Here is a 57,671-nt window from a genome sequence, read left to right on the forward strand (position 1 = left end):
AGCAAACTAGTCGTCCACAAGTGAGCATCGATCTTGATAGCAAAGGTGGTAGCATTTTCTCTAATGCAACTAAAGATAATATTGGTAAGCCAATGGCAACCGTATTTATTGAAAGTAAAGCAACAGGTGAGAAAAATCCAGATGGCAGCTTGAAGTTTACTCAACAACAAGAAGTTATCAGTGTTGCGACTATTCAAGCTCGTCTAGGTAGTAAGTTTGTTATTACTGGTCAAGAGTCTCCTGCTGAATCACAAAATTTAGCATTATTACTTCGCGCCGGTGCTCTTATCGCACCTATTGCGATAGTAGAAGAGCGAACGGTTGGTCCATCACTTGGTGCTGAAAACGTTCAATTAGGTATGCAAGCTATTCTTTGGGGATTTGCTTTAGTACTAATATTTATGATGGTTTATTATCGTAAATTTGGTGTTGTTGCCAACCTTGCCTTAGCTGCTAACTTAGTACTTATTGTTGGTATTATGTCACTTATTCCTGGCGCGACTTTAACGCTTCCTGGTATGGCTGGTATTGTACTTACTGTTGGTATGGCAGTTGATGCTAACGTGCTTATATTTGAACGTATTCGTGAAGAATTACGCAGCGGTAAGACGCCTCAACAGTCAATTCATCATGGTTATGACTCAGCGTTCTCAACTATCATCGATGCAAATATTACTACCTTGATTGCAGCACTTATTTTGTTTGCTGTTGGCACCGGTCCTATAAAAGGGTTCGCCGTTACCTTATCAATCGGTATTATTACTTCAATGTTTACTTCTATTATTGGTACCCGTGCAGTTGTAAATGCACTTTGGGGTGGCAAAAAAATAGATAAACTTTCTATTTAGGCTAGGACGATATAATGCAAATCTTAAAACTTAAAGAAACCGTAGCCTTCATGTCGTACCGAAAGCTAGCTTCTATATTTAGTATCATTTTAATCATTGCCTCGCTAACGTCATTAGCAACCAATAAGCTTAATTGGGGCCTTGATTTTACTGGTGGTACCTTACTAGAGATTGGTTTTGATCAACCTGCCGATTTAGGTAAAATTCGCACCGTTTTGGAAACGGGTGGGTTTGATGATGCGGTTGTGCAATTATTTGGTAACCCAAATGATGTACTTATTCGTCTAGGTCAACGCGAAAACCTAAAAGCCGAAATGTTAGGCAACCAAATATTAGGTGTACTTGAACAAGGCACAGGTCAAACTATTGATATGCGCCGTATTGAATTTGTTGGTGCAAATGTAGGTGATGAGCTAACAGAGCAAGGTGGACTTGCGATGTTAACAGCGTTGATATGTATTTTAGTGTATGTTGCTTTTCGTTTTGAATGGCGCTTCGCACTAGGTTCTGTAACGGCCCTAGCTCATGATGTTATTTTAACGTTAGGCTTATTTTCATTCTTGGGTTTAGAGTTCGATTTAACCGTTTTAGCGGCAATACTTGCGGTAATTGGTTATTCACTAAATGATACGATTGTTGTTTCTGACCGTATTCGTGAAAACTTCAGAAAAGTGCGTAAAGGTACACCTGAAGAAATCATCAATATATCTTTAACTCAAACGTTAAGCCGTACAATGATCACGTCACTAACAACATTTTTAGTATTGCTTGCCTTATTCTTTAAAGGCGGGGCACTAATTCACGGTTTTTCAACCGCATTGTTGTTTGGTATCGTTGTAGGTACATACTCATCTATCTATGTAGCTTCTACTGTTGCATTGGGGTTAGGTATTTCGAAAGAAGACTTAATTCCTGAAGTGATTGAAAAAGAAGGTGCTGATCAAGAAGAGCTACGTATGTAAGCGCATCTAGAAAACATAAAAAGAAACCAGGCATGTCCTGGTTTTTTTATTTCAGGGATGAAATAACTTAGAATTGCCATGGATGGCATAAATTCTGTTATCAGGGATGAAATAACTTAGAATTGCCATGGATGGCATAAATTCTGTTATCAGGGATGAAATAACTTAGAATTGCCATGGATGGCATAAATTCTGTTATCAGGGATGAAATAACTTAGCATTGCCATGGATGGCTTAAATTCTGTTATCAGGGATGAAATAACTTAGAATTTCCATGGATGGCTCAAATTCTGTTATAAGGGATGAAGTGTGCGAGAACAAGAAACGGCCACACATTGTTCCCTTGGTTGGTCCTAATTTATTAGGACGTAATGTAAACCTATCCCAATTCAGAAAGAGTTTGGATAACGTTATTCTTAGGTGCGAAGAATGCAGGCTGCTCGGCATCGTTTACATCTGCTAATGCTTGTTGGTTTATGGCATTAACCACATCGCCTATGACTAATAAACTTGGTGGTTTGATCTCGTTAGTCGCAACTGTATTGGGTAATTTATTTAAGGTTGTGCGCCAAACTTGCTGATCGTTTTGAGTGCCTTTGCGAATTATTGCAACTGGAGTTTGCTCATCTCTACCATGAGCTATTAATTGCTGAGAAATAGTTGTCGCACTTTTTACTCCCATATAAAAAACGAGAGTTTGCGTTTTATCTGCGTAATTGCTCCAAGGTAGGGATAACTCACCATCATGGCTAAAATGACCAGTAATAAAACTACAACTGTGTGCAACATCACGATGAGTTAATGGAATTCCTGCATAAGTCGTTGCGCCTGAAGCTGATGTAATCCCCGGAATGACATGGCTAGCAATGCCATGCTCTAATAGGTAGTTTACTTCTTCAGAGCCACGACCAAAAATAAAACTATCTCCACCTTTTAAACGAACAACTTTTTTACCTTTTTGTGCCCACTCAACGATTGTGTCATTAATCTTTTCTTGGGTAACGCAATGTTTATGAATCGCTTTACCCACATATATTCTGCGACAAGTTTGAGGTGTTAACATCAAAATTTCATTACTTACTAGCCGGTCATATATTACAACCTCGGCATTTTGTATAAAACGTAATGCTTTAAGTGTTAGCAATTCGGCATCTCCAGGCCCCGCGCCAATTAAGGCTACTTCGCCAGCGGAAAATTTTGATTTACTATTTATGTTGCTAAGAATATTCATGTGAGCCTTTCTCTATCCCATCTCAATTGGGTTATAAGGTACATACTAACGAGTTTTTAATAACATTAAAGTATCTAATTGAGATTGTTTATACTAATTAGTTATTAAAAATATCTCATTTTTGATTAATCCTAAATAAATCAACGTTTAAGATTAAAAATAACAACTTGATAAATCCCTTAAAAGCAATCACGATGATTAGTACCTAACTTGAAAAGATAACTTGATGCAGAAAATTAATTTTTTTAAAAAACTTTATATCTTTACGACATTAATTTTTGTTAATTCGTTTACAGCTTATGCTGAACAAGATTTAGGCGAAGAATTTAATATCCTATCGATGCAGGAGCGCAGTGAGCTAGTAGACAGGATATTGTCTAAGCGAGTAGTGCAGCTTTTACCTCAGCTTATGAGTGAAACTAATATCGATATGTGGATATTAATTTCAAGAGAAAACAATGAGGATGCAGTCTTAAAAACATTGTTGCCATCAACATGGATGGGAGCTAGACGTAGAACTATTTTAATGTTCACCAGAATGGATGATGGCACCGTTAAAGCTGAAGCCATGTCTCGATATGATGTGGGTAATGTGTTTAAAAAAGCTTGGGATAAAGAATCTCAGCCGGACCAAATGCTTGCATTAATAGAGCTGATTCAGGCTAGAGATCCAAACCGTATAGCGTTAAATCAAAGTGCGCACTATGAAATTGCTGATGGTTTAGTTGCCACAGAGAGAGATTTATTATTTTCTTATTTACCTAACAAGTACCGTGAGCGCATAGTCTCAGGGGAAGATTTAGCGGTAAGTTGGTTAGAAACTCGAATAGTCGAAGAAGTGCAAGCACATCAAGAAATGGTGGCGTTAACAAAAGCAATAATTAGAAAAGGCTTTTCAAATGCCGTTATACGCCCTCGCAAAACAACTGTAGGTGATTTAGTTTGGTGGTTTAGAGATGAAGTTAGCAAGTTGGGTTTACAAACTTGGTTCCAGCCAAGTGTACGCTTGCAACGTAAATATAAAAACATGGCCGTAAGTGAAGATCCTGACTTAATCATTTTACCCGGTGACTTATTGCATGTTGATTTTGGTATTAGCTATTTACGCTTAAATACTGACATTCAACAACATGCTTATGTGCTTAAACCTGAGGAAAAGCGGGCGCCAAAATTTTTAATTAATGCGCTTAATGTAGGGAATAAATTGCAAGATATTCTGACAAGCAATTTTGAACAAGGGATAAGCGGTAACGAGATATTATCAAAAAGTAGAGAGCAGGCATTATTAAACGGCATCAAACCAATGATATACAGTCACCCAATAGGTTTTCATGGTCATGCTGCTGGAACTACTATTGGAAAGTGGGATTCACAACATGGTGTACCCGGCGAAGGTGATCGCTTACTACGAAATAACACCGCTTATGCGATTGAATTGAATGCGACCGTATACAGTGAAGAGTGGCAAAAAGACATTGTCATTATGCTTGAAGAGAACGCTTTGTTCAGTCAGGGCAAAGTTAATTATTTAGCCCCGCGACAGGAAGAGCTAATATTGGTTAATTATAAATAATAGCTGTTTTAAATATTTGCAAATCGTGGAGTTACAAACTTAAAGCGTTTTTCAACATGGATGTTGTGTATGCCGTGAACGCAAGGAAGCATAAGAACGGTCCATGGCCAAGCCCTCCCTTTGCGCCATCCATTAAGGTTACAAACTTAAAGCCATCCATGGCAGTTTGCATTCCTTCATCCCTGAAGTAAAAACAAAAATTGCTCCATGCATTTTTGTCATATAGGCCATCCTTGGCCAAAAAAAAAGGCTAAACTCTAAGAGTTTAGCCCTTTTCAAAAATATGTAGTTAAGAAACTAAAGTTTCATCGCCGGCGTTAAGTGCGGACGAATGTCCGTTAAAATTTCTTTTAATAAACGTGGGCTAGCGGCAACAATATTGCCGTTTTGTGAGTGATTATGGCCACCGACAAAATCTGTTACTAAACCACCAGCTTCAATAACCAGTAGTTCACCTGCAGAAGTATTCCAAGGCTTAAGGCCAAGTTCAAATAAACCGTCCATTCGACCAGCTGCTATATAAGCTAAATCTAATGATGGACAACCGGCACTGCGAATATCTGCAGCTTTACTAAATAATGCCTGGTACATGCCAAAGTATGCGTCACTGCTTGCTTTTTGTTTGTACGGAAGAGCAGTTGCTAAAATAGTACCTGCTAATTCTTTATGAGCTTTAATTCGAATTCGTGAACTGTTTAGCTGTGCGCCTTTACCACGGCTTGCTGTGAATAATTCACCACGGATTGGATCATAAATAACAGCTTGGTCTAATTTCCCTTTAACTTTCAGGGCAATAGAAACAGAAAAGTGAGGAATGCCTTTAACAAAATTAGCGGTACCATCGATAGGATCGATGATCCATTGGTAGTCAGAATCTTTGCCTGGCAAAACACCACATTCTTCACCTACGATAGAATGTTCAGGATACGATTTTCGTAACGTATCAATAATAATTTGTTCTGCTTCCAGATCGAAATTTGTAACAAAATCAAATTTACCTTTTGCTTCAACAACAACTTTATCAGTATTTTCGAAAGCACGAGCAACAACAGAACCAGCGGCACGCGCAGCGCGTATCGCGATATTAAGCATCGGATGCATAATGACTACCCTAATTTTAAAAAGAACAATTTAAACCGTTACTCCCGACAGGAGCAACAAAACGGCGCGCAGTATACCAAAAGACAACAACAAAAGCGAACCAAAGCTAAAATTGTATTATTAAGAATTATTTATAGTTCAAAAATGTACGATTGCCAGTTAAACCTTAGATAAAAACTAGCTTACAGCAGGTTAACTCAATATAAACAAAATATATTTCTAATAAATAAATGAACTAAGCCAATTAGATAAATTGATCTTTTTTGTAAAGAATTCATGCTATTTTATGCTACATATTCTCTACACTTTCGCCTTACATGTGTTAAAATCGCGGAAAATTGAACATCAAAGAAAAACACATGTTAGATAACGTACGTATAGTTTTAGTAAATACTTCTGATTGTCGCAATATGGGCTCTGCCGCCCGTGCAATGAAAACCATGGGCCTTAAAAATTTGGTCTTGGTCGATCCAAAAGAAATGCCAAATGGGCAAGCGCAAGCTTTGGCAGCTGGCGCTACAGATGTACTTGCCAACGCTAAGGTCGTTGCAACAATGAAAGAAGCCATTGAAGATTGTGGTCTTGTCGTTGGTACCAGTGCTCGATCACGTACATTGCCTTGGCCAATGCTTGATCCAAGAAGTTGCGGCAAACAAATGTCAGAAGAGGGAAAAGAGTACCCAGTGGCGTTAGTTTTTGGTCGAGAGAGCAGTGGCTTAACTAATGATGAATTGCAATTGTGTCACTATCATGTCGCTATTCCTGCCAATCCTGAATACAGCTCTTTAAATTTGGCAATGGCAGTACAAACGTTAAGCTATGAAATAAGAATGAACTTCTTAGAGGCAGAGCAAGCACAGTTTGAAAAACAAGAAGTATCATCAGACTCTGCTGACGCTGAACTACAAGATGGTGAAAGTAAATATCAGCTAGTTGAAGAAACTGAGCGATTTTATGATCACTTTGAAAGTGCGATGCAAAAAACAGGGTTTATACAAGCAAAACATCCGGGCATTATCATGACAAAAGTTCGCCGTTTGTTTAACCGTGCTCGTCCAGATGGCAAAGAACTAAAAATGCTTCGTGGCATATTGGCCTCGATTGACAAATCCGTAAAAAATAAAGATTAATTAATGATGGTATATCGTTAATTACATTACGATAAACCAAACGATTAATAGGAATTACATGTTAAGCCGAATTCGAGAAGATATTAAAAGTGTGTTTGACCGCGATCCTGCGGCTAGAACCACATTTGAAGTATTAACCAATTACCCTGGGCTTCATGCCATTTGGGGCCACTGTATCTCGAACTGGTTATGGCAACGCAAACTTAAGTGGTTAGCACGCACGGTTTCTACGATATTTCGATGGTTAACTGGAGTCGAAATTCATCCCGGCGCAACTATTGGTCGCCGTTTCTTTATTGACCACGGTATGGGGATTGTTATTGGTGAAACTGCTGAAATAGGCAATGACTGTACTGTTTATCATGGTGTAACTTTGGGCGGTACCAGTTGGAATGCAGGTAAACGACACCCTACGTTAGAGAATAATGTAGTAATTGGCGCAGGTGCCAAAGTACTTGGGCCTCTGAATGTTGGTGCCAATGCACGTATAGGCTCTAACGCTGTAGTAGTAAAAGATGTACCAGAAGGTGCAACTGTTATAGGTATTCCAGGGCGTATTGTCAGCAATTCAAAAGATCCCAAAGAGAGTGAGCGTAGTAAGCTTGCCAGTAAATATGGTTTTGATGCATATGCGGTAGCAAGCGATAACCCAGATCCTGTTGCTAAAGCAATTGGTAGAGTATTAGATCATGTACAGTTGATGGACTCAAAATTGCAGGAAGTGACAAAAGCCGTTAACGAAGTTGGTGGTAAAGTATGCGAAGAAGAGTTACCACCATTACACGTTAGTGAATTTGTCGAAGATGAAAAAGCAGCTGCAGAGCGACGCAAATCTGAAAAAGAATCCTTTGATCCTACAATTTAATCTTGCCGTTTCACTAATACCCGAGTAAAATAGTCAAGTATATAGTTGACTATTATACAAGGTTAAGTAAAATGCGCCTGTATTACCAATGAGTCAACGTGGTATAGCTACCAAAATAAAACAATTATAAGTACCCAAAAGTACAATTTGGTATATAAATTTAAGGTGAAACAATGAAATTAACTTCCAAAGGGCGTTACGCAGTAACTGCAATGCTTGATGTCGCTATTCACGCCGAATCAGGGCCTGTACCTTTGGCTGACATATCTGAGCGACAGGGTATTTCATTGTCGTATCTAGAACAGTTGTTTTCACGGTTACGTAAGCATGGATTAGTGAGCAGTGTACGTGGACCGGGCGGTGGTTACCGTTTGGGGCGTTGCTCAGCAACAATTGCCGTAAGTGATGTAATCAATGCCGTAGACGAAAGCGTTGATGCGACAAAATGTGCTGGCCAAGGTAATTGCCAAGCTGGACACAAATGTTTAACCCATGATTTATGGAACGACTTAAGTAACCGAATCGCGGACTTTTTAAGTAGCATTACCTTGAGTGAACTTGTTAACCAAGGTGATGTACAACGAGTATCAGAGCGTCAAGATGCAGTTTATGCAGCAAACAGTAGCGAAAAGCCTGTAGGCACTTTGATTTCAACACGAAATATTATTGGCGAGTGGTAATTAAACCACCGTTTATTGAGAGAGAAAAATTCATGAAGTTACCTATTTATCTTGATTATTCTGCAACAACACCAGCTGATAAGCGTGTTGCAGAAAAGATGATGCAATACATGACTACCGATGGCTTTTTTGGCAACCCGGCGTCACGTTCACATAAATTCGGCTGGCAAGCAGAAGAAGCTGTTGATATTGCTCGTAATCAAATTGCTGACTTAATTAATGCAGATCCTCGTGAAATTGTATTCACATCAGGTGCTACTGAATCAGATAACCTTGCCATTAAAGGTGCTGCTCATTTTTATAACAAGCGCGGTAAGCACGTAATTACCAGTAAAACTGAACATAAAGCAGTTTTAGATACTTGTCGTGAATTAGAGCGCCAAGGCTATGAAGTAACTTATTTAGATCCAGAAGCAAATGGGTTAATTGATTTAAATAAACTAGCAGATGCAATGCGTGAAGATACTGTATTAGTAAGTATTATGCATGTGAATAATGAAATTGGTGTTATTCAAGACATTAATGAAATTGGTGAGCTTTGTCGTTCACGTAAAATTATTTTCCATGTAGATGCTGCACAATCTGTTGGTAAAATACCAGTTGATATGCAGGCAACTAAAGTAGATTTAATGTCTATTTCAGCTCATAAAATGTATGGCCCGAAAGGAATTGGCGCTTTATACGTTCGTCGTAAGCCGCGTATTCGTTTAGAAGCACAAATGCACGGTGGTGGTCATGAACGCGGTATGCGCAGTGGCACACTTGCTACTCACCAAATCGTTGGTTTTGGTGAAGCTTGTCGAATTGCCAAAGAAGAGATGGCACAAGATTTAGCTCATGTTACTGCAATGCGTAACCGTTTATGGGAAGGCGTTAAAGACATGGAGCAAGTATTTATTAACGGTGATTCAGATAAACGCTATCAAGGTAACTTGAATATCAGTTTTAACTTCGTGGAAGGTGAATCATTGATAATGGCATTAAAAGACTTGGCTGTTTCTTCAGGCTCAGCATGTACTTCAGCAAGTTTAGAACCTTCATATGTACTACGTGCATTAGGTTTAAATGATGAAATGGCACACAGTTCAATTCGTTTCAGCTTCGGTCGTTTTACTACCAATGAAGAAATTGACTACGCAATTGATCTTATTCAAAAATCAATAAACCACTTACGTGAGATGTCACCACTTTGGGAAATGTTCCAAGATGGTATCGATTTAGACACAGTAGAGTGGGCAGGTCACTAGTTGCATAGGGCAACTGGTGAAATTACAGAATTTAGGGGCAAATTATGGCTTATAGCGAAAAAGTAATCGATCATTATGAAAACCCACGCAACGTAGGTTCGTTTGATAAAAATGATCCTCAAATCGCAACCGGTATGGTAGGCGCACCAGCGTGTGGTGATGTAATGAAACTACAACTTAAAATTGATGATCAAGGTATCATTGAAGATGCAAAGTTTAAAACTTACGGTTGTGGCTCAGCCATTGCGTCTAGCTCATTAGTTACTGAGTGGGTAAAAGGCAAGTCTATTGATGAAGCTAGCGAAATCAAAAATACCGCAATTGCTGAAGAGCTAGCGTTACCGCCAGTAAAAATCCATTGTTCTATTTTAGCTGAAGATGCTATTAAAGCAGCAATTGAAGATTACAAAGCAAAACAAGGCTAGGTAAAGAATATGGCAATTTCAATGACTCCAGCGGCTACTGAACGTGTTCGCTCGTTTTTACAAAACCGTGGTAAAGGCTTAGGTTTGCGCTTAGGTGTTAAAACTACGGGTTGTTCAGGTTTAGCCTATGTGTTGGAATTTGTTGATGAGCTCAATGTCGACGATGAAGTATTTAACATTGATGATGTAAATATTATTGTTGACGGCAAAAGCTTAGTGCATATTGACGGCACACAACTAGATTTTGTTAAAGAAGGCTTAAACGAAGGCTTCAAATTTACCAACCCTAACGCTAAAGGCGAGTGTGGTTGTGGCGAAAGCTTTAACGTATAACTAATCTAACTAGCGGGCAACACCTTGAACTACTACCAATTATTTGGCCTAGACGCTAAATTTAACCTCGACTTAACCGAGCTGTCTGCTACTTATCAAGCGTTACAAAAAACGGTCCACCCGGATCGTTTTGCTCACGCTTCTTCGCAAGAACAACTATTAGCAGTGCAAAAGTCAGCTGAAATTAACGATGCTTTTCAAACGTTGAAACAGCCGATTTTGCGCGCTGAGTATCTGCTAAAATTACGCGGTACAGAACTTCCTTTAGAGCAAGAGTCTTTTGGTAACGTAAGCTTTTTAATGGAGCAAATGGAGCTTAGAGAAATGCTTGGTGATATCGCTGGTGCCAGCGATATTGATGCTGCCATTTTTTCAGCGCAAGAAACTTTAGACGTACAAGCCCAACATTTATGGCAACAAGTTGAACGCTTATTAGCAACGAATAACCAAGCGGATAACGTAAGTGCAAGCGAGCTGACACGCAAGTTAAAGTTCTATCAAAAATTACAAATTGAGCTAGATCGTATTGAAGACGATCTACTTGACTAAGTTAAAAATTTAATCACAAAAGATATATAAACATGGCTCTATTACAAATTGCTGAACCTGGACAAAGTACAGTTCCACACGAACACCGATTAGCGGCAGGTATCGATTTAGGTACCACCAATTCATTAGTGGCAAGTGTGAAAAGTGGTTTGGCAGAAACGTTAACTGATTCACAAGGTAATGATATTTTACCTTCTATTGTTAGCTATCAAAGTAATGCCGTTTTAGTTGGCGACGCAGCTAAAGCACACTCCATTAGCGATCCTGAAAACACCATCGTATCAGTAAAGCGCTTAATGGGCAGATCGCTCTCAGACATTAATGCTAAATACCCAGCCTTGCCATACCAGTTTTGTGGTGAAGACTCTCATCCATCGTTAAATACTCGCAAGGGTCCAAAGAACCCAGTGCAAGTGTCGGCTGAAATCTTATCTAACTTGGTCGATCGAGCTAAACAATCATTAGGCGGCGACTTAGAAGGTGTAGTGATCACTGTTCCCGCATATTTTGATGACGCACAACGTCAAAGCACGAAAGATGCAGCGACCATCGCTGGTGTGAATGTTTTACGTTTATTGAACGAACCAACAGCAGCAGCTGTTGCGTATGGTTTAGACAGCGGTCAAGAAGGTGTTATTGCCGTTTTTGATTTAGGCGGTGGCACGTTTGATATTTCTGTATTGCGTTTAGCTAAAGGGGTGTTTGAAGTACTCGCTACTGGCGGTGATTCTGCTTTAGGTGGAGATGATTTTGATCTGGTTTTAGTTGAACACATTCTCGAGCAAGCAAACTTGCAACGTCCGTTATCAAGTTCAATGGAGCGCCAAGTGTTACAACAGGCGTGTACTGTAAAAGAGCAACTTACCGATGCTGAATCGGCAATGGTTAATTTGACCCTAGAGTCTGGAGAGGAGTTTTCTTGTCAGTTAACACGAGAAACCTTTAATCAATTAATTAAACCGCTGGTTGCAAAAACATTACGAGCGTGTCGACGTTCATTAAAAGATGCTGATGTTAATATCAGTGATGTTAATGAAGTCATCATGGTTGGCGGTTCTACTCGCGTACCACTCGTTCGCTCTGAAGTAGGCAGCTACTTTCAAAAAACGCCATTAACTTCAATTGACCCGGACAAAGTAGTTGCCATTGGCGCTGCGATTCAGGCTGATGTTTTAGCGGGTAACAAACCAGACAGTGACATGCTGTTACTTGACGTAATTCCTTTATCGCTTGGTTTAGAAACTATGGGCGGTTTGGTTGAAAAAGTTATTTCTCGTAATACAACAATCCCCGTTGCTAAAGCACAAGAATTTACCACCTTTAAAGATGGTCAAACAGCGATGGCTATTCATGTGTTACAAGGCGAACGTGAATTAGTTGAAGATTGCCGCTCATTAGCTCGATTCGAATTAAGAGGTATTCCAGCGATGACCGCTGGTGCTGCACATATTCGGGTAACATTCAAAGTTGATGCGGACGGATTATTGAGTGTTAGCGCCATGGAAAAATCTACAGGTGTTGAATCTTCCATTGAAGTGAAACCTTCATTTGGTCTTGACGAAAACGACATTATTACCATGTTAAAAGATTCAATGAGTAATGCTAAAGAAGATATGGATGCACGCATGCTGAAAGAACAGCAAGTAGAAGCTGCCCGTGTATTCGAAAGTGTTACAGCTGCCATCAGTGAAGATGGTGAACGATTACTAACAGAGCAAGAACTTGCTGAAATAAATTCTGCACTTTCTAATTTACTTACAATCAGTCAAACGTCCAGCATTGCGGCAATAGAAGTTGCTATAGCAGCGGTTGACAAAGTTACAGCGACTTTTGCTGAGCGTCGTATGGATTCTTCGATTCGTACGGCTTTAGCTGGTCATTCGGTAGACGAGGTTTAATCATGCCACAAATTATCTTTCTTCCAAACGAAGAATTATGCCCAGAAGGTTTAGTTGTAGAAGCTGAAACCGGTGAAACAGTGTTAGATGTTGCACTTAAAAATAACATTGGTGTTGAGCATGCCTGTGAAAAAGTATGTGCGTGTACAACATGTCATATGGTCATTAGAGAAGGCTTTGATTCACTGGATGAAAGTGATGAACTTGAAGATGACATGCTTGATAAAGCTTGGGGCTTAGAGCCGGAGTCACGCTTGGGTTGCCAAGCCATCATCAGCGATGAAGACTTGGTTGTGGAAATTCCAAAATACACAGTTAATATGGTCAGTGAAAATCATTAACAACTGATATTTAGAAAGGGCCTGATGGCCCTTTTTTAGTTTAAGGAATAAGGAATGCAAACTTCTATTTTTAGATTTACGTTTGTAAACAGCCCGCGAAAATTCATTAAACAATATCTTATATAGAAATTGTTTGTAACAAGCTGCAAAATTAATATACAACAGCTCACTGTTAAGGCAGAATACTGCCATTAAAAATTCAAACTAGTACCGCTAGTTCATAAATGTTGACTGAGGAAAACCAATGCTTAAACGTGATATGAATATTGCTGATTTTGATCCTGAATTATATCAAGCAATGACCAATGAAGTTGAACGCCAAGAACACCACATCGAATTAATTGCATCTGAAAACTACTGTAGCTCTCGCGTTCTTGAAGCTCAAGGTTCTCAATTGACCAATAAATATGCTGAAGGTTATCCTGGTAAGCGTTACTACGGTGGTTGTGAATACGTTGATATTGCAGAGCAATTAGCAATAGACCGTGCTAAAGAGTTATTTGGTGCCACTTATGCAAACGTACAACCACACGCTGGTTCTCAGGCAAATGCTGCGGTATTCCAAGCACTTGTTAAGCCAGGCGGAAAAGTATTAGGTATGAGTTTGGCTCATGGTGGCCATTTAACTCATGGTTCTCATGTAAACTTTTCTGGTAAATCTTACGAAGCATTCCAATATGGTCTTAACCCAGAAACGGGCGACATAGATTACGAAGAACTTGAGCGTTTAGCGTTTGAGCACAAACCTGAAATGATCATTGGTGGTTTTTCTGCATTCTCTGGTGTTGTTGATTGGGCAAGAATGCGTGAAATTGCTGATAAAGTAGACGCTTACTTTATGGTTGATATGGCTCACGTTGCAGGTCTTATTGCAGCTGGCTTATATCCTAACCCAGTTCCACATGCACACGTTGTAACGACTACCACTCATAAAACGTTAGCGGGTCCTCGTGGTGGTTTAATTATTTCTGGCTGTAATGACGAAGCTATCGAGAAAAAACTAAATTCTGCGGTTTTCCCAGGCGGTCAAGGTGGTCCATTAATGCATATTATCGCTGCAAAAGCGGTAGCCTTTAAAGAAGCACTACAACCAGAATTTAAAGAGTACCAACAAAAAGTTTTAGATAATGCTAAAACTATGGTGGCGGTATTACAAGAACGTGGTTATAAAGTTGTATCTAACGGTACAGAAAACCACTTATTATTGTTAGATCTAATCGATAAAGACATTACCGGTAAAGATGCTGATGCTGCACTTGGTCGAGCTTTTATCACAGTAAACAAAAACTCGGTTCCAAATGACCCACGTTCTCCATTTGTTACTTCAGGTCTTCGCTTAGGTACTCCAGCCATTTCTCGTCGTGGTTTTGGTACAGCTGAAACTACACTATTGACCGGTTGGATTTGTGATATTTTAGATGACTTATCTAATGAAGATACAATTTCTACTGTTCGTGAAAATGTGATCGAGCTTTGTTCTCGTTTCCCTGTTTACGCATAAATTCATTGTTTAGTTTTTATTGTGGATAGGTTTCGCAATATTAAATAAATTAGATTAAAATAGCCGCTTATAGCGGCTATTTTTTTTTGCTTGCCATTGTTTATTAAAACTATAATAAAAACAAATAGTAGGAATTTTATGTATTGTCCATTTTGTGCAGCAACAGATACTAAAGTAATTGACTCAAGATTAGTTTCTGACGGTCATCAAGTAAGACGTCGTCGGGAATGTTTAGATTGCAAAGAACGTTATACTACATTCGAATCAGCTGAGCTTGTTATGCCAAGGATCATCAAACGTGACGGTTCAAGAGAGCCTTTCAATGAAGATAAGTTGCGAAATGGTTTATTAAGAGCTCTTGAGAAACGCCCGGTAAGTACCGAAAATACCGAATTAGCTATTAACAAATTAAAGTCACAACTCAGAGCAACGGGTGAACGAGAAGTTTCAAGTGAAATGCTTGGTAATCTTATTATGGATGTACTAAAAGGTCTTGATAAAGTTGCGTATGTTCGCTTTGCTTCGGTATACCGTTCTTTTGAAGATATCCGCGAATTCGGTGAAGAAATTGCTCGTTTAGGCGATGACGAATAGGATCAATATTTTATGCATACGTCACACACAGCTAAACTCGACAGCCAAAGATTAAATGAACAGTATATGCAAAGGGCGATTGCTCTGGCTAAAAGAGGCGAATTCACAACATCGCCTAATCCTGTTGTCGGCTGTGTTTTAGTTAAAAATGGTGACGTTGTCGGTGAAGGTTGGCATCAAAAAGCAGGCGAAGGCCACGCAGAGGTTAATGCATTACAACAAGCTGGTGAACAGGCAAAAGGTGCTACTGCTTATGTTACGTTAGAGCCATGCAGCCACTTTGGTCGAACACCGCCGTGTGCGAAAGGGTTAATTGCTGCAGGTATTAAGCATGTGGTAATTGGCATGGTAGATCCTAATCCATTAGTTTCTGGTCGCGGTATTAAAATGCTAGAAGAAGCAGGCATAACGACAGAGGTTGCCGTTTTAGAAAGTGCGGCAAATATGTTGAACCCCGGTTTTATTAAACGAATGAAAACCGGTAAGCCATTTGTACGGTGCAAAATGGCGGCAAGCCTTGATGGCAAAACAGCTATGGCCAATGGTGAAAGTAAATGGATAACCGGAAGCGACGCTCGCCAGGATGTACAGCGTTATAGAGCTAAAAGCTGTGCGATTATAAGCGGTGCAGATACCGTCATGATTGATGATGCCAAATTAAATGTGCGTTATAACGAATTGGGTTTTATAGCAAATGACCTAAAAGAAGATGATATTAGGCAACCTGTTCGAGTTATAATTGACAGTCAAAATCGCCTGACACCATCTTTGGCTTTGTTCAATCAACAATCTCCGGTAATTTTAGTTCGTACAACGGTTGAAAATGAGCACCAATGGCCGCATTTTGTAAAACAGATACAAGTTAACGAACGCTTAGGTAAAGCAGACTTAACTGATTTGATCACTAAACTTGCAGAGCTTGGACTAAATACTTTATGGCTAGAAAGCGGCGCACGTTTAGCCGGAGCTTTTATAAGGCAAAATTTGGTTGATGAACTGATACTCTATCAAGCACCTAAATTAATGGGTGAGAACACTCGTGGCTTGTTTGATATTGAGCAATTAACAAGTTTAAAAGACGCGATATCATTAGATATCAAAGATATACGTATGATAGGCGCTGATATTAAAATTACAGCGACTGTGAATAAACAAATTTAACATATTAAGCAGCAATGCTTATTTGAAGGCACATTAATGTTTACCGGAATTGTAGAAGCAATTGGTCAAGTAAAAGCGATAAATTTAAACGCGAACGGTGCACGAGTTGTTATCGCCATTGGTAACTTAGATTTAGCCGATGTAAAGCTTGGCGATTCGATTGCCACCAACGGTATCTGTTTAACCGTTGTCGATTTTGATGGTGCAAGTTACAGCGCTGATGTTTCGAGTGAAACGTTAACCCGTACCGGTTTTGCCAATTATAGTACTGGCACGAAAGTTAACCTTGAAAAGGCTATGCTTCCTACCACTCGTTTTGGCGGTCATATGGTTAGTGGCCATGTTGATGGTATTGGCAAGTTACTGTCGATAAAGCAGGTAGGTAATTCAATTGAATATTGGATTGAACTCAGCGACTCATTAAAGCAGTATGTGGCCGAAAAAGGCTCAATTACCGTCGATGGTGTAAGCTTAACGGTTAACTCGGTTGAAGATAACCGCTTTCGGTTAACAATTGTTCCACATACCACAGAACAAACTATTATTAGTACATACCAAGTTGGGCAAAAGGTGAATCTAGAAGTAGATTTAATTGCCCGCTATATTGAACGATTATTATTTTGCCAAGAGCAAGATAGTACAGCACAGATAAGCTCTGGCATAAGCAAAGAACTGCTATTGCGTAGCGGTTTTATAAAAGGTTAATAAACAATGAAATTAAATACACCACAAGAAATTATCAACGATATCGCGCTTGGTAAAATGGTTATCTTGATGGATGATGAAGATCGTGAAAATGAAGGTGATTTCATCATGGCGGCTGAAAAAGTTACGCCTGATGCAATTAACTTTATGGCCACACATGGTCGTGGCTTAATTTGTATGCCGATGTCACGCGAAAAATGTGAAACGTTAAAATTACCTCTGATGGTGGATAAAAACGACGCACAATTTACGACTAACTTTACTGTATCTATTGAAGCTGCTCGTGGTGTTACTACTGGTATTTCAGCAGCTGATCGTGCAACGACTGTATTAGCAGCGTGTGATAAAGATGCAGACCACCGCTCAATTGTACAACCAGGTCATATATTTCCATTAATTGCTAAAGATGGCGGAGTACTTAACCGTGCGGGTCATACTGAAGCTGGTGTTGATTTAGCTCGTATGGCAGGTTGTGAACCAGCTGCAGTTATTGTTGAAATTTTAAATGAAGACGGCACTATGGCGCGACGTCCTGATTTAGAGTTAATTGCTGAAAAACACGATGTTAAAATGGGTACCATTGCCGATTTAATCGAATATCGAAATGCAACTGAAACTACCATTACTCGTGTAAGCGAGTGTAAATTGCCAACTCAATTTGGTGAATTTGATCTAGTTTCATTTACCGATACCATCGATGGTCAAACGCACTTTGCTCTTACTAAAGGTGAGATAAAGCCTGATCAACCGACTTTGGTTCGTGTACATTTGGAAAATACCTTCCGTGATTTACTGTTTTCTACACGAGATAGCAAAAACAACTGGCCAATTGGTAATGCCTTAGAAAAAATTGGCAAAGAGGGTGGGGTGCTAGTCTTGCTTGGTAAGCATGAATCGCCGCAACACCTTATTCAACAAGTTGAAAAATATGCTAAGCAAGATCAAGGCATTGAAGTTGATGAAGTGACTAAACACGTTGGTTCTCGAAATGTTGGTGTCGGTTCACAAATTTTAGCGAATTTAGGTGTTCATAAAATGCGCCTCTTAAGCTCACAAACTAAATACCACTCATTATCTGGTTTTGGTTTAGAGATTGTTGAATACATATCTGAGTAAGTTTAAGAAACGAGAGACGAGAAACGAAGAGCAATAAACACTCCTTTTCCTTAACTCGTTTCAGGAGCTACTATTGAAAAAGCCAGAATATGGGATGACCAATTCTGGCTTTTTACTTCGTAGACTTTTAACTTTTAAGATTTTATCTTTTGATATGCACTATAGATTAGGTTAAATATCATTAGCGCAACAGCACCGGCAATTATGCCAACAACGCCATTGAAAACAGGAGCGCTAAACCAGACGACTATGTCAGAGGTGATACTTTGTTCTATCGTTTCTAATAAATGGTGTAAATATGGCAAGCCATGAACAATAATACCGCCACCCACTAGAAACATTGCCGCTGTACCTACAATCGCTAACGTTTTCATTAGTTTTGGTGCAAAACTTAATAAGCCTCTACCGATCAGTTGCTTGCATTTACCCCAAGATGTTTGAACCGGTTGTTTTAGTAAATGCAGACCCAAATCATCAAGTTTAACGATACCTGCAACTAAGCCATAAACGCCTACGGTCATAAGTAGAGCAATTAAAGAAACAACACTTGTCTGTTCTAGGATGCTTTTGTTTTGCACTGTTCCCAAAGCAATAACGATTATCTCGGCTGACAAAATAAAGTCGGTTTTTATAGCCCCTTTAATTTTCTCTTTTTCAAACTCCAACATATCCACTTCTGGGTTTGATAACGCTTCTAGATCGCGCTGATGCTCAGCCTCTTTTTCTTCTTTACTGGTGAATAAAGAATGAGCTATTTTTTCAACACCTTCAAAACAAAGGTACAAGCCGCCAATCATTAATAATGGTGTGATTAACCATGGAATAAATGCGCTGATCAATAGAGCAGAGGGAACGAGGATCAATTTATTAATAAATGAGCCTTTCGCCACAGCCCATACCACAGGTATTTCTCTGTCTGCTTTTACCCCTTGCACTTGCTGCGCATTTAAAGCTAAGTCATCGCCTAATACCCCTGCAGTTTTTTTAGCGGCCACCTTTGTCATTAATGCAACGTCATCTAGAGCGACTGCAATTTTATCAATCAATGTTATTAAGCTGGTGCCTGCCATGGTATTACCTTTATTATTATTCAAAACTCTACTAGCTAAAGTATTTTGTTAACTCTGCAGTGAATATAGCGCATTTACCAAAAAAAAAGCACATAACTAATGTTATGTGCTAAAAAAAACTAAGGAGAAATATAACTACATAATGTATGAGCATGTAAAAATAAAAAAGTTCATAAATGTCTAAAAAAAACTAAAAAAACTTTTATTTTCTGGCAGAATAGGGTTTGTGACCTTTACAGTTTTGTTTTGCAGTTGAGTCGTTGTTATTTGTACACAGCAATTCATGTGATATGTAGTTATTCTACTCGAACATAAATTAACGCAGCTGAAATGATAAGTAATCACTGCACTTTGGGGTCATCTATACTTGAAAAAAACAAGACACCCTATATAAAACAGCATCTTCTGAGTCGTTATGAATAAAAAAAATGCGCTGACAATAATAAAACCGCTAATAGTTATAGTCACTATGTTACAACTTAGTGGTTGTACTACTCCTCCGCCGGAAAACCCTGAGAATATTTGCGAGATCTTTAGAGAGCATCATAGTTGGTATGAAGGCGCTAAAGACATGAACGAGCGTTGGGGTGTGCCTATCCATGTACCTATGAGCATGATGTATCAAGAAAGCTCATTTAGAGCCGATGCTTTGCCGCCAAGAGACTATCTGTTCGGTTTTATACCTTGGGGCCGAGTAAGTAGTGCCTATGGTTTCTCACAGGCTAAAACATTGACCTGGGATGATTACATTCGTGAATCAGATAATAGTGGCGCCGATCGTGATGACTTTGACGATGCGATTGATTTTATGGGTTGGTTTATTTCAAAAACTCAAAAAATAAATGGTATTTCAAAGTGGGACACGTACAGCCAGTATTTAAATTATCACGAAGGCTGGGGCGGTTTTAAACGCAAAACCTACAATCAAAAGGCTTGGTTAGTTAAAGTAGCGCGTAAAGTTGACTCAAGAGCTAAAACATACGGTGGTCAATTAAAAAGTTGTCAAGATGAGCTCGACAGCAGTTGGTTATGGCGATTAATGTTTTACTAAGTATTGGCAATAAATTATGAAAGGGTAGCGAAAGCTACCCTTTAACGTTGAGTCTGTACGTTACTTGTCTTAACAGCGTTTGTTACTGACGAAGTAAATTCAAAATTTGTTCGTATGATGTGCTCGCTATATCTTCAGAGTTATCACCGGTTGTATTGATAAATTGAATTACTACAGCGTCAATTTTATTATCGTACCTCGCTATGCTCTGATAGCCAGGTAACCAACCAGAGTGCCCAAACCAATAAACAGAAGAATAAATGTCTTTTTCAGCAGGCGTTAATAGCGTTCCTGTATTTAATGCTCGAATGAACGTGGCAATATCTTTAACTGTTGAGATCATAGAGCCTCCAGGAATAGCATAATCTTGCTCTGACCTATCTATATTTCCCCAATAGCCTTTTACCAAAAGAGATTGGTCTACGTCAGTAAGCTCTGCATAGGTATCATACATTTCCAATGGTACAAGAATTTGTTCACGTACATATTCCTGATGATGATAGCCAAGCAAACGGTCTAAGATTTTACCGAGTAATAAATAATTAGTATTAGAATATTCATATTTACTGTCAGGTGTGAAATCAGCCGGTTTATCGAATGCATATAATAATGTTTTATCAATATCTGTATGGGCATTTTGCCAATCGAACCCTGATTGACTATCAAAATCAGCAATACCACTGCGGTGCTGCAACATATGAGCAATAGTAATGGTATTTGAATTTGCGATTCTTCCTGCTATTTCAGGCAACCAATAGGCTAAGGTGTCATTTAACGATAATTGTCCTTCCGCTATTAATTTAGTTGTGCTTACCGCAATAAATAACTTACTAATACTGGCAATTTTAAATAGAGAGTTTTCATTTGCTGGTAGCATGTTTACTTTATCTTGCAGGCCGGCGACATAACTTTGATTAAGCTTATCTGTTTGATCAATATAAACAAATATACCATCAACACCTTTATCTACTGCATTTTCTAAAATTTCTTCGATGCTTGTTGGCAATATTGTACCGTCAGGGTCAGTATCGATATTTTTTGAACTACTGCTTCCACCACAACTAGTCAGTAATAACATCGATAAAGTGAATAGTACTTTTGCCGTGTTTTTAATCGTCATGAAAGAATTTACTCATAGTTAGATTGGTACAATGTAGCACGAAATTATGCGCTTATATTAACTGTTTTGCAGCACTTATATATCCGAAAGACAACGGTGACGTCTTAACTCTTGATATTAATTATCGCCCAAAATCATATCTGCGGCCTTTGCACCAATCATAATACACGGGGCATTGGTGTTAGCACTAACAATGGTCGGCATGATAGAGGCATCTGCAACTCTTAACTTTGAAATTCCATGCACCTGTAAACGATTATTAACCACGGCCATGTCATCATTGCCCATTTTGCAGCTACCTACGGGATGATAGATATTATTCGATTTTGCTTTTAAAAATTCAATAATCTGCGCATCGGTTTGCACAGCTTCGCCTGGAGATATCTCACCTTTATTATTAGCTGCAAGCGGTTGTGTTGTCATCAGCTCTCGGGTCAAGCGTACCGCTTTTACCATGTCATTTATATCGTCATCATGGCTGAGTAAATTGCCATTAATTAACGGTGAGCTGTTGATGTCATTATCTTTTAAGGATATGCAGCCTCTGCTTTTAGGACGAAGTAAACAAACATGCATTGACAACCCTTGCTCAAAAAACATTTTAATATTTCGGCCATGATCATCCATCGCACCAGCGATTAATTGCCACTGAATATCTGGTCTGGCATTTGGATCACCGTTTAATGCTGTAAAGCCACCAGTTTCAACCAAACTTGAAGTTAGGGTACCTGTTTTGTGTTTATAAAACCGTAAGCACTGTTTAGCTAAATTAATAAAAGGCTTAGGTTGGAAACTGATCAAGTTTTCTCGTTTATGACGATTAACGATAATTGCATCTACGTGATCTTGCAGGTTTTTTCCGACTCCTTTTAAGTCATGTTTTACTTGAACGTTTAAAGGTTCAAGTTCGTCTTTATTACCTATGCCACTTAACATTAGCAACTGCGGACTATGAATTGCCCCGGCAGATAAAATAACTTCTTTATTGGCTGTTAGGGTAAGTACGCTGTTTGGATGTTGGTATTGCACGCCATAGGCTACTTTATCTTTAATTAATACTTTAGATACTTTGCTATGGGTTAACACCGTTAAATTTTTACGAGTTTTTGCCGGTGTTAAAAATGCTTTTGCAGCGCTAAAACGCAGGCCGTCTTTTTGGGTAACTTGATAATAGCCAACGCCGCCTTGTTTGGCTCCATTAAAGTCAGGATTAAAGGAGTAGCCGGCGTTTATGCCTGCTTGAATGAAGTCAGCTCCTATTGGGTGTGAAGAGCGTGAGTCGGCCACATTCAAACCGCCTGTTTTACCGTGGTATTTGTCTACTATACGTTCTTGCGATTCAGTATTAATAAAGTAGGGCAGTACATCATCATAACCCCAACCATGATTACCTAGCGCTTGCCATTCATCATAATCTTCACGTTGGCCACGGGTATATAGCATTGCATTTATTGCACTACTACCACCTAATCCCTTACCTCTGGGATTATAAATGGTACGGTTATTTTGTTGCTCCTGTTTCGTCGATTCCAAACAGTAATTAAACTTCTTTAAACGCATCAAGGCTGCGGTGCCAATGGGAATGTTTACCAAAGGATTATTATTAGTGCCTCCCGGCTCTATCAAGCACACAGTATATTGGCCACATTCACTAAGTCGATTGGCTAAAACACAACCAGACGAGCCGCCACCTACGATAATAAAATCAAACGAATCAGACATATAAAAGTTAAATTATAAATTAGGTAATCCAATCTAATCTATACAGGTTAAATTTACAAGGGAAGGTCATACCAGTTTTGGTCAGCTAAATAGGTGTTCTTTTTGAAGTATAAAAAAAGCTGCATTTGCAGCTTTCTTGAATTAACTTAGAATTGCCACGGACGGCATTAATACAAAATTATTCAAATCGAACTTGATAATGAGCAGGCATGATTCTTACTGATTTGATCATGTTGTCATTTACATCAATTATTTCCATTGGATAACCAGCAATTCGCATACTGATGTTTGGCTCTGGAATTTCTTCAAAATATTCAAGTATTAAACCGTTCAATGTTTTCGGGCCATCAATTGGCAGAGTCCAATTCATCTCTTTGTTGATGTCTCTAACGTTTGCAGTACCATCAACCAGGAAACTACCATCTGGCTGAGCGTTCACTTCATCACTTGGTGCTGGTTCCATTGTGGTGGTGAAGTCACCAACAATTTCTTCTAAAATATCCTCCAGCGTCACTAAGCCCTGAATATCGCCATACTCGTCAACAACTAGACCTAAACGTTCTTTTGCGTGCTGAAACTTCAACAGTTGCACATTAAGTGGAGTACCCTCAGGAATAAAGTACATTTCTCTCACGGAACGCAACAAGGTTGCTTTGCTAAATTGGTTTTTAGATAGCATTTTAACCGCGTCACGCATATGTACGTAACCGACAACATCATCGATACTGTCACGGTATAATATTACCCGCGTATGATTGGCATGAGTTAATTGCTTTTGGATATCTTTCCAATGGTCATTGATATCAATGCCCTGAATCTCACTGCGCGGGATCATGATATCTTCAACCGTTACTTTTTCTAAATCGAGAATGCTTACCAACATATCTTGATCGCGAGCTGGCAACAACGCACTTGATTCATTCACAACGGTCCGCAGTTCTTCAGAGCTTAAGCTGTGCTCTTCTCTCTGCTCTGGGCTAATACGAAGTAACACTAATATGCCATTGGTGATCCAGTTAAGTGCCACCACAAATGGGAACATTACTTTTAGTAATAGTTTTAATATTATTGAACTAGGGAAGGCAACTTTTTCAGGGTACAAGGCCGCTAAGGTTTTAGGCGTAACTTCTGCAAAGATAAGGATCACTAACGTTAAAATAATGGTGGCATATAAAACCCCAACATCACCAAACAAACGTATACCAATAATGGTCGCTATTGCCGATGCCGCGATATTTACTAAGTTGTTACCAATTAAAATTAAGCCGATTAATCTATCAGGTCTGGCTAATAGTGTACTGACTCGTTTTGCACCTTTGTGTTTTTTTTGCTCTAAATGGCGCAGGCGATAGCGATTAATCGACATCATGCCTGTTTCTGAGCTAGAAAAATAAGCGGAGAGTAAAACGAGTAAACCGAGTATGCTAAAAAGCATACTTGTAGATATGTTGTCCAAAAATGGGGCCCTATGTTGCCAAAATGATGTGAAGTAATATTTTAAACATCACTTCACAATATACTTATACCTTAACTTCTAAGATAAGAGAAACTCTTTTACAAATCTGCTACCAAAGTACGATAACGTTAACAATGATGTTGCCACTACAGACAGTACTAATACTTTATTGCCACGCCAGCCCATTTTGTAATGACCACGCATAATGATCAGATAAATTGCTAAAGCAAATAACGACAAAAGTGTCTTATGTAATGATTCTGGCGCAAAAAAACTTTCGATAAATACCAGGCCAACGGCTTGTGACAGGATTAAGCAGATTATACCGGCAAACATGATCGAGAATAATTGTCCTTCAACTTGCATTAAAGGTGGTAAGTGATTAACCGCGCTAATTTTTTTAGATTTTAATTTGTAGTTTATATAGCTTACCTGGAAAGCATATAACGTCGCGATTACTAAAATACCATAAGATAATAACGCTAACGTTATATGAATCACTAACGGGATTTTAGTTGGATCAATTACTAAGTGGTGATCTTCAGGAACAAAAAACAACACTGTATGTAAAATGGCTGAAAATGCATATACCACTGGCAAAATTAAATTCGCTTTAAAGCGAATCGAAATTAATGTAACTGAAAAAGAAATAATGAATGCGACTAAAGCAATGACATTAACTAAGCTGAAATCTACATCGTTATGAAAGAAAATATTTTTTGATAATAATAAGCTGTGACCAACAACAGCCATACAACCAAGCGTTAAGTATACTTTCGGGTTAGGGCCTGTCGTGTCAAATAATTTTGATGAAACAGCTAAAGCGGCAGCCACATATAATGTGATAACGGCAATGGTGAGAAAACTGACTAAATCCACCGTTTACTCCTGTAAGAGGGTTATTATTTTATATTTAATATAAAAACTATATTTATTATCTAGTTGAGATAATAAACAATACCAATATCTATAGCTAATATTATTTAATGAATAAGCGGCGAAATGGTTTAATTGCCATACTCACTAATAATATTGTACAGCTTAATGCAAACCAATTAGGTAACATTTCGTGACTATGGCTCATTTGCTCAATGATACTAACGTTAAAAGCACCTAATGCAATATCTAAACAATAGCCAAAGCTAATTGCTGAAATAGATATCCCCATTAAATAACGAACCAGTACACTGGAACCCATTTCTTTTTTGATCACGCCTAAGGTAGATATATTTGTTGCTGGGCCTGCCATCATAAATACCAATGCGGTTCCTGGAGAAATACCAGCCAAAATAAAGCCCGCAGCGATAGGGGTAGATGCTGTAGCACAAATATACATTGGAATAGAAATGGCGATCATTATCAACATAGCAATTAAACCACTACCGTAGCTTAATAAAAACTCTGGTGGTAAAAAAGTACGAACTAAAGTTGCAAACACCAAACCGATAAACAACCAGATAACTAAATCATCAATTAACTGGGTAAAACCATATTTAATCCCTTGCATCGATTTTGTCAGCATTGAATCAGATTTTGGGGCGGTTTTAGAGGCGCAACAACTTGTCGCTGCTTCCTCTTTGTGCTGGTGCTCTTCGGTATTGTTATCGCTTGCACAACAAGATTTAACCTCTCCAGTTGCCACAGTCTCTTGTTCTTTACTGGTATTTACCAGAAAGCCTGTAAATATAGCCGACAAAATCGCAGCAAATGGACGGTATATCGCCATTATTGGGCCAAGCAATGCATAGGAAACTGATACTGAATCAACCCCAGTTTCTGGCGTGGCGACTAAAAAGGCCGACGTAGCGGGAGATGATGCACCCGAGCGCTTAAGCTGTGTTGCTACAGGAATTACACCACATGAACAAAGGGGAAGAGGGGCACCAATAAATGCCGCTTTTACTATGGCAAGCTTGCCATGACCTAAATGCTTGCTCAAAATTTGCGTAGGAACAAAAGACTTCATTAAACCGGCAATGATTAAACCTAGCAATAACCATGGGCTAGCTTCGTTGGTTAAGTCTAATAAATTACTCGCTAATTGGCTGACAATATCCATAAATTACTTCTGTATGGTTGAAAATGATATTTTTATTACTATTAATAGTTAAGAATTAATACTAAGTTGATTGTACCCTAGTTTTTTGAAAAATTAACGCTTTTAACCGTACAACGCTAAGGTTTGTTGATTTTATGCTTTCGCTTATTATTCGTGCGGGTATAATAGCTAACATTATATCGATATTTCACTATTTAAAGTAATTAGACTATGTTTGAGAATCTCTCCGATCGTTTATCCAAAACCCTGAAGAATATCAGTGGTCGTGGTCGTCTTACCGAAGACAACATTAAAGACACCTTGCGCGAAGTGCGTATGGCTCTATTAGAAGCCGACGTAGCTTTACCGGTTATTCGTGAATTTATCGCCAATGTAAAAGAAAGAGCTGTTGGCCAAGAAGTTTCGAAAAGTTTATCTCCAGGGCAAATTTTCGTAAAAATAGTTCGTACTGAACTTGAATCGGCAATGGGTCAAGCTAATGAAGCGCTAGACTTAAAAGCAACGCCTCCGGCAATTATCTTAATGGCGGGTTTACAAGGTGCGGGTAAAACGACCTCTGTTGCCAAATTAGCTAAATTCTTAAAAGAACGCGAAAAGAAAAAAGTCTTAGTGGTGAGCGCCGATGTTTATCGTCCTGCCGCCATTAAACAGCTTGAAACATTAGCCGGCGAAGTTGATGTTGAGTTTTTCCCAAGTGATATTTCTCAAAAACCTACGGCTATTGCTAATAGCGCAATAGATCATGCAAAGAAACAGTTTTGTGATGTGGTGATTGTTGATACTGCGGGTCGTTTACACGTAGACGGCGAGATGATGGATGAAATTAAACAATTACATTCCAACATCAACCCAGTAGAAACGTTATTTGTCGTTGATGCCATGACTGGTCAAGATGCTGCCAACACGGCAAAAGCATTTAACGACGCTTTACCATTAACCGGTGTTATCTTAACCAAGACCGATGGTGATGCTCGTGGTGGTGCGGCGCTATCAATTCGTCACATTACTGGTAAGCCAATTAAGTTTATGGGGGTTGGTGAAAAAACTGACGCCTTAGAACCGTTTCACCCAGATCGTGTAGCGTCTCGAATTCTTGGAATGGGTGATGTGTTATCACTTATTGAAGAAGTTGAGCAAAAAGTTGATAAGAAAAAAGCGGAACAGTTAGCTAAAAAAGTTAAAAGTGGTAAAGGGTTCAGCTTAGAAGATTTTCGTGATCAACTTGTGCAAATGAAAAGCATGGGTGGCATGATGGGCATGATGGATAAATTACCGGGTATGGGTAATATGTCTGAGCAAGTTAAAGGTCAAATGGATGATAAAGTTACCATACGCATGGAAGCTATCATCAATTCGATGACACCAGGTGAACGTGAACGCCCTGATATTATTAAAGGCTCACGTAAACGTAGAATTGCTGCCGGTTCAGGAACACAAATTCAAGATGTGAATAAGTTGCTTAAGCAATTTACCCAAATGCAAAAAATGATGAAAAAAATGTCTGGCAAAGGCGGCATGAAAAAAATGATGCGCTCAATGCAAGGCATGATGCCACCAGGTGGAATGGGCGGCATGGGTGGTATGGGCGGCCCTGGCGGTATGTTCCGCAAGTAAGGCTTGTTTCACTGAATTACACACGAATAAATTCACCCAACCAAATGTAAGTAATGGTTGGTCCGAATTTATTCGGTCGTAATCCCCTAAGGGTGAATTCATTCTGACGTTATAACGCGATATAACAAGCTTAAAAATCTCAGTTTGAGCTATCCATTACTCTCATGTAGTATGTTTAAACGAGTTCAACTTCCAATTTCCAAAGGCATTCAGTAAGTGCAGTTAATAAAATCTCTTTTTTGTTTCAAAGGCTTAGATAATTCAGAGCGTTATTTTGCTATCAGCATCTGTTGCTTGGCCGTTTTCTTTTTATTTAACGGCGTTATTTTATCCTCTCTAACTGCAAAGTTAATTCTTTTAGTGCTCATCACCATTGTTTATTTTGCTGCAGGCATACGTCGTTGTAGAGATAGCCATAAACGTTCAATGACAGCATGGCTAACGAGCATTGTTACATTTTTGTCATTCTTAGTGATTATTTTAATCCCGTCGGCAACCAGTTATGTATTACTAATATTACCGGTAATGGCGAGTTTGTATTTATTTTCATTACCGTCTTTTGCTCCACAAGTATATGTTATGGGGTATTGTGGACCCGTCGATCTTAGTGAGTTATCAGAGCCGGTAAAGGTAGAGCGAAAACCATTATCAAATAGAATTGAACCAAGTTTATTTGGCGTAACAAACCAACAGGATGATGAGTTAAGTTTTTATGCGCCATCAATCGAGCCAGAAAATGTAGAGCAACCTGCTACACAACCACCTAGGCAAGCAAGTAATGATTTAGCTTTGTTTATACACAAGTGGTTAATAGCAAATCAAAAAATTGCGGTTGCCGCTGGAATATTCATTTTATTTATCAGTGCTGTTATTACCAGCTTACCTTTTATCAACAATGCAATGACTGCAGATAGTGAAGCGCAAACCGCTGAGCAACAAGCAGCTAAGCCAGAAACTGCAGTTACACAACGTCAACAGTTATTGGCAATGCCTGATGAGTTTTATTTATTGTTAGATCAAAACGAAGGTCTAATTGTGCATTGGCAAGCTGATTTAATTCGTGAAGGTGAAATTTGGTCACAAGCAAGTGCGACAGGTGACGATAGTTGTGAAGTTATTGAGTTTAATAATGGCGATAAAGTCAGAACCATTAATGTTGTGGTAGAAGACTCAGGCAGCTATTACGCAAACTTTTCACCATTAGATACGGCTTCAGTGGTGAGGTCGTTAGCAAGACGCGGTAATTTTGGCCTATGTGGATATAACTTCTCACTTAAAGGCTCACAAAAAGCGTTAAACTCTAATCCAATCTACAGTGATTACGCTAATTAATACTTTCAATTAAAGCCAAGTACTTAATCTTGTACTTGGCTTTCATCCTAAAGTTATATTCTTACCAAACGCTTTAATGCTCTAAAATTGTCTTTAGTTAGAATTTTATTTCCTAATGCAGTAAGCATAGAGCCTAATACAACTAAGCAAGCACCAATATAGGCAAGGTTGTTTAATGACTGCGCACTGAACATTTCAGGCCAAATTTTCTCGGCAATAGTTGCAAACAGTACGGTTAATAATGGTGTGATCGCTAATACTGCACTTACTTTCGATGCTGGCCAATACTCTAGTGATTCGGCAAAAGTACCGTAAGCGATTAAAGTGTTTGCACAACAAAAAATTAATAATACTATTGCGATTAAGTTTAATGAACCAATCTCTGCAGGCGAGGCTACCGGTAAAAAGAACAAGCTGGAAAATAAATAAATAAACCACATTATTTGGTTTGAGCTAAAGTGGTTCAGCATTTTCTTTTGCAAAATAGCATAAATTGCCCAGGTAGAAGATGCGCCAAGCATAATGATAAACCCGGTGATGAAATTATCACTATCAAGCTCTCCTGCATTACTGAACTGTTGATTAAAGAACAACACCAAGCCTGATATAAGTACAACAGAGCCAACCATTTGACCTCGGCTAAACGATTCTTTTAAGAAAAACACGCTGCCGACAAGCATCATAAATGGTGCCATCTGGATCAGCATTTGTGCTGTTTCTGCAGGCACATAATATAAGGCTGATAAATATAAGATGTAATTTAGCGATAAAAATATCGCAGCTAAAAACAAACGTTTAAACAAACTTTTGTTTTTAAAAATAGCAGTTGGGATCTTATTCTTCTTATAAAGCATAAAAGAAACAAAGATGGCAGCAAAAAAGAATCGGTACCAGGTGATGGTGTAGGAATCCATAAGCTGTAAAACACTGGTCAGGGCTAAAGGTAGTAAACCCCACATTACTGCTGTAGTTAAAGCTAAGCTTAAACCTTTTATATTGCTGCTTGCTGCTGTTGGCATAATAAGATTGTTTTAACCGGTTGCGATCTGCTGAAATTAGTAGTTAAACAGTACTAATTTGTAAATGAGGCCGGATTTTATCTTAGATTTTAGCGATTAGCTTGTTTTTTTCGATTATTTTACCGTTAAAGTCGCATTTAAGTTGCAATTTAGCTGTAAAAGCGTAAAATCTGCGAGCTTTTCTTTCCCTAGTGGTAAGAAAGTGTCTGGAAAATTCGTTTTATAACTTAAATATAGAGGACGGTATGGTAACCATTCGTTTAGCTCGTGGCGGCGCGAAAAAGCGTCCATTTTTTACAGTGGTTGTTGCTGACAGCCGTAACTCTCGCGATGGTCGTTTCATCGAGAAAGTTGGTTTCTTCAACCCTACTGCACAAGGTCAAGCGGAAAAACTTCGTTTAGATCTTGACCGTATCAACCACTGGGTTGGTCAAGGTGCTACGGTTTCTGACCGTGTTGCAAAGTTAGTTAAAGACGCTTCTGCGGCTTAATTAACTTATTGAAATTGAATAAAGAGAATTAGTAAAACATGGAAAAAGAAGTCATCCTTGGAAAAATTGGTGCTGTTTACGGCATTAAAGGTTGGTTAAAAATTCATTCTTTTGCCGATTCTCCAGAAGCAATTTTCGATTATAGCCCTTGGGTGTTAAATCTTAATGGCAAAAAACTAACAGTAACAGTAAGTGAATGGCGTCGCCATTCAAATAGCTTAATTGCTAAATTTGCTGACATTAGTGACCGTAACGAAGCTCAGTTAAGAACTGGTGCTGAAATTACAGTAGCGAGTGATCTACTGCCAGAATTACCAGAAGGTGAGTTTTACTGGCGCGATCTAATCGGTATGGATGTGGTGAATACCTCTGGTTATAACCTGGGTAAAGTAACTGACATCATGGAAACCGGCTCAAACGATGTACTGGTAGTTAAAGCTAATCGCACTGATGCGTTTGGCAAAAAGGAAAGGTTAATTCCTTACCTTGATGAGCAAGTGATCAAAACTGTTTCACTTGACTCGAAACAAATTGACGTGGACTGGGACCCAGGTTTCTAACTCAATGACTAATAGTAAAATGCGGATAGAGGTGATAAGCCTTTTTCCTGAAATGTTTACTGCTATCACTGAGTCTGGGGTGACAGGAAGAGCGATTCGTAATGGCTTGATAGATTTCCAAACATGGAATCCTAGAGAGTTTACTAACGATAAGCATCGTACCGTTGATGATCGTCCTTATGGCGGTGGTCCGGGAATGCTTATGATGGTACAACCATTACGAGATGCCATTAAAGCTGCCAAACAATCGGCAGGTGATGATGCGCATGTGATCTACCTTTCGCCACAGGGACGAAAGCTTGACCAAGCGGGTGTACGTGAATTATCGACTCATAAGTCATTGGTATTAATTGCCGGGCGTTATGAGGGCATTGACGAAAGATTAATCGAGTCGGATATCGACGAAGAATGGTCTATCGGCGATTTTGTGTTAACTGGCGGTGAATTACCGGCAATGACCTTAATCGATGCAGTTGCACGATTTGTACCTGGTGTATTAGGGCATAATCAATCGGCTGAGCAGGATTCATTTTCTGACGGTTTATTAGATTGTCCACATTACACAAGGCCAGAAGTTCTGGATAATAAATCTGTACCTAAAGTTTTGCTTAGTGGTAATCATGAACATATTCGCCAATGGCGTATGCAACAGTCTTTAGAAAGAACCTGGACTCGACGTCCAGAATTACTAACAAACCTAGCTCTGACTGCCGAGCAGGATAAAATGCTGAAGCTTATTAAGCAGAAGCCCAAATCCGGCAAATAGTAGCAGTGTAACCTAGGAAGAAAGGTGTATTATGAGTAATATCATTAATCAGCTCGAACAAGAGCAAATGAAAACTGACGTACCAGCGTTTGCCCCTGGTGATACTTTAGTTGTTAAAGTTAAAGTAAAAGAAGGTAACAAAGAACGTCTTCAAGCATTTGAAGGTGTTGTAATCGCTAAGAAAAACCGCGGATTGCATTCTGCTTTTACTGTTCGTAAAATCTCGAACGGTGAAGGTGTAGAGCGTGTATTCCAGACACATAGCCCAATTGTTGCTGAAATTTCAGTTAAACGTCGTGGTGATGTACGTCAAGCCAAACTTTACTATCTACGTGAACTTTCTGGTAAGAAAGCACGTATTAAAGAGAAGTTGGGTAAGTAATTTATTACTTGTTCCAAAAAAAGGCTGCCTAAGGGCAGCCTTTTTTTTGGCCATGGATGGCCTATATGACAAAAATGCAGGAGCAATTTTTTGTTTTTACTTCAGGGATGATGGAATGCAAATCGCCAAGGATGGCATTAGATTTGTAACTTCAGGGACAATTATTAAAGCGTCCATGCATAATTGCATATACAGCATCCTTGCTGAAAATGATGGAATGCAAATCGCCAAGGACCGTTCATTCACATCCATGTGATCACGGTATTCATCACATCGTGTGAATCATGGTAATAGATTTGTAAAGGATGGCTATTGATTCGGCGTCTTTTCGGTATAAGCTATTTTTAAAACCATAAATTTTAAGCTGCAAGTTTAAAATATATCGTTGGTCCGAATTTATTCGGACGTAATCCTCGAAGAGCTAATTTATTCAAAGGTTATCCCTGCCTAAGTTAACATATTTAACGCTTCTTCAATTTCTTGCCAGCGCTTTTCGGTAAAATTACTGTTTGCCGTTTCATACGATTGCCCTTGCTCATCAACAAGCAACGTAACCTTGTCAATGCGTTTAATATGAGCATATTCAGCAACAGGAAAATGCCAATACACTGTATGACTATTACGGCTAATTATCTCTGTGTCAGTAATGATTAATGAAGGGTGATGTCGCGCTGCCCAAACCATTGCAAATAAGATAAAACATAGCAGTTGTACAATATTTATAAAGACTAAATAGCCTAAAACCAGGCTAACAATGGCCGTAATTAGGCTGATTAAAACTAAGGATAGATAGTGACCTTGTGGTGTAACATAGGGTTTAGGTTTAAATTCTTGTAGCATACTTATAAAGTCAATAATTTAAAAAAGGAAAAGCCAGTTATAAACTGGCCTTTAAAGGATGTTATTTGTTACAGAAGCTATTAATAAATAATTTCCACATGGCGATCGGTTTTAGGGTTACTATTTTGACGTTTAGGATCGCCTTTGCCCATAGTTGTAGGCGTTAATCGTTCCTTCTCAACGCCAGCATTAACCAAATACACCCAAACTGATAATGCTCGCTCCTTACCTAGGTTATAGTTGAAGTCTTCTCCACCAACCAGGTCGGTATGCCCTTGTAATACAATTTGCCCATTTTTAAGCGATTTCATTGCCTCTAGGTGAGTATTAAGAACTTTCATGCTGTCTTCATTAAGTTCACTGGAGTTGAAATCAAAATAAACAAATGGCTGAGCTGACACTGGTGCTGTTTCTGTTGGTGCCTCGGGCTCGTTGATAATTGCTGCATCAAGGTGAGGTTTGATCTGGTTTGCGCTTTTGAAATTTGCATTTGAATGACAAGCACTAATAAGTACAAGCAGGCTGAGTATTGATAACTTTTTCATCTTAAATTTCAAAACCTAAAATTCTTTTAATAATATAAAGTTATAACATGATATCGTAATTTTGCGATGAAAAATGTAATAAATATGAAAAGGATTGGTAGCAATTTTATTTCAATAAAATGTAAAATACAGATGACAGCGCTGTCATTTTGTGGTTTTATATATGCTATTACAAAAATGTAATATATAAAATGTTGAAAATATTCTATGTTTGTTAACTGTGAATACCTCTTAAATTTTTATATTACAATTTATAATCAATAACATGAAACACCATCAGGCGAATTAAATGAACGAATTAGAAAAGTTTTATCCGATAAAAGATGCTGCAAAATCACATAGTTATTTGGATGAACCAACATACAAAGCGATGTATCAACAATCGATTACTGATCCTGATAAATTCTGGAGCGAGCAAGCTAATGAATTTTTAGATTGGTATAAACCGTTTGATCGGGTAAGCAACGTTGACTTTAATCGAGCTGATATTGAGTGGTTCAAAGGTGGCCAATTAAACGTTAGTTATAATTGTATAGATCGCCACTTAAAAGAGCGCGGTGAGCAAACGGCGATTATATTCGAAGGTGATGAACCCAGCGATACCAGAAACATTTCTTATAATGAGCTGCATGAACAAGTATGTAAGTTTGCCAACGTATTAAAACAGCGAGGTGTTAAAAAGGGCGATACCGTGTGTATTTATATGCCAATGATCCCCGAAGTTGGTTATGCCATGTTAGCCTGTGCCCGCATTGGTGCAGTACATTCCGTTGTATTTGGTGGTTTTTCTACAGAGTCAATCAAAGCTCGAATTCAAGCCGCTGATTGTAAGGTTGTGATCACTGCTGATGAAAGTGTTCGTGGCGGCAAGGTTATCCCTTTAAAAGCCAATGTAGATACTGCAGTAAGCGACTGCCCTAATGTTCATTCGGTAGTTGTTGTTGCTCGCACTGGTGCTGATGTCGCTTGGAATGATGAAATAGATGTAAATTATCAGCAAGCGATGAGTTCAGTTTCTGCAGTATGTGAACCAGAAGTTATGGACGCAGAAGATCCGTTATTTATCCTTTATACATCCGGCTCAACAGGTGCTCCTAAGGGCGTTGTCCATACTTGTGGTGGTTATCTGTTATATGCTGCCATGACACATAAATACGTATTTGATTACCGTGACGGCGATATTTACTGGTGTACTGCTGATGCTGGTTGGATCACCGGTCACAGTTATATTTTTTATGGTCCGTTAGCTAATGGTGCAACAACGTTGGTATTTGAAGGTGTACCAACATACCCTGATGCAGGTCGTTGTTGGGATATGGTACAGCGTCATAAAATTAACGTGTTTTACACAGCTCCTACTGCCATCAGAGCATTAATGGGCATAGGTGATGAATATGTTTTAGATAAAGATTTATCATCTCTGCGTCTGTTAGGCACAGTGGGTGAGCCAATAAATCCAGAGGCTTGGCATTGGTATTATGAAATTGTTGGCAAAAGTAATTGCCCAATTGTTGATACCTGGTGGCAAACTGAAACCGGCGGTATTTTAATTACGTCACTACCTGGCTCTGCTGGTATGAAACCTGGGGCTGCTGGATTACCTTTCTTTGGTGTTCAACCAGTAATTATCGATAAAGAAGGTAACGAGCAAAGTGGTGAAGCGCGAGGTGCATTAGTGATGAAGGGCAGTTGGCCTGGACAGATGCGCACCTTGTATGGCGATCATGATCGTTTTCATCAAACTTATTTTAGCCAATGTGCTGGTTACTACTATACTGGCGATGGCGTGCAACGAGATAAGGATGGATATTATTGGATCTTAGGCCGCATTGATGATGTGTTAAATGTTTCGGGGCATCGTTTAGGTACCGCTGAAATTGAAAGTGCGTTAGTACTTCACCCTAAAATTTCTGAAGCTGCCGTTGTCGGTTACCCTCATGATATTAAAGGCCAGGGCGTTTATGCCTATGTCACCTTGATGCATGATGAAGTTGAAAGTGAAGAGCTTATCAGTGAACTTAAAGCATTGGTTGCAAAGGAATTAGGCAGTTTTTCAAAGCCAGATCTAATTCAATGGGCACCAGGATTACCAAAAACTCGTTCAGGAAAGATAATGCGCCGTATTTTGCGTAAAATTGCTGAGAATGACTTAGGAACTTTAGGTGATACTTCTACACTGGCAGATCCCAGCGTCGTAGAAGACTTAATCGAACGTCGATTACTTCGTTAGACTCTGTAGATCTTTTACGAGAGTTTATTGTTACAACGGAGGTGTAAGCCTCCGTTTTTCGTTAAAAAACCTACTTTGATATATGTAATTACAATTTGTATAAAAATAAAACTTGCCAGCATAAACTAAAAACTGCTACAAATACCTATCAGCTCTGTTTTAGAGCATGCGAGTTTTGGCCAGACCTTATAATTTCTGGTTCGTATAATTAATAGAAAGATATGCAAATTCAAAATTTAAACCTCCGATATTATCGCTATACCTATCTTTATTACTAAATTTTATTTAGTACCCCCTGCTGTATCTTATTAATTTTAAAAATTTTCAATCAACAACAAAACTTATATCGGAAAAACTATGCACACTAGCAAACTTAACGACGTTCATGTTAATTCAGAAGAAGTCTTAATTACTCCAAACCAGTTAAAAGAAAAATTACCATTGAGCCAATCTGACCGGGAATTTATTTTAAATTCACGTGAGGTGATTTCAAACATTATTCACAAACAAGACTCTCGTCTGTTGGTGATTTCGGGCCCATGTTCGGTCCATGATGTCGAAGCGGCAAAAGAGTATGGTCGTAAACTCAAAGAGTTGCATGATAAGTATAAAGATACTTTATACATTGTTATGCGTGTTTACTTTGAGAAACCACGCACTACCGTTGGCTGGAAAGGGTTAATTAACGATCCTCACATGGATGGTAGCTTTGATGTAGCTGCTGGCTTAGAAACCGCACGTGAACTGCTTATTTACTTAACAGAGCTGGGCTTACCATTAGCAACCGAAGCATTAGACCCAATTTCGCCACAATACTTAGCTGAATTATTCAGTTGGTCTGCTATTGGTGCACGAACTACAGAATCACAAACACACCGTGAAATGGCAAGTGGTTTATCAATGCCAATTGGTTTTAAAAATGGTACGAATGGTTCATTAGGTGTTGCAATTAATGCGATGCAATCGGCTGCTTCATCACACCGTTTTATGGGCATTAATAAAGAAGGCCAAGTAGCCCTACTTAAAACCTCAGGAAACCCTGATGGGCACGTTATCTTACGTGGTGGTCAACAACCTAATTATGATTCTGTTAATGTTGCTATGTGTGAGCAAAGCCTAGATAAAGCAAAGTTGGAGCAGGCATTGGTTGTAGATTGTTCTCATGCAAATTCGAGCAAAGATCACAACCGTCAACCATTGGTTGCTGAGAACGTTGTTAATCAAATTTGTGAAGGTAATAAATCAATCATAGGGCTTATGCTGGAAAGTAATTTAAATGCTGGTAACCAAAGTTCAGATTTACCAAAATCAGAGCTTGCTTACGGTGTGTCAGTAACAGATGCATGTATCGATTGGGCTGCAACAGTGGATTTGTTTGAAAAAACTCATGCTAAGCTTAAAGATATTTTACCAACACGCATTGGCTAATAAGAGTAAAGTAAGTATTAATGACAACCTTTGATAAAAAACTACAACAATGTAGAAATGACATCGACGAAATTGATCAGCAACTGGTTAACCTATTGGCAAAACGCCGAGAAGTAACCTGTCGGGTTGGTGAATTGAAAAGCCAAGTTGGTATGCCAATTTTTGCACCTGATCGTGAAAATCAATTACTGGCTAAGCTTGCCAAGCAAGCTCAGGCTGTTGGTTTGTCAGTGCCTTTAGTTGAGGATGTGTTTCGCCGCATAATGCGTGATTCATACTCTTCGCAAGATGAACAAGGCTATCAATGTATAAACCCTGATGCAGGTAAAGTTGTGGTTATTGGTGGCCAAGGCCAACTTGGCCAAGTGTTTGTCGATTTATTTACTCGAACCGGCTATCAAGTATCAATACTTGAAAAAGATGACTGGCAAAATGCTGACAGCATCTTTGCGAATGCAGGGTTAGTGATTGTCGCTGTACCAATCAATTTAACTGAGCTTGTTATCAGCAAGTTATCAAACTTGCCGATTGATTGTATTTTAGCTGATATAACCAGTATTAAAGCTAAGCCATTGCGAGCAATGATGGCAGTCCACCGTGGACCTGTTGTTGGTTTGCACCCTATGTTTGGCCCAGATGTTACTGGTTTAATTAAACAAACCATTATTGTTTGCCATGGTGAACAGTTAGACAAGTACCAATGGTTGCTTGATCAGTTTACTGTGTGGGGCGCGTTAAACTATGTGGTAAGTGCTAAAGAGCATGATGAAGCTATGGCAATGGTCCAGGTTATGCGTCACTTTTCAACAGTGAGTTATGGTTATCATTTGATGCAAGAAGATGTAGAGCTAGAGCAGCTACTTGCGATGAGTTCACCTATTTATCGGCTTGAGTTGGCTATGGTTGGGCGTTTATTCGCTCAAGATCCCAACCTATATGCTGATATCATATTTTCAAATCCGGATAATGTGGTGATGATGAAACGTTTTGCCAATCGATTTGTGGAACTGTTATCATCAGTGGAGCAAGGCAATAAATCAGATTTTATTGCAAAGTTTAAGCAAGTAGCGGATTGGTTTGGCGATGATGCGCAAAACTTCTTACTAGAATCCACTTCATTATTGGAAAAAGCTCGTGAACATAAATAACTCAAATGATAGCAACGCTGAAAGTAACAATAAAAAAATAACCTTTTTGCAAAAGTACAAAAAAACGATTATGTTTTTAGCATTTGCATTTTGGGTTGGTTTTGCTGTTTTGTATTCAATGCAATCCAATGCGAAAGAGCCTTATCCTGTAGGGGACATTAGTAAGCAACAATTATTGGAAAACCACCAAGAATTTGCCGATAACTATTATGATTACCAGCTTTCAGACAATGAATTAACCGCAATAGATGCGATAGCTGATAAGGTAAATATAAAAGTATTTTTTGGTACTTGGTGCCACGACAGCGAACGAGAAGTACCGCGTTTTTTACAAAGTTTTAAACACAGTCAGTCAAAGGTGTCATTAATTGCTTTGGATGGCAATAAATCTGATCCTGATGGTTTAGCAAAACAAAACAAGATTAAATACACCCCTACGTTTGTTGTTTATGACGGAAATGTAGAAATAGGGCGTATTGTTGAACGTCCAAAACAGTCTTTGGCAGAAGATATTTGGATGATTTGGTACAACTACTCATCAACAAAAACTTAATTGCTTACTTCAGCTCTTGTAAAGTCATAAGCACTAGCTGACGGTTTTTCTCAATCGCGTAATTAATTTGTTTATTGCTAGTTTCTTGCTCTGCCATCAATTGCCAATGTTCTGACCATGTATTATGTAAGTCATCAGCATTGGCTTTAACTTCGATAGAAACGGTTGGTGATAAATCCTGAATGTATAGAATGTGACGCCAACCTTTAATTGGGTCGACGTTTTTTCCATTTTCATTATAAAAGGCAGTATCAACTAAAAGCTGAAGCTCTGCTAACGACATTAGTATTTGAAATGACGATGTGCGAACGTTACGGTTAAACTCTGTTTGTTCATTTCGCCAAGTATTATACGCGAGTGACGTTATAGCAATAACGATACTTACAATAGCAATAAGGTTGTTTTTTACTTGCTGTTTTATTGATACGTTTTTATCGTCATTCGTATTCATATTGTCCTTATATCAATTCAATAATATAAAGTGTTAAGGGTTATTTATAAACGCTTAAGGGCAAACTATTAACCGTGCTTTTTCTTCAGTTTTTCAAGAAAGTCTTGTTTTTTCTTGTCTAGTTTTTCTTTCATAACTTGTTTGTATTGTTTTTTAGCAGCTGCAGAAATTTCCTTAAACAAACTATTACCTATTACTGCCCCTAATTCACTGGCTGGCAATCCTTCTTCGCCGCCAATAGCGCCAAGCTGCACACTTGGTATTTCTACATCATAAGTTTTACCATTTACTTGGCGAAGATCAACAGTCAAAGCAACTCCGGCTAACTCTAAATTGTTAATAGAGATACGCGGTTCTGGTTTACTGTCTTTTTTCTTTTTAGTTTCTGGCTCTGATTCAGACTTTGGGATCTGATTATTTATCGCCGTTAATAAGTCTTTCAAGTTGTTGTTGCCACTTTTGTCAAACTCAACAAATGCTTGTGGTTTTTTAAGCACAATAGATTCTAGAACGAAAGGAGATTGGCCGATAGATTTCATATCAATATCTAAAGAAACTTCACCTAAGTAAAATGCTTTAGGTTGTTGATATTTAACTGGATTCTCAATGCTTATACCATAAATACCACCAAAGCCTTCGCTTAACTTTATGTCCACCTTATCAACGGTTACCGTTTCTCCAGTTAGTTTTGAACCATGAATTTCAATTTGAGAACGGACAAAACCATTCCAATCTGCTGATGCCAAAAACCAGAGCATGGCACCAAAAAAAAGTAAAAGGCCAATCGCAATTGCTGAAAGTTTATTCATGTTTTTTCCAAAAGTTTGTTAAAGAAATATAAGCCTTTATAATTATAGCCTTAGAAAATAATTATTTAACCTATTAAATGTGTAATTCAACGTATTAACATCGTTTCAAAATGTAATGTACGTTATATTGCTTTTTTGTAATATCACATCTTATTTTGGATAGAACCGTCATATGGAATCAGAAAAAACGTCTCGTTTACCGTTAATAATCCTTTCCGGATTACTTATCGCGTTATTAGGTTATCTTTATCTACCTGAAGAAAATGTTAGTCAATCTCAAAGTGCAAGAGTCGTGTCAGTAAAGACTACCCCTGTTGTTTTGGCTGAGTTTAGTGATGAATTTGAAGCTTTAGGTACAACAAAAGCTAATGAAGACGTTATTATTGCAGCTCAATATTCAGATATTATTGAATCGATCCATTTTGATGATGGCGACACTGTAAAAAAAGGCGACATCTTAGTTGAGCTTTTTAAAAAAGAAGAACAGGCAAAAATTAAAGAGTTACAAGCAAACTTAGATCAAGCTAGTGCCCAACTTCAACGCTATAAAGACCTACTCAAACAAAGCGCTGCTTCAATAGCTCAACGTGACGAACAAAAAGCTAAGGTGCAATCATTTCGCGCACAACTATTAAGTGCACAAGCGACGTTAAATAACTTAACCATAAGAGCTCCCTTTGATGGGCAACTTGGCTTTCGTCAGGTCAGTGTTGGCGCGTTAATTAATGACGGTTCAACTATCACAACCTTGGACGACATTTCTATAATTAAGCTCGATTTTGCTATTCCTGAACGTTTTATAACAACAGTAAATATTGGTCAGGCTATTGCAGCAACCAACGTTGCTTATCCTGGTGTAAAATTTATCGGTAAAGTTACCAGTATTTCGCCCCGCGTAGATGCTGTAACTCGTACGATCCAAATTCGAGCCGAGATTGATAACAGCAATATGCAATTACGTCCAGGCATGTTAATGAGTATTATTCTAGAGCGTAATGTTGCACAAGTATTGCAAATACCTGAAAGCGCTGTCATTCCTTTTGAAGATAAACACTTTGTTTTTGTTGTCCAAAACGACACTGCAAAGAGAGTTGATATCTCAGTAGGGCGTCGTAAACCTGGCATAGTTGAGGTTTCTTCAGGCATAAAAGAAGGCACAAAGGTTGTTATCGAAGGCGCACTAAAATTAAGAGATGGTGCCAAAGTTAAAGCAGAGTCATCTATATTGGAAACTAAGTAATGATATTGTCAGATCTTTCGGTAAAAAGACCTGTTTTTGCAACGGTTTTGAATTTGCTTATTGTAACGTTTGGTATAGTTGCTTTCCTGTTATTACCATTGCGAGAATATCCTGATACAGATAAACCTGTGGTTTCTGTATCTACTTCATACCCAGGTGCTTCTGCAGCTATTGTTGAAACCAAAATAACTCAGGTTTTAGAAGACAAAATTAGTGGTATTGAAGGTGTTAAAAACATTAAATCAACTTCACGGGATGGCCGCTCTCGAATTTCGATAGAGTTTAATATTGAACGAGATGTAGATGGTGCTGCCAACGATGTGCGCGATAAAATCTCTTCTGAATTACGCCGACTACCTGATCAAGCCGATCCTCCAGAAGTAAAAAAAGCCAACGATGATGATGACGTTATTGCTTGGTTTACGTTGCAAAGTGAAGTATTTAATACTCTGGAGCTGACTGATTATGCTAATCGATACATCGTTGACCGATTTGCGGTAGTTAATGGTGTCGCCGAAGTAATGGTTGGCGGCGGTCGCAACTACGCGATGAAAATAACACTGAACCGACAAGCAATGGCAGCGCGCGATATTACCGTTAGTGACATTGAATCAACGCTGAAGGCTGAGAATGTTGAACTGCCTGCTGGTGAAGTTAAATCAATAGATAGAATTTTTAATGTGAGAGTTTCTCGCAGTTATAAAACCGATGTTGATTTTGCCAATATGGTTATTGGTCGAGGCGAAAATAATTCGTTAATACGATTATCTGATGTAGCAAAAGTAGAAGTTACCGCCGAAGATGAAGAGACTATGTTTAGGGGCTATGGCCGAAACATGGTTGGTTTAGGCATTATTAAACAATCAACAGCGAATACTATCGATGTAGTCAGTGCCGCTGAAAAAGAAATGGATTTGGTGAAGCTGAATTTACCGGCTGGCACGACCATTACGCCGAGCTATGACTCATCTACCTTTATTAAAGAGTCTATCAAAGAAGTGTATAACACCTTAGGTGTCGCCATGTTAATGGTGGTGTTGGTTATTTTCTTATTTTTAGGCAATATTAGAGCTACATTTATCCCGGCAGTTACTGTACCTGTTGCCTTAATTGGCTCAATGATAGTACTCAGCTCACTTGGCTTTTCTATCAATTTATTAACACTGTTAGCCTTAGTGCTCGCCATAGGGTTAGTGGTTGATGACTCCATTGTGGTATTAGAAAATATTTATCGACGGATTGAAGAAGGTGAAAAACCGCTTGCTGCTGCGTTTAATGGTGGTCGAGAAGTTGCCTTCGCCGTTGTTGCCACTACATTAGTGTTAGTCGCGGTTTTCGTACCGTTAATATTTATGTCTGGTGATATTGGCCGGTTATTCACTGAGTTTGCCTTGGCAATCGCTGCCGCTGTTATTTTTTCAAGTATCACGGCATTATCACTAACGCCAATGATGTGTTCAAAGCTACTAAAACACCGCAAACGTAGTTCTTCGTTTGGCCAGTTTTTGGACAGAAATTTTGCCAAGCTTGAAGCCAAATATGCAAAGACCTTATCTTCAGTAATTAAACAGCCGTTAATGATCGTATTGGTTATGCTGTTAGCCTTTGCCAGCTTATGGACTATTTTCAATAAGCTGCCAAGCGAGTACGCGCCAAAAGAAGATCGTGGAGGTGCATTCTTAATCATGAGTGGCGCTGAAGGCGCAAGCTTTAAAAGTAACGCCGGTAATATGCTGCAAATTGAAGAAAAGTTATTAAATCATTATGAAGATGGAACCTTAGAGCGTGTACTTGTGAGAGTACCTGGCTTTGGGGGAACGGGCGGAATTGCAATTATTGGTTTACCACCTTGGCAAGAACGCGACATTTCTACTCAAGATTTCATCAATGGCTTTAATGAGGAACTTGCGGATGTCACCGATGTGCGTGCATTTGTAATGACACGCGGTGGTTTAGGCGGCCGTGGTGGTGGTGGTCGTCCGATAGGTTTTGTTCTACAAGGGACTAACTACGATGAGTTGGCTCGTTGGCGCGATATCATTATGGAAAAAGCGCAAGAAAATCCAAATATAGTTGGCCTAGACAGCGATTACAAAGAAACGTCACCGCAAATATTGGTTAATATTGATCGCACTCGAGCGTCTGATCTTGGTGTTACCGTTGGTGATATAGGTATGACTTTGGAAACCATGCTAGGTAAACGCCGAGTAACAACCTATATTGACCGTGGTGAAGAATATGATGTGCTGTTAGCTGGTAATGAAGATGAATATCGCTCTCCAGATAGTATTGATAATATTTATGTTCGTTCTGATTCAACCGATCAATTAGTGCCAATGTCTAATTTGATTAGCTTTGAAGAGAATGCCCGTTCAACAACATTGAACCGTTATAATCGTTTAAGAAGCATTACCTTGTCAGGCAATTTAGCAGAAGGCTATACACTTGGTGAGGCATTAGATTTTCTAAATAACGTCGTTAAAGATGAACTGCCAGCTGAAGCATCAGTTGATTACACCGGACAATCACAAAAGCTTAAAGATGGCAGTAGCTCTATGCTGATTATTTTTGGCTTGGCGCTATTAATTACCTACTTAGTATTAGCTGCTCAGTTTGAAAGCTTTATTCATCCATTTGTGATCATGCTTACTGTGCCTTTGGCCCTTGTTGGTGCCATGGCTGGTTTATATGTTATGGGCATGAGCTTAAATATCTACAGCCAAATAGGCATTGTTATGTTAATTGGTTTGGCGGCCAAAAATGGTATTTTAATTGTAGAATTTGCTAACCAACTACGTGATGCCGGTGAAGAGTTTACCGATGCAATTGTTAAAGGTGCTCAGCAACGATTACGTCCAATTATCATGACCTCATTTACAACAGTAATGAGTGCAATTCCACTTGTTATCGCGGTTGGTCCTGGTGCTGAAAGCCGTATGGTTATTGGTGTGGTTATTTTTGCAGGGGTATCGCTAGCGAGTATCTTTACCTTGTTTATTGTACCTGGTGCATATTACTGGTTGTGTCGTGGCACTAAATCACCGGAATATATTGCTAAGCAGTTAGCTGAGCAAAATAGCTAGTACTTCTAATTCCAACTGGATTTATATATTCCAGCCATGAACGAAAAAAGCCAATCGAATGATTGGCTTTTTTATGTTCCTTGCAAGTTGCTTTTATTCTTCTAACGCTTTCGCTGGTACGTTTGTTGGTTTTATTTGCTCAGTTGCGTAACAACCTAACACTTTAATAAAACGGGTTAGTTGTGTCAGTTTAGCTAAACAGTCTTGCATTGCTGAGGCGCGTAAATTCGCTTCTAAATCAATGTAAAACATTTCCTCCCATGGTCTACCCTGAATTGGACGAGACTCAAGCTTGCTCATGTTTATGCCATATTCTTTTAATACCACTAAACAATCAACAAGCGCGCCTGGCTCTTGGCTGGTGGCTAGAATTAAGGTGGTTTTTGCTGGAATTTGTTCGGCAACTTCAACCGGCTTTCTGGCAACAAGAATAAAGCGACTGTGATTTTCAGCTTGATTGGCTATAGACTTGGTTAGTGCCATTAAGTCATATAACTTGCCGCCTTCTTCAGAGCCTATTACAGCAACGTTGGCAAGTTTGGATTCTGCTGCTTTTTGCATAGCTTGTGCGCTGGAGTCACAATATTCAATGCGAATGTTATCTTGTTTATTTAAAAAGTTACTGCACTGCTGCACAGGTTGTGCATGAGCATAAATGGTATCAATTTGCTCTAAAGAGGTATTTACCGCTGTTAATAAACAATGATCGATAGGCTGTGATAGTTCACCAACAATTGAAAGATTTGTATGCTGAAGTAGGTCGTACACTTCATTGATGCTGCCCGAACTAGTGTTCTCAATTGGTAGCATTCCGTAATCAACATTACCCGATTCTACTTGATGCAAAATATCATCAAAACTGGCGCATCCAAACTCGATTATTTCTTCGGCTCTGCGCGAAAAATAACGATAGCTGGCTAAATAGCTGTACGAACCTTTATCGCCTAGAAACGCTACGCTTACCGTTGGCGTTTTAATGTTCGGATTTTTTAATTGCTGTAAATACGCTTGTTGATTTAATACCGAATCTTCAATGATGGTTTGAAAAATGTTGGTCACGTAATGAGCATCGAGTCCTTGCTCTTTACCTATTTGAATTAGTTTTACCAATAACTCTTGTTCACGTTGTTGATCTCGAACTGGACGAACTTGATGAGCTTTGCTTTTTGCAACATTTAACGTAAGAGAGCGGCGCTTGGCAAACAGGCTTAAAAGATCTTGATCTAATTGGGTGATCTCTTGACGAATAACATTTAAATCTAAACTATCTTTCACTTTTGACGCCTTAATTTTATTGATAAAAAAAGCCTTCATGGTTATGAAGGCTTTCGTGGTTATTATTTGAAATACGAAAATCCTCCAGCATTAGCTGGTAAAGAAGATAAATTTAAACGCGATATTCATATATTTCATTCCTCTAATGTATAAATGCAGCGAAAAAGAGTCAACTGATAAATGCTTTTCTGATAAAATAATCGGCCATAACATAGAATTTTTCGATATTTGTAGGTTTTTGATGTCATCATTACAAGATCAGTTACTAAAAGCGGGTTTAACTACCAAGCAAAAAACTCGCCAGGCGAATAGTGACAAACGTAAAAAGAATAAACAAAAGCGCAGTGGTGTAGCTATTGAAGCCACATTACAAGAACAGGTAAAGCAAGATTTAGCTAAAGCACAAGCTGAAAAAGCAGCAAAAGATAATGAGCTAAACGCGCAGAAGAAACAGCAGTTAGCTGAAAAAGAATTACAGCAAAGAATACTACAAATTCTAGAACATCATAATATAAAAGGCATTAACGGTGAGGTTGAATATAACTATACCGATAATGGCAAAGTGAAAAAGCTTTATATCAATGACACCACACAAAAAGCATTGGTAAATGGTCGTTTAGCCATTTGTGCTCTAAGTGGTGTTACTTATTTAGTTACCAATGAAACCGCTGAAAAAATTGCTACATTAGATGAAAACGTCATCCTACTGAGTAATGAAAAAGTAGATGTTGATGACATCGATGAAGATGATCCGTATGCAGATTATCAGATCCCAGATGATTTAATGTGGTAACCCACTAATACTATCCTATTTGACCCAAACTGAATTTGGTAAATAAATTGCCAGGTTCGTTTATGATTTAACTTTATTTAAGGAACACCATGGCTTTATTACGATTTATTATTGGCCGTATCATTTTATTGATAAACTTTATATTTTCACCAAAAGCAATGAAACGCGAACCAATAGCACAGCAATCGGTTGATCAACAAACAGAAAACTTTAGTTTATACCAATTAAATGCTTGCCCATTTTGTGTAAAAGTTCGTCGCAACATTAAACGCAATAGTTTAAACATTGAATTACGCGACATTAAAAAAGATAACCATCTAGATGAGTTAGTTGCCAACGGTGGTAAACGCACTGTCCCTTGTTTACGTATTGATAAAGAAGATGGCAGTAGTGAGTGGATGTATGAGTCTAAAGTTATTTCTTCATACCTTGATCAAGTCGCTGCATAATAAAATAGCGCTGTAATAATTGGAAAATGAGGCCGAGCACTGCTCGGCCTCATTGTATCAGCGCTAAATTCATTGAAAGTATTTATCTTTATTCTCTGTCTGTTAATCTAAGAGGATGATAAGGAGATGCTGTGTTAATAAAATCAAAAAAGAAAAGTGAATTAGTTGAAAGTCAGGTGACTGATGAAGCCATTTATTACAGTCGCCGTAAGGTGCTTAAGCAATTAGGATTTGTTGGCGCATCTGCGTTAATTGCAGGTAACAGTTTGCCTAAGTTGGCATGGGCTAACAGTAACTCTTCTTTTAAAACTACCGCATTAGATTTCAAAAAGTCTCAATACTCCGACATCCAAGATAAGCTAACCCCTGAGCAAAAAGTTATTTCTCATAATAACTTTTATGAATTTGGCGCTAAAAAAGATCAACCTGCAGAGCTGGCACAAAACTTCAAAGTTGACCCTTGGCAGTTAAAAATAACCGGTGAAGTAGATAAGCCATTTACTTTAGATTACAACGAGCTGTTTTCCAGCTTTACTATTGAAGAGCGTATTTATCGTTTGCGCTGTGTGGAAGCTTGGTCAATAGTGATCCCTTGGTTGGGTTTTCGGTTAGCTGATGTGCTCAAAAAAGCTCAGCCAAATTCAAAGGCAAAATATGTGGCCTTTAAAACCTTGCATGATCCCAAGCAAATGCCCGGCCAATCTAACCGATATTTAGGTGGCGGTATAAAATACCCTTATGTAGAAGGACTGCGCATTGATGAGGCGATGAATGATTTAAGCCTGCTATCTGTTGGTCTGTATGGAAAGACTTTACCCCCACAAAATGGTGCGCCAATACGCTTAGTCACGCCGTGGAAATACGGTTTCAAAAGTATAAAATCGATTGTTGAAATTAAATTGGTCGAGAGAAAACCAAAAACTACTTGGAATAAACTCGCGCCCAATGAATATGGCTTTTATGCCAATGTAAACCCAGAGGTAGACCATCCTAGATGGTCACAAGCCAGTGAACGTAGGCTCACCGGTGGCGGGTTGTTTGCTCGAAACCGCATTGAAACGCAAATGTTCAACGGCTATGGTGAAGAAGTTGCTGATTTATATAAAGGCATGAACCTTCGAAAAAACTATTAATCAGGACCAATCTGAGCCGATATACAATGCGCAATTCAGTTAAAATATTTTTATTAAAAACAGTAATTCATTGCGCGGCATTTATACCTGCCGCAATAATGTATTACCTTGCGATTATGGATAAGCTCGGCAGTGATCCTGTGGAAGAAATCATCCATTTCACCGGTATTAGTGCATTAAATATTCTGTTGCTTACCTTATTAATCTCGCCAATGGCTAAGTACTTAAAGCAAGGTTGGTTGGTAAATGTCAGACGTTTATTAGGTTTGTATGCATTCTTTTATGCCTGTTTACATATGCTCAGTTTTTTATTTTTTGAATTGCAGTTTGATTTCAGTTTGTTTATTGATGAAGTAATTGAGCGACCATATATCACTGTAGGTATGTGTGCTTATGCCATCATTTTAATGTTGGCATTTACTTCCTGGAGTAAAATTCGCAGTAAGATGGGAAAAAAATGGCAAACCTTACACAATTATAACTATTTGTTGGTTACCTTGGTTTGTATACATTTTTATTGGTCGGTTAAGTCTGAAATTATTGAGCCCAGTATTTATTTTATCCTGTTATTTTTCTTACTTTATCAACGTAAAGATAAATTCAAGCGTTGGTTTAAGAGGTAAAATAGGCTAAAGTTCCAACATAATTACTTTGTTATTTGCATAGTTAAATGACCGATAGTCCACAAGAGTTCCACCTTAATATCACTAACCCAGATGACTCTGTTGTAGAGTTGTTAGCAAATGCTGCCAAACTTTCAAAACAAGAAGTTAAACAGGCAATGCAAAAAGGCTGTGTATGGTTACAAAGAGGCTCAAGCACTAATCGCTTACGGCGAGCAAAAAAAGCGTTAAAAGCCGGCGATATTGTTCATATGTATTACAATCCACAAGTATTGGCGCAAGTGGTTGCAGATGCAATATTGATAGATGATCAACAATCATTCAGTGTTTGGTATAAGCCTTACGGTATGCTGTGCCAGGGCTCAAAATGGAGCGATCATACAACCATAAACCGTTTTGCTGAAACTCATTTGCAGCCACAACGACCGGCATTTATTGTTCATCGTTTAGACCGAGCGACATCGGGCTTAATCGTTGTTGCCCATACTAAAGCAGCCGTTCAACAGTTAACCAAGGCATTCGAACAACGAAGCACGAGTAAAACCTACCAAGCCATCGTCCATGGTAACCACTCATTGATGGCTCAACCGCAAACCATAAATATAGATATTGATAGTAAAAGTGCCATAAGCCATGTTACTTGCTTAGCTTATGATGGAGATCGTGATCGTTCTTTGGTGCAAGTGAAAATAGAAACTGGTCGTAAACACCAGATACGAAAACACTTAGCAGGAATTGGACTGCCCATTGTTGGCGATAGGCTACATGGTGAGGAAGAGAGTCGCTGTACAGGAAAAGACTTGCAGCTGTGTGCGGTGTATTTAAAAATTCCTTGTCCCACTACTGCCAATAGCAGTAACCAGCACAAGGAATATTACCTACCAGATGCGAATAAACTTAAGCTTTAACTAAAGTTAATCACATTTTCATGTTTGCTATTTTTAAGCATGGTTAATGAGTTGTTTAAATCGTTAATAATATCTTCAGGGTTTTCCAAACCAACAGAAATACGGATCAAGCTGTCACTTATGCCTGCATCTAAACGTTCTTCCGGGCTATACGGTGAATGAGTCATTGAAGCAGGATGTTGAATCAATGACTCGGCATCACCTAAGCTTACTGCAATTGAAAAAAGTTGCATCTGGTTAATTAACTGAGCACCATCAGCTAGGTCTCCTTCAATTTCAAACGCAATTACACCACCGGCCGCGCTCATTTGTTTACCAATAAATTTATGACCACTATGGCTTTTTAAACCTGGGTAATAAACGCACTTTACCATAGGGTGCTGTTCTAAAAATTCAGCCACTTGTTGAGCACTTTTACAATGTCTTTCCATTCTAATTGGTAGTGTTTTTAAACCACGAAGAATTAACCATGCATCGTGTGGGCTTATGGTCGCGCCAATGTCTTTGAGCACCGTTAGCTTAATATGTTCTATCATTTCTCGGGTACCACAAACGATACCGGCAACAACATCACCGTGACCGTTTAAATATTTAGTAGCACTGTGAATTACAATATCAATGCCAAACTCTATTGGGCGCTGTAGTATTGGCGTTAAAAACGTATTATCAACAATAGAAAGTAAATTATGCTGTTTTGCCACCCGACCGATCATTTCAATATCTAATACAACTAAATTAGGATTAATCGGTGTTTCTAAAAACAACACTTTAGTGTTCGGTTTAATTGCATTCACAATTTCAGCTTCATCACACATATCAACAAATGTTACTTCAATACCAAAGCGGGTTAATTGATGAGCCATTAGCGCATAACTACACCCGTAAACAGCTTTCGATGAAATTAGATGATCACCAGCGCTTAAATTTGCTAATAATGCGGCTGAAACCGCGCCCATACCAGTAGCAGTGGCTGCTGCATCTTCCATACCTTCTAAAGCGGCCACGCGTTGTTCAAGTTGACGTGTGGTAGGGTTTCCTAGACGAGTGTAAATAAAACCGTCTTGCTCTCCAGCAAATCGTTGCGAGCCTTGCTCAGCATTATCGAAAATAAACGTAGAGGTTTGATAAAGCGGCGTCGCAAGAGAGCCAAATTGCTCATCATTAATACGGCCGGCGTGAATTGCTTGAGTGTCTATATGTGTTTGTTTTTTCATTAATTTTCTCTAGTTATGAGTGCTGTAAGCAACTAATTTCATTGTTTATAAGTCTTACTTACAACAGTGCAATTTCCTTGCCGAATTTATTTACTGTAATGAAATCAGTAAGTTATTCAGGGTAAAGGTTTGTATAAATATAAATGTGTAATAATATTATTACGGGTTGGTGGCGTAGAGATAAACCCTTTCACATACAGCTCTAATTAGCAGGGTGTTTTACAGTTTGTAATAATTAAGTTACAGTGTAATAAGGTTGTTACATTGGTTTTGGTTGATATTTTGAGAATAGAAATAGCGTCATTAGATAGAGTGGGTATCACCCAAGAGATTCTTGCCGTTTTTGCAATGAATAATTGGGACTTGCTAGCAATGGAAGTTAGCCAATACCATATTTACGTGCAGTTAAAAGACACAAGTATACCGCTTGCCATCATTGAGCCTGAGTTGATTAAAATTTCTGGTTTAAAAGCTATTCGTCAAATTGAGCTACTACCTGGAGAACGGAAGTCTCAACAACTTGAAGTATTGCTCGCCAACATTCCTGAGCCAATTATCGATATAGATAAAAACGGTTTGATCTTAATGGTAAATAAAGCCGCAAGTGTTGCGCTTGGCATGAGTGCTGAGCAGCTAATTAATGAACCACTTACCAACCACATTAAAGAAAAGCTTCGTATTTATTTATCTGGACAATCAACCACACAAGAAGTGACGTTTGCTAATCAACAATATTTCGCAGATATTACTCCGGTTATGTCTGATGAATCGATTAATGGTGCGGTAATTGTGTTACGAAGTTTAGCGAATGTTGGCCGTCACCTTTCGCAATACCAGCAAGGGCAAGTAGGTGGTTTTGATTCGATCATCGGCAATAGTGAAACAATTAAACAAATTAAAAGTCAAACCAAACGGTTTTCCAGCCTAGATTTACCAGTGTTAATTACCGGCGAAACAGGCACGGGTAAAGAATTACTAGCCAAGGCGCTGCATGACAATGGCAGTCGTTCTAGCAAGCCTTTTTTAGCAATAAACTGTGCGGCTTTACCTGAGCATTTACTTGAGTCGGAGTTGTTTGGTTATGCACCTGGCGCGTTTACTGGTGCACAAAGTGCAGGTAAGCCAGGTTTGTTTGAGCTTGCTAATGGCGGCAGCGTTTTTCTCGATGAAATCGCTGAGATGCCGGTGTACTTACAAGCAAAATTGTTACGTTTTTTACAAGACTTTAAAATTCGTCGTGTTGGCGGGGTTAAGGATCGAAAAGTTGATGTCAGGATCATCAGTGCTACCCATCAAAATATTGCTGAGCAAGTACAACAAAAGCAATTTAGAGAAGACTTATACTATCGCTTGAACGTGCTGAATTTAGATTTACCGACACTAAATAAGCGCGCCGATGATATACCTTTATTGGTCGAGCACTTTATTAACAATGCTGCTAAACAAGTAAATCAGTCGAACATTAACCTGAGCCCTGCAGCATTAGAAAAAGTATGTGCCTATTCTTGGCCGGGTAATGTCAGACAATTACAAAATGTGTTGTTTCGGGTTGCAGCCTTAGCCGAGAAAAATATCATTGATGAGCACGACATTGTGTTTGATGAACAATTAGTGAGCCAAACTGATGAACTGGATTTCACCGGTAGAGATGTAGAAAGTTGGCATGCTGCACAACAAAAATTTGAGCAAGGGCTGCTTAACGCACTTTATCCTTTGTATCCATCAACTCGTAAACTAGCAGAGCGGCTAAAGGTGTCACATAACAAAGTGGCGATGAAGTTGAGACAATACAAGATTAAATAATCAATATAAAATCAAACTAGATATATATATTTAATTATAGCTGGTCTAGTTATTGTTATTATCTTGTTATGTTTAACTTGCTTAGAATCGATACAAGCTTAAAATTATCAATTCATGTACTGTTTAGATGAGTTACTCAATGAGAAGAACATTATACGGATTGGTATAAACACCACGATAAATAAATGCATTTAGCCTTTATTTAACTGCGAGGAATTATGACGAATAAAAATATCTCTGTTTTCAGCAAGTCTATCAAACCGCTATTGGTCTCAAGTATTGCAATAGCCCTTACTGTTACTAATGTTGCGTGTGCAGAGAAAACTAGCCCTAAAGACATTAACATTAAAGATAAATGGGTTGCTCAATCTGATAGTTTAAGTATTGATAAAACGCCTGTTGACCCTGTTAAGGGCAGTTACGGTTTAAATACAAAAACCGGTGAGTTTACTCACCCAGTAGCCACACGAGATAGTCACGATAGAAAACCGTTTGATGGCATCTTAGATTATTGGGACACCGAGCAATACATCAAAAATATGACCATTGAGGCATATTATCCCATTACCGTTGAACCATTTCACACTTGGCAAAATATTGTCGATTTTGATGGCCGCCGTTATCTTTACCAATATGTTCGTCGTGATCTAAAAATATTCGATATAACCAATCCGAAAGACGCAAAATTGTTATTAACTCGAGGTCATACTTGGGGAGCTAACGGTGCAGATAAAGTTGATCAAAACCCTTATGATGAAACGGATATGTTCGGCGCTGCATCTATTCAGTTTAACGAAAAACTGGGTAAATATATCATGGTACAAGCTTTTGAAGTTCGCCGTTTTGGTTTACTGAAAAATAAACGTACCCAACCTGATAAAGTAGAAGCTATACGTAAATCGAACCATTTAAAAGGTTTTAAAGTTTATGAAATGAATGGCCCAATGCCTAAAGATTGGAAGTTATTATCAGAGCGTACAACCGATGTAGAACACCCTGATGCTCCTTATGGTCAGCAGCAAGGGTCGGGTGTAAGGGATCTTCCTGCTTATTTTGGTGGCGATACTATGTATGTTGCTGCAGCGCCAGATGCAAGTTACGCACTAACTGAATATCCAAATGATTTATATTCTGCCGGCTATCAGTCGTGGGATATGTCAGATCCTACTAACCCTAAGTTTTTGGATCAGTTAACGGTTCCGGGCCAAATTGCATTTGATCCTGTTCATGAGGCTGCATTTAAAGAAAACCCACGCGCAGGTAATCGCACCTCCTGGATGGGAGCTCGCATGTCATTATTTATCCCTACACCTGTTGAAGATGGCGGAAAATATGGTTATGCAGCCATGGGCGGCTTAGGTTTTTATGTGGTTGATATTACTGACAGTAAAAATTTAAAAGTCGTTAGTCACCTGAATTTTGCGCCGAGTGTCGCAGGTACCGAAGGTGATTTTATTGATGTATCACAAGTTGAGAAAACAGGTATTGTTTATTTCAGTGGTTACCCATTAAATGAAGATTGTTGGGAACCGTACAAAGATGTTCACATGATCGATGTTAGTAACCCTGCTAAACCAGTTAAAGTAGGTGTTCTACCTCGACCTAAACCTCCAGCAGATGCTAAATTTGTCGATTTTTGTCAACGTCGTGGTAGCTTTGGCCCTAAGCGTACGGGTTATTACACCCAACCTGGTACGCCGAAAGATAACATTTTACCGTTCAATTTCTATAATGCCGGTTTGCAAGTATTTGATGTAAGCAATATAGAAAAGCCTAAAATAACAGCGTATTTTGTACCACCATTTAATACCGAGCGTGTAGTTGAGTATGCTCGTGGTAATTTATCGCATAGTGTCTACGTTGAATACGATAGAAACTTATTTTGGTTATTTACCAATCACGGGATCTATGTGCTATCAAGCCCTGTGCTCGGTGAACCTAGTTTTGAAGCGCCAACGACACCTTGGCCAGCGAGACCCCTTAAGAAATAACGTGCTATAAACACTTACCCAATGAAGCCTTAGGTAACTCTAAGGCTTCGCTAATTTTACGGAAACAAAATAGCCTAGTTATAACTATTTTATTATAGGCTTAACGATTAATGTTATTTTTAAGTTATTACAAATGCCTATATGATGATTTTAATAACAATCATATTTAGGTATTCTGCCAATAACAAACGGCAGATTAAGTAATTAGTACTATTACCAATACCACCGTATTTAAACGCTGTGAGACTAACATGCAAAAAATTACCAGAGAATATTGTATTCAACTAGATAGCCAAGACAGCATCGCTGATTTTCGCAATGAATTTAATTTACCAGAGCATGACATTTACATGTGTGGTAATTCATTAGGGGCCATGCCTAAAAAAGCTATGGCTAAAGTTGAGCAAGTAATGCTGGATCAATGGGGCACTAGTTTAATTAAAAGCTGGAATATTCATGGCTGGTTTACTTTAAGCCAAACTATTGGTGACCTATTGGCAACAACTATCGGTGCTGAAGCTGGCGAAGTTGTCGTTACTGATGCTACAGGAATAAACGTATTTAAAGTGCTCGCTGCTGCTTTAACCCTGAACCCTGAACGTAAAAAAATAGTCATGGAAGGCAGTAACTTTCCAACTGATAACTATACTGCGCAAGGGTTAGTAAAATTGCTCGGTAATAAACATGAAATTGTTTTTGCTGAAACTGAGCAAGGTATTTTAGATGCCATTGATGACAGCGTCGCTGTTGTTTGTTTAACGCAAGTGCACTATAAATCTGGTCGCTTGCTTGATATGAAATCAATCACTGAAAAAACTCAGCAGTGCGGCGCTATTTCAGTATGGGATTTATGCCACAGTGGTGGTGCTTTACCTATTGATCTTAATGGCTGTAATGTTGATTTTGCTCTAGGTTGTACTTACAAATATTACAATGGTGGTCCTGGCAGTCCGGCTTTTGTGTTCTGCGCCAAACGCCATCAAGGCAAAGCTTTACAACCTTTAACTGGTTGGTACTCACATGCAGCGCCATTCGCCTTTGAACAAGATTATCGTCCGGCCGAAAACATCAACCAAATGCTCTCAGGTACGCAAGGGATATTAAGTTTGGCGGTATCTGAAATAGGCATCGATATTGCTTCTCGCGCCGATATGAATGAAGTTCGTAATAAATCGTTAAATTTATCTGACTTATTCATGCAGCTAATCGAGCAGGAATGTGCTGAATTTAATTTTGAGTTAATCACTCCGAAAGAACGCGCCCGTCGAGGTAGTCAGGTCGCAATGAGCCATGAAAATGGTTATGCCATTATGCAATGTTTAATTGCGCAAGGTGTAATGGGAGACTTTAGAGCCCCTGATACTTTAAGATTCGGTTTAACCCCCCTTTATCTGCGCTTTGTTGATATTTGGGATGCTGTAGCAACGTTAAAAGAAATAATGCAAAAAGGTACTTGGCAGGAAGCGGTATATAATCAAAAGCATGCAGTTACCTAAACATAATTATCGCGATAAATATAAAACAACAAAGAGGTAATAAATGAGTATTTCAGCCACAAAAGCGGTGACTTGGTCATCAAAATCCAGTTTTCTCTTTGCGACTATCGGTATTGCGGTAGGACTTGGGAATATCTGGCGTTTTCCTTATGTGGTTGGTACTAATGGCGGCGCAGCGTTTGTGTTAGTTTATATCTTAACACTGTTGTGTTTTGCAGCCCCTATCATGATTGCTGAATTGATGATTGGCAGACAAGGTCAAAAAGACCCATTCTCTAGTATTAAAGAGTTAAGTGAGAAAAATTCTGCTAGTAAAAGCTGGCAGATAATAGGCTGGTTAAGTTTACTTATTCCTTTTATCGCTTTGTCTTATTACAGTGTTGTTGCCGGTTGGACTGTCGATTACACCTGGCAATCGTTATTAAACCGCTTTGATGGAATTGATAATGCCGGCTCTAAGCAATACTTCCAGTCACTTGCAGGTTCGCCAACTCACAGTGTTGCACTATTTATAGGCTTTATCGCATTTACAATGTTTATTATTTCGAAAGGCTTAAAAGATGGCCTGGAGAAAAGCGTAAAATTGCTCATGCCAATGCTGTTTATTATCTTAGTTTTCCTAGTTATTTATGCCGCTATTGCCGGAGATTTCGCTAAAGGGTTTGCTTATTTATTTTCCCCTGATTTATCTAAAATTAATGCCGATGTTGTGTTAGCTGCAATGGGGCAGGCGTTTTTCTCATTAGGTGTTGGTGCC

55 protein-coding genes (2 of these 55 cut by a window edge) are annotated in these 57,671 nt (G+C 38.8%); 39 read left to right on the plus strand and 16 right to left on the minus strand.

Annotated features, from left to right (window positions below):
* Both secD and secF read left to right on the plus strand, forming a co-directional pair.
* Positions 1–848 carry the end of a protein translocase subunit SecD gene (gene secD / locus RI845_RS04735; RefSeq protein WP_348388597.1) on the plus strand. Its footprint begins 1,003 nt before the window's first position, so 848 of the gene's 1,851 nt are visible here — the last part of the coding sequence; the start codon falls outside the window, past its left edge; the stop codon is at positions 846–848.
* A gap of 14 nt (positions 849–862) precedes the next feature.
* The gene (gene secF, locus RI845_RS04740; RefSeq protein ID WP_348388598.1) at positions 863–1,810 is read left to right on the plus strand and encodes a protein translocase subunit SecF; all 948 of its coding nucleotides are present in this window, start codon (positions 863–865) and stop codon (positions 1,808–1,810) included.
* Between the two features lie 379 nt (positions 1,811–2,189).
* Here secF and cobA read toward each other — a convergent pair whose 3' ends face one another.
* Positions 2,190–3,041, minus strand: coding sequence for a uroporphyrinogen-III C-methyltransferase (gene cobA, locus RI845_RS04745; protein WP_348388599.1), 852 nt, complete (start codon positions 3,039–3,041; stop codon positions 2,190–2,192).
* Between the two features lie 226 nt (positions 3,042–3,267).
* Here cobA and RI845_RS04750 point away from each other — a divergent pair, with 226 nt between their 5' ends.
* Positions 3,268–4,614, plus strand: coding sequence for a M24 family metallopeptidase (locus tag RI845_RS04750; protein ID WP_348388600.1), 1,347 nt, complete (start codon positions 3,268–3,270; stop codon positions 4,612–4,614).
* 31 nt (positions 4,615–4,645) lie between these two features.
* On the opposite strand, the gene RI845_RS04755 is transcribed toward RI845_RS04750, so the two are convergent.
* Together RI845_RS04755 and suhB are read right to left on the minus strand one after the other, a co-directional pair.
* Complete coding sequence (locus tag RI845_RS04755) at positions 4,646–4,786, minus strand: hypothetical protein (RefSeq protein WP_348388601.1); 141 nt, start codon at positions 4,784–4,786, stop codon at positions 4,646–4,648.
* 125 nt (positions 4,787–4,911) lie between these two features.
* Positions 4,912–5,715 (minus strand): inositol-1-monophosphatase, encoded by an 804-nt coding sequence (gene suhB, locus RI845_RS04760; RefSeq protein WP_348388602.1) that lies wholly within the window; start codon positions 5,713–5,715, stop codon positions 4,912–4,914.
* A gap of 359 nt (positions 5,716–6,074) precedes the next feature.
* Here suhB and trmJ point away from each other — a divergent pair, with 359 nt between their 5' ends.
* From trmJ to ribBA, 14 genes are all read left to right on the plus strand, one after another.
* Complete coding sequence (gene trmJ, locus RI845_RS04765; RefSeq protein ID WP_348388603.1) at positions 6,075–6,845, plus strand: tRNA (cytosine(32)/uridine(32)-2'-O)-methyltransferase TrmJ; 771 nt, start codon at positions 6,075–6,077, stop codon at positions 6,843–6,845.
* A 58-nt stretch (positions 6,846–6,903) separates the two neighbouring features.
* Positions 6,904–7,710: a serine O-acetyltransferase gene (gene cysE, locus RI845_RS04770; RefSeq protein ID WP_348388604.1), complete on the plus strand. Its 807-nt coding sequence runs from the start codon at positions 6,904–6,906 to the stop codon at positions 7,708–7,710.
* A gap of 173 nt (positions 7,711–7,883) precedes the next feature.
* Positions 7,884–8,390, plus strand: a complete 507-nt coding sequence (gene iscR / locus RI845_RS04775; protein WP_348388605.1) for a Fe-S cluster assembly transcriptional regulator IscR — start codon at positions 7,884–7,886, stop codon at positions 8,388–8,390.
* Between the two features lie 32 nt (positions 8,391–8,422).
* Positions 8,423–9,637 (plus strand): IscS subfamily cysteine desulfurase, encoded by a 1,215-nt coding sequence (locus RI845_RS04780; protein WP_348388606.1) that lies wholly within the window; start codon positions 8,423–8,425, stop codon positions 9,635–9,637.
* A 44-nt stretch (positions 9,638–9,681) separates the two neighbouring features.
* A complete protein-coding gene (gene iscU / locus RI845_RS04785) occupies positions 9,682–10,062 on the plus strand; it encodes a Fe-S cluster assembly scaffold IscU (protein WP_348388607.1) in 381 nt (126 codons plus the stop codon).
* A gap of 9 nt (positions 10,063–10,071) precedes the next feature.
* Positions 10,072–10,395 (plus strand): iron-sulfur cluster assembly protein IscA, encoded by a 324-nt coding sequence (iscA, locus tag RI845_RS04790; protein ID WP_348388608.1) that lies wholly within the window; start codon positions 10,072–10,074, stop codon positions 10,393–10,395.
* Between the two features lie 24 nt (positions 10,396–10,419).
* Entirely contained in the window at positions 10,420–10,944 is a 525-nt protein-coding gene (gene hscB, locus RI845_RS04795) for a co-chaperone HscB (RefSeq protein WP_348388609.1), read from the plus strand.
* Positions 10,945–10,976: 32 nt separating this feature from the next.
* Positions 10,977–12,842: a Fe-S protein assembly chaperone HscA gene (gene hscA / locus RI845_RS04800; RefSeq protein ID WP_348388610.1), complete on the plus strand. Its 1,866-nt coding sequence runs from the start codon at positions 10,977–10,979 to the stop codon at positions 12,840–12,842.
* Positions 12,843–12,844: 2 nt separating this feature from the next.
* A complete protein-coding gene (fdx, locus tag RI845_RS04805; protein WP_348388611.1) occupies positions 12,845–13,183 on the plus strand; it encodes an ISC system 2Fe-2S type ferredoxin in 339 nt (112 codons plus the stop codon).
* Between the two features lie 244 nt (positions 13,184–13,427).
* Positions 13,428–14,684 (plus strand): serine hydroxymethyltransferase, encoded by a 1,257-nt coding sequence (glyA, locus tag RI845_RS04810; protein WP_348388612.1) that lies wholly within the window; start codon positions 13,428–13,430, stop codon positions 14,682–14,684.
* A 138-nt stretch (positions 14,685–14,822) separates the two neighbouring features.
* A complete protein-coding gene (gene nrdR, locus RI845_RS04815; RefSeq protein WP_348388613.1) occupies positions 14,823–15,278 on the plus strand; it encodes a transcriptional regulator NrdR in 456 nt (151 codons plus the stop codon).
* A 12-nt stretch (positions 15,279–15,290) separates the two neighbouring features.
* A complete protein-coding gene (ribD, locus tag RI845_RS04820; RefSeq protein ID WP_348388614.1) occupies positions 15,291–16,439 on the plus strand; it encodes a bifunctional diaminohydroxyphosphoribosylaminopyrimidine deaminase/5-amino-6-(5-phosphoribosylamino)uracil reductase RibD in 1,149 nt (382 codons plus the stop codon).
* A gap of 36 nt (positions 16,440–16,475) precedes the next feature.
* On the plus strand, positions 16,476–17,144 hold the full coding sequence (locus RI845_RS04825; protein WP_348388615.1) for a riboflavin synthase: 669 nt from the start codon (positions 16,476–16,478) through the stop codon (positions 17,142–17,144).
* A 6-nt stretch (positions 17,145–17,150) separates the two neighbouring features.
* Entirely contained in the window at positions 17,151–18,260 is a 1,110-nt protein-coding gene (ribBA, locus tag RI845_RS04830; protein ID WP_348388616.1) for a bifunctional 3,4-dihydroxy-2-butanone-4-phosphate synthase/GTP cyclohydrolase II, read from the plus strand.
* Positions 18,261–18,394: 134 nt separating this feature from the next.
* Here ribBA and RI845_RS04835 read toward each other — a convergent pair whose 3' ends face one another.
* Positions 18,395–19,330: a DUF808 domain-containing protein gene (locus RI845_RS04835; RefSeq protein WP_348389503.1), complete on the minus strand. Its 936-nt coding sequence runs from the start codon at positions 19,328–19,330 to the stop codon at positions 18,395–18,397.
* A gap of 415 nt (positions 19,331–19,745) precedes the next feature.
* On the opposite strand from RI845_RS04835, the gene RI845_RS04840 reads away from it, so the two are divergent.
* Complete coding sequence (locus tag RI845_RS04840) at positions 19,746–20,381, plus strand: transglycosylase SLT domain-containing protein (protein ID WP_348388617.1); 636 nt, start codon at positions 19,746–19,748, stop codon at positions 20,379–20,381.
* A gap of 82 nt (positions 20,382–20,463) precedes the next feature.
* Here RI845_RS04840 and RI845_RS04845 read toward each other — a convergent pair whose 3' ends face one another.
* The 5 genes from RI845_RS04845 to RI845_RS04865 form a co-directional block, all read right to left on the minus strand.
* Complete coding sequence (locus RI845_RS04845; protein WP_348388618.1) at positions 20,464–21,501, minus strand: serine hydrolase domain-containing protein; 1,038 nt, start codon at positions 21,499–21,501, stop codon at positions 20,464–20,466.
* 117 nt (positions 21,502–21,618) lie between these two features.
* Complete coding sequence (locus RI845_RS04850) at positions 21,619–23,223, minus strand: GMC family oxidoreductase (protein ID WP_348388619.1); 1,605 nt, start codon at positions 23,221–23,223, stop codon at positions 21,619–21,621.
* 178 nt (positions 23,224–23,401) lie between these two features.
* Entirely contained in the window at positions 23,402–24,679 is a 1,278-nt protein-coding gene (locus RI845_RS04855) for an HlyC/CorC family transporter (RefSeq protein WP_348388620.1), read from the minus strand.
* Between the two features lie 78 nt (positions 24,680–24,757).
* The gene (locus RI845_RS04860; RefSeq protein WP_348388621.1) at positions 24,758–25,558 is read right to left on the minus strand and encodes a cytochrome C assembly family protein; all 801 of its coding nucleotides are present in this window, start codon (positions 25,556–25,558) and stop codon (positions 24,758–24,760) included.
* Between the two features lie 100 nt (positions 25,559–25,658).
* Positions 25,659–26,738 carry an SO_0444 family Cu/Zn efflux transporter gene (locus RI845_RS04865; RefSeq protein ID WP_348388622.1) on the minus strand — a complete coding sequence of 360 codons (1,080 nt, stop codon included), beginning with the start codon at positions 26,736–26,738 and terminating at the stop codon, positions 25,659–25,661.
* Between the two features lie 210 nt (positions 26,739–26,948).
* On the opposite strand from RI845_RS04865, the gene ffh reads away from it, so the two are divergent.
* Positions 26,949–28,352, plus strand: a complete 1,404-nt coding sequence (gene ffh, locus RI845_RS04870) for a signal recognition particle protein (RefSeq protein WP_348388623.1) — start codon at positions 26,949–26,951, stop codon at positions 28,350–28,352.
* A gap of 216 nt (positions 28,353–28,568) precedes the next feature.
* Positions 28,569–29,684: a hypothetical protein gene (locus RI845_RS04875; RefSeq protein ID WP_348388624.1), complete on the plus strand. Its 1,116-nt coding sequence runs from the start codon at positions 28,569–28,571 to the stop codon at positions 29,682–29,684.
* 53 nt (positions 29,685–29,737) lie between these two features.
* Here the strand turns inward: RI845_RS04875 and RI845_RS04880 are convergent, their stop codons facing one another.
* Complete coding sequence (locus RI845_RS04880; RefSeq protein ID WP_348388625.1) at positions 29,738–30,703, minus strand: DMT family transporter; 966 nt, start codon at positions 30,701–30,703, stop codon at positions 29,738–29,740.
* Positions 30,704–30,948: 245 nt separating this feature from the next.
* Between RI845_RS04880 and rpsP the strand changes: the two genes are divergently transcribed.
* From rpsP to rplS, 4 genes are read left to right on the plus strand one after another with little or no spacing between them, the layout of a single operon-like run.
* A complete protein-coding gene (gene rpsP, locus RI845_RS04885) occupies positions 30,949–31,194 on the plus strand; it encodes a 30S ribosomal protein S16 (protein ID WP_033078455.1) in 246 nt (81 codons plus the stop codon).
* A gap of 38 nt (positions 31,195–31,232) precedes the next feature.
* The gene (gene rimM / locus RI845_RS04890) at positions 31,233–31,754 is read left to right on the plus strand and encodes a ribosome maturation factor RimM (RefSeq protein ID WP_348388626.1); all 522 of its coding nucleotides are present in this window, start codon (positions 31,233–31,235) and stop codon (positions 31,752–31,754) included.
* Positions 31,755–31,773: 19 nt separating this feature from the next.
* Entirely contained in the window at positions 31,774–32,520 is a 747-nt protein-coding gene (gene trmD / locus RI845_RS04895; protein WP_405054118.1) for a tRNA (guanosine(37)-N1)-methyltransferase TrmD, read from the plus strand.
* Positions 32,521–32,551: 31 nt separating this feature from the next.
* Positions 32,552–32,902 (plus strand): 50S ribosomal protein L19, encoded by a 351-nt coding sequence (rplS, locus tag RI845_RS04900; protein WP_348388628.1) that lies wholly within the window; start codon positions 32,552–32,554, stop codon positions 32,900–32,902.
* 447 nt (positions 32,903–33,349) lie between these two features.
* Here the strand turns inward: rplS and RI845_RS04905 are convergent, their stop codons facing one another.
* Entirely contained in the window at positions 33,350–33,742 is a 393-nt protein-coding gene (locus tag RI845_RS04905) for a hypothetical protein (RefSeq protein WP_348388629.1), read from the minus strand.
* Between the two features lie 80 nt (positions 33,743–33,822).
* Entirely contained in the window at positions 33,823–34,287 is a 465-nt protein-coding gene (locus RI845_RS04910) for an OmpA family protein (protein WP_348388630.1), read from the minus strand.
* Between the two features lie 289 nt (positions 34,288–34,576).
* Between RI845_RS04910 and acs the strand changes: the two genes are divergently transcribed.
* From acs to RI845_RS04930, 4 genes are all read left to right on the plus strand, one after another.
* Positions 34,577–36,517 (plus strand): acetate--CoA ligase, encoded by a 1,941-nt coding sequence (gene acs, locus RI845_RS04915; RefSeq protein ID WP_348388631.1) that lies wholly within the window; start codon positions 34,577–34,579, stop codon positions 36,515–36,517.
* Positions 36,518–36,874: 357 nt separating this feature from the next.
* Positions 36,875–37,945 carry a 3-deoxy-7-phosphoheptulonate synthase gene (locus RI845_RS04920; protein ID WP_348388632.1) on the plus strand — a complete coding sequence of 357 codons (1,071 nt, stop codon included), beginning with the start codon at positions 36,875–36,877 and terminating at the stop codon, positions 37,943–37,945.
* Positions 37,946–37,965: 20 nt separating this feature from the next.
* Positions 37,966–39,093, plus strand: coding sequence for a bifunctional chorismate mutase/prephenate dehydrogenase (gene tyrA / locus RI845_RS04925; RefSeq protein WP_348388633.1), 1,128 nt, complete (start codon positions 37,966–37,968; stop codon positions 39,091–39,093).
* The gene (locus RI845_RS04930; protein WP_348388634.1) at positions 39,080–39,646 is read left to right on the plus strand and encodes a thioredoxin family protein; all 567 of its coding nucleotides are present in this window, start codon (positions 39,080–39,082) and stop codon (positions 39,644–39,646) included. Before tyrA ends, RI845_RS04930 begins: the two co-directional genes overlap by 14 nt.
* A gap of 4 nt (positions 39,647–39,650) precedes the next feature.
* Here RI845_RS04930 and RI845_RS04935 read toward each other — a convergent pair whose 3' ends face one another.
* Both RI845_RS04935 and RI845_RS04940 read right to left on the minus strand, forming a co-directional pair.
* Positions 39,651–40,097, minus strand: coding sequence for a hypothetical protein (locus tag RI845_RS04935; RefSeq protein WP_348388635.1), 447 nt, complete (start codon positions 40,095–40,097; stop codon positions 39,651–39,653).
* Between the two features lie 68 nt (positions 40,098–40,165).
* Positions 40,166–40,906, minus strand: a complete 741-nt coding sequence (locus RI845_RS04940) for a DUF748 domain-containing protein (protein ID WP_348388636.1) — start codon at positions 40,904–40,906, stop codon at positions 40,166–40,168.
* A 172-nt stretch (positions 40,907–41,078) separates the two neighbouring features.
* On the opposite strand from RI845_RS04940, the gene RI845_RS04945 reads away from it, so the two are divergent.
* Positions 41,079–42,146 carry an efflux RND transporter periplasmic adaptor subunit gene (locus tag RI845_RS04945; protein ID WP_348388637.1) on the plus strand — a complete coding sequence of 356 codons (1,068 nt, stop codon included), beginning with the start codon at positions 41,079–41,081 and terminating at the stop codon, positions 42,144–42,146.
* On the plus strand, positions 42,146–45,229 hold the full coding sequence (locus RI845_RS04950; RefSeq protein WP_348388638.1) for an efflux RND transporter permease subunit: 3,084 nt from the start codon (positions 42,146–42,148) through the stop codon (positions 45,227–45,229). Before RI845_RS04945 ends, RI845_RS04950 begins: the two co-directional genes overlap by 1 nt.
* Positions 45,230–45,322: 93 nt before the next feature.
* On the opposite strand, the gene RI845_RS04955 is transcribed toward RI845_RS04950, so the two are convergent.
* Positions 45,323–46,504 carry a chorismate mutase gene (locus RI845_RS04955; protein ID WP_348388639.1) on the minus strand — a complete coding sequence of 394 codons (1,182 nt, stop codon included), beginning with the start codon at positions 46,502–46,504 and terminating at the stop codon, positions 45,323–45,325.
* A gap of 241 nt (positions 46,505–46,745) precedes the next feature.
* Here RI845_RS04955 and RI845_RS04960 point away from each other — a divergent pair, with 241 nt between their 5' ends.
* The 5 genes from RI845_RS04960 to RI845_RS04980 all read left to right on the plus strand — a co-directional run bounded on the left by RI845_RS04960 (position 46,746) and on the right by RI845_RS04980 (position 50,410).
* Positions 46,746–47,297 (plus strand): DUF2058 domain-containing protein, encoded by a 552-nt coding sequence (locus tag RI845_RS04960; RefSeq protein WP_348388640.1) that lies wholly within the window; start codon positions 46,746–46,748, stop codon positions 47,295–47,297.
* Between the two features lie 89 nt (positions 47,298–47,386).
* On the plus strand, positions 47,387–47,746 hold the full coding sequence (locus RI845_RS04965) for a glutaredoxin family protein (protein ID WP_348388641.1): 360 nt from the start codon (positions 47,387–47,389) through the stop codon (positions 47,744–47,746).
* 131 nt (positions 47,747–47,877) lie between these two features.
* On the plus strand, positions 47,878–48,879 hold the full coding sequence (msrP, locus tag RI845_RS04970) for a protein-methionine-sulfoxide reductase catalytic subunit MsrP (protein ID WP_348388642.1): 1,002 nt from the start codon (positions 47,878–47,880) through the stop codon (positions 48,877–48,879).
* Between the two features lie 26 nt (positions 48,880–48,905).
* On the plus strand, positions 48,906–49,502 hold the full coding sequence (gene msrQ / locus RI845_RS04975; protein ID WP_348388643.1) for a protein-methionine-sulfoxide reductase heme-binding subunit MsrQ: 597 nt from the start codon (positions 48,906–48,908) through the stop codon (positions 49,500–49,502).
* A gap of 47 nt (positions 49,503–49,549) precedes the next feature.
* On the plus strand, positions 49,550–50,410 hold the full coding sequence (locus tag RI845_RS04980) for an RluA family pseudouridine synthase (RefSeq protein WP_348388644.1): 861 nt from the start codon (positions 49,550–49,552) through the stop codon (positions 50,408–50,410).
* Here the strand turns inward: RI845_RS04980 and megL are convergent.
* Complete coding sequence (gene megL / locus RI845_RS04985) at positions 50,407–51,624, minus strand: methionine gamma-lyase (RefSeq protein ID WP_348388645.1); 1,218 nt, start codon at positions 51,622–51,624, stop codon at positions 50,407–50,409. The two genes, RI845_RS04980 and megL, sit on opposite strands and share 4 nt — an antisense overlap.
* A gap of 282 nt (positions 51,625–51,906) precedes the next feature.
* Here megL and RI845_RS04990 point away from each other — a divergent pair, with 282 nt between their 5' ends.
* The 4 genes from RI845_RS04990 to RI845_RS05005 form a co-directional block, all read left to right on the plus strand.
* Positions 51,907–53,427, plus strand: coding sequence for a sigma 54-interacting transcriptional regulator (locus RI845_RS04990; RefSeq protein WP_348388646.1), 1,521 nt, complete (start codon positions 51,907–51,909; stop codon positions 53,425–53,427).
* 218 nt (positions 53,428–53,645) lie between these two features.
* Positions 53,646–55,418, plus strand: coding sequence for an LVIVD repeat-containing protein (locus RI845_RS04995; protein WP_348388647.1), 1,773 nt, complete (start codon positions 53,646–53,648; stop codon positions 55,416–55,418).
* Positions 55,419–55,669: 251 nt separating this feature from the next.
* Positions 55,670–56,914 (plus strand): kynureninase, encoded by a 1,245-nt coding sequence (gene kynU / locus RI845_RS05000; protein WP_348388648.1) that lies wholly within the window; start codon positions 55,670–55,672, stop codon positions 56,912–56,914.
* Between the two features lie 43 nt (positions 56,915–56,957).
* Positions 56,958–57,671, plus strand: partial view of a sodium-dependent transporter gene (locus tag RI845_RS05005; protein WP_348388649.1) — the 5' portion only. The gene runs 657 nt beyond the window's last position; the window shows 714 of its 1,371 coding nt (coding positions 1–714); its start codon is at positions 56,958–56,960; the stop codon falls past the right edge of the window.

The organism is Thalassotalea nanhaiensis (genome assembly GCF_031583575.1).
Classification (GTDB): Bacteria; Pseudomonadota; Gammaproteobacteria; order Enterobacterales; family Alteromonadaceae; genus Thalassotalea_A; species Thalassotalea_A nanhaiensis.

Bases quoted from the DNA above. Each gene is read 5' to 3' on its own strand.
- tyrA (WP_348388633.1), top strand. From the start codon at position 37,966: ATGACAACCTTTGATAAAAAACTACAACAATGTAGAAATGACATCGAC.
- rpsP (WP_033078455.1), top strand. From the start codon at position 30,949: ATGGTAACCATTCGTTTAGCTCGTGGCGGCGCGAAAAAGCGTCCATTT.
- cysE (WP_348388604.1), top strand. From the start codon at position 6,904: ATGTTAAGCCGAATTCGAGAAGATATTAAAAGTGTGTTTGACCGCGAT.
- hscA (WP_348388610.1), top strand. From the start codon at position 10,977: ATGGCTCTATTACAAATTGCTGAACCTGGACAAAGTACAGTTCCACAC.
- msrQ (WP_348388643.1), top strand. From the start codon at position 48,906: ATGCGCAATTCAGTTAAAATATTTTTATTAAAAACAGTAATTCATTGC.
- RI845_RS04945 (WP_348388637.1), top strand. From the start codon at position 41,079: ATGGAATCAGAAAAAACGTCTCGTTTACCGTTAATAATCCTTTCCGGA.
- RI845_RS04960 (WP_348388640.1), top strand. From the start codon at position 46,746: ATGTCATCATTACAAGATCAGTTACTAAAAGCGGGTTTAACTACCAAG.
- RI845_RS04880 (WP_348388625.1), bottom strand. From the start codon at position 30,703: ATGCCAACAGCAGCAAGCAGCAATATAAAAGGTTTAAGCTTAGCTTTA.
- iscU (WP_348388607.1), top strand. From the start codon at position 9,682: ATGGCTTATAGCGAAAAAGTAATCGATCATTATGAAAACCCACGCAAC.
- iscR (WP_348388605.1), top strand. From the start codon at position 7,884: ATGAAATTAACTTCCAAAGGGCGTTACGCAGTAACTGCAATGCTTGAT.
- trmJ (WP_348388603.1), top strand. From the start codon at position 6,075: ATGTTAGATAACGTACGTATAGTTTTAGTAAATACTTCTGATTGTCGC.
- trmD (WP_405054118.1), top strand. From the start codon at position 31,774: ATGCGGATAGAGGTGATAAGCCTTTTTCCTGAAATGTTTACTGCTATC.
- megL (WP_348388645.1), bottom strand. From the start codon at position 51,624: ATGAAAAAACAAACACATATAGACACTCAAGCAATTCACGCCGGCCGT.
- RI845_RS04780 (WP_348388606.1), top strand. From the start codon at position 8,423: ATGAAGTTACCTATTTATCTTGATTATTCTGCAACAACACCAGCTGAT.
- acs (WP_348388631.1), top strand. From the start codon at position 34,577: ATGAACGAATTAGAAAAGTTTTATCCGATAAAAGATGCTGCAAAATCA.
- RI845_RS04950 (WP_348388638.1), top strand. From the start codon at position 42,146: ATGATATTGTCAGATCTTTCGGTAAAAAGACCTGTTTTTGCAACGGTT.
- RI845_RS04940 (WP_348388636.1), bottom strand. From the start codon at position 40,906: ATGAATAAACTTTCAGCAATTGCGATTGGCCTTTTACTTTTTTTTGGT.
- ribBA (WP_348388616.1), top strand. From the start codon at position 17,151: ATGAAATTAAATACACCACAAGAAATTATCAACGATATCGCGCTTGGT.
- RI845_RS04850 (WP_348388619.1), bottom strand. From the start codon at position 23,223: ATGTCTGATTCGTTTGATTTTATTATCGTAGGTGGCGGCTCGTCTGGT.
- suhB (WP_348388602.1), bottom strand. From the start codon at position 5,715: ATGCATCCGATGCTTAATATCGCGATACGCGCTGCGCGTGCCGCTGGT.
- cobA (WP_348388599.1), bottom strand. From the start codon at position 3,041: ATGAATATTCTTAGCAACATAAATAGTAAATCAAAATTTTCCGCTGGC.
- RI845_RS04920 (WP_348388632.1), top strand. From the start codon at position 36,875: ATGCACACTAGCAAACTTAACGACGTTCATGTTAATTCAGAAGAAGTC.
- RI845_RS04840 (WP_348388617.1), top strand. From the start codon at position 19,746: ATGAATAAAAAAAATGCGCTGACAATAATAAAACCGCTAATAGTTATA.
- RI845_RS04825 (WP_348388615.1), top strand. From the start codon at position 16,476: ATGTTTACCGGAATTGTAGAAGCAATTGGTCAAGTAAAAGCGATAAAT.
- RI845_RS04935 (WP_348388635.1), bottom strand. From the start codon at position 40,097: ATGAATACGAATGACGATAAAAACGTATCAATAAAACAGCAAGTAAAA.
- ribD (WP_348388614.1), top strand. From the start codon at position 15,291: ATGCATACGTCACACACAGCTAAACTCGACAGCCAAAGATTAAATGAA.
- RI845_RS04980 (WP_348388644.1), top strand. From the start codon at position 49,550: ATGACCGATAGTCCACAAGAGTTCCACCTTAATATCACTAACCCAGAT.
- RI845_RS04995 (WP_348388647.1), top strand. From the start codon at position 53,646: ATGACGAATAAAAATATCTCTGTTTTCAGCAAGTCTATCAAACCGCTA.
- RI845_RS04845 (WP_348388618.1), bottom strand. From the start codon at position 21,501: ATGACGATTAAAAACACGGCAAAAGTACTATTCACTTTATCGATGTTA.
- nrdR (WP_348388613.1), top strand. From the start codon at position 14,823: ATGTATTGTCCATTTTGTGCAGCAACAGATACTAAAGTAATTGACTCA.
- rimM (WP_348388626.1), top strand. From the start codon at position 31,233: ATGGAAAAAGAAGTCATCCTTGGAAAAATTGGTGCTGTTTACGGCATT.
- fdx (WP_348388611.1), top strand. From the start codon at position 12,845: ATGCCACAAATTATCTTTCTTCCAAACGAAGAATTATGCCCAGAAGGT.
- secF (WP_348388598.1), top strand. From the start codon at position 863: ATGCAAATCTTAAAACTTAAAGAAACCGTAGCCTTCATGTCGTACCGA.
- iscA (WP_348388608.1), top strand. From the start codon at position 10,072: ATGGCAATTTCAATGACTCCAGCGGCTACTGAACGTGTTCGCTCGTTT.
- RI845_RS04750 (WP_348388600.1), top strand. From the start codon at position 3,268: ATGCAGAAAATTAATTTTTTTAAAAAACTTTATATCTTTACGACATTA.
- RI845_RS04835 (WP_348389503.1), bottom strand. From the start codon at position 19,330: ATGGCAGGCACCAGCTTAATAACATTGATTGATAAAATTGCAGTCGCT.
- RI845_RS04755 (WP_348388601.1), bottom strand. From the start codon at position 4,786: ATGCAAACTGCCATGGATGGCTTTAAGTTTGTAACCTTAATGGATGGC.
- glyA (WP_348388612.1), top strand. From the start codon at position 13,428: ATGCTTAAACGTGATATGAATATTGCTGATTTTGATCCTGAATTATAT.
- kynU (WP_348388648.1), top strand. From the start codon at position 55,670: ATGCAAAAAATTACCAGAGAATATTGTATTCAACTAGATAGCCAAGAC.
- ffh (WP_348388623.1), top strand. From the start codon at position 26,949: ATGTTTGAGAATCTCTCCGATCGTTTATCCAAAACCCTGAAGAATATC.
- RI845_RS04910 (WP_348388630.1), bottom strand. From the start codon at position 34,287: ATGAAAAAGTTATCAATACTCAGCCTGCTTGTACTTATTAGTGCTTGT.
- RI845_RS04905 (WP_348388629.1), bottom strand. From the start codon at position 33,742: ATGCTACAAGAATTTAAACCTAAACCCTATGTTACACCACAAGGTCAC.
- RI845_RS04965 (WP_348388641.1), top strand. From the start codon at position 47,387: ATGGCTTTATTACGATTTATTATTGGCCGTATCATTTTATTGATAAAC.
- rplS (WP_348388628.1), top strand. From the start codon at position 32,552: ATGAGTAATATCATTAATCAGCTCGAACAAGAGCAAATGAAAACTGAC.
- RI845_RS04865 (WP_348388622.1), bottom strand. From the start codon at position 26,738: ATGGATATTGTCAGCCAATTAGCGAGTAATTTATTAGACTTAACCAAC.